The organism is Paraburkholderia sp. 40 (assembly GCF_050434105.1).
Classification (GTDB): domain Bacteria; phylum Pseudomonadota; class Gammaproteobacteria; order Burkholderiales; family Burkholderiaceae; genus Paraburkholderia; species Paraburkholderia tuberum.
On record NZ_JBNPVY010000003.1, the window covers coordinates 288,357 to 346,027 of the forward strand.

The window sequence follows — 57,671 nt, forward strand, 5'->3', positions numbered from 1 at the left end:
ACGAGCGCAGCGGTGCGCCGCTGCATGTCAATCTGCACATCGGCACGGTGATGTCGCTCGAAGCGACATCGACGGGCCGCGTATTCTGCGCGTTCTGCGCTGCCGAGCAGGTCGCGCAGATGGCGCGAAGCCAGGCGCATTCGGCGGACCCGACGCCGGCGCGCGGCCGCGCCGCCAAAGGGCCGACTAGCCCGGAGTGGCGCAAACGCTTCGATGAGATCCGCGCGCGCGGCATCGAGCGAGGAATCGATGCGCCGAGTCCGGGCATCAGCAGTCTGAGCGTGCCGGTGTTCGATGGCGATCAACGGATGCAACTCGCGTTGACGGCGATCGGCTCGTCGGGCTCGATCGAAGTCGGGTGGGATGGTGTGGTCGCGCGTCAGTTGCTCGAAACTTCCCGACGTATCACCGAAGCGCTGGTCACACCCAGCTGAGAATCATGCAGATCGAAACCCCGGACGCGTCCGACGCGAACACGCCCCAACTCAACGACACGAAAGCTCAGCGCGGAATCAGCGCGCTCGACAACACAGGCGAACTCCTGCTGGCACTCGTTGCCGCCGGCCGTCCGCTGTCGCTGCGCGATCTGGCCGCGGCCGCCGATATGCCCGCCGCCAAGGCGTTTCCGCATCTGGTGAGTCTGCTCAAGGTCGGCTTGCTGAGCCGCGACGACGCCGGTCTTTTCAGTGCGGGACCGCTCGGCATGGAGCTCGGCCTGATCGCTTTGCAGCGCATGTCGCCGATTCGCGATGCCGAACCGGAGATCGTCACGCTTGCGGCGGAGTCCGGCATGAGCGTCGCGGTGGCGATTCTTGGACCTTTGGGTCCTACGGTAATCCGCTTCGAAGAATCGGCGAGACCACAACACGTGAGCCTGCGCGTGGGCACCGTGATGTCGCTCGTCAACACGGCGATAGGGCGCGTGTTCGCCGCGCATCTTGCGGACGACGTATTGGTCGGGCTGTTGTCGCAGGAATCGATCAGACTCGCGGGCGCGCCGGTTGCGGAGGTGCTCTTGGCGCCGAAAAAGGGCCCGCCGTCGTTGGCCCCGGCCTATCTGGCACGTCGTGCGAAGATTGTGAGCGACGGCATCGATGACGCACTCGATGCGCCGGTGCCGGGCATCGGCGCGTTGGCCGCGCCCGTGTTCGATCACACGGGCAGCGTCAGTCTGGTGGTCGCGGTGATCGGTCCGTCGGGCGGCTTTGATTTCAGCACGCACGGCACGACCGCGCAGAGGCTGCTCGCCACGACACGACGGCTGTCGTGGCGGTTCGGCTGGGTCGGGCGCTGAGCCTGGGTCGTCAATCGGCGCGCGCCAGCGCCAGCGCTTCGAGCAGCACGTCGGCATCTCCGATGTGGTTCGCGAGCAGCAGCACGAGCTTTGCGTTCATGAAATGGCTTTGCTCGTCGGTCAGTCCATTGTGCGCGTCGATGAGCTTTTCATAGAACGCATCGGGATCGGCCATATTCGTTTCGATGTTCAGCTTGGTCATGATGGTTATCCGTTGCAGGTTGCGCGATCCACGGCCTTGGCGACCGATGCGGTGTCGAGGGCGCGCCAGCGCGCGCAGACGTGCTGGTCCGGACGCAGCAGATAAAAGGTGCCGGGCCGCGCATCGAAGCGATGCGTGACGATGCCTTCGACGTCCTCGATCACCGTGACGTGAGGCATCTCCGGAAGAGCGGTCACGGCCGCGCCACGCGGCACGACGATCAACGAGTGAACCGGCACCGCGAGGCATGCGAGCGCGCGAAGCTGTTCGGCGCATTTCGTCAGGTCGTCTCCCTGGCCGCAGAATTGCACACCCGTGAAGCCGCCATGTCCGGTCTGATTCAGGAACCAGGCGTCTTCGCCAGCGAGCTTGACCGGCGCGTCGGTGCTGGCCGCGCCGGGCACCATCGCACCGGTGAACGCGTCGGCGTCGGGCGTGTTCAAGGGCGAGTCGCGCAGAACCGCCGGCACCGACAGACGGCCGCTGTTGACGATGCGCCGCGCGAACGGACACTCTTTCGCGAGCTTAAGCGTGGCATCGCGGAACATCCGCGAAACCGCGCTTTTCGGCGTGATGAAGTCGGTGGCGCGCGATGAATTCAGGATGTTTTCGTCCGCCGCATACTCGCGCTCGGATGCATAGGTATCGAGCAGCGCCGGCGGCGCGTCGCCGTTGACGACGAGCCGCAGCTTCCAGGCGAGATTGTCGGCATCCTGCACGCCGCTATTCGCGCCGCGCGCGCCGAACGGCGACACGCCATGCGCCGAATCGCCCGCGAACAGCACGCGGCCATGCCGGAAACTGTCCATCCGCAAACACGAAAACGTGTACACGCTGACCCATTCGAGCTCGAACCCGGCATCGTCGCCGAGCAGCGCTTTCACGCGCGGAATCACTTTTTCAGGCTGTTTTTCGGCGACCGGATCGGCGTCCCAGCCGAGCTGGAAATCGATGCGCCAGACGTTGTCGGGCTGCCTGTGCAGCAGTACGGATTGATTGCGATGGAAGGGCGGATCGAACCAGAACCAGCGTTCGGTCGGAAACGGCGCCTTCATTTTCACATCCGCGATCAGGAAGCGGTCCTTGAAGGTGCGACCATGACTGTCGAGACCGAGCGCCTTGCGCACCGCGCTGCGCGCGCCGTCGGCAGCGACCACGTATTGCGCGCGCATCGGATAAATGCCGTCGGGCGTTTCGACCCGCAACTCGACATGGTCGTCTTGCTGGGTCACACCGATCACATTGCTTTTCCAGCGCATCTGCAGATTCGCGGTTCGTTTCGCCTCGTCGACCAGATAGCCCTCGACGTAGTACTGCTGCAGATTGATGAATGCTGGGCGCGCGTGGCCTGTCTCGGGCAGCAGGTTGAACGTATAGATCAGTTCATCCTGCAGGAACACCTTGCCGACGTTCCAGCTCACGCCTTTGTCGACCATCTGCTTGCCGCAGCCGAGCCGATCGAAAATTTCCAGCGTCCGCTTCGCAAAACAGATTGCGCGTGAACCGCTCGACAGCGTGTCGTCATTGTCGAGCAGCACGGTGCGAACGCCCTGCTGGGCAAGATCGATGGCCGCTGACAACCCGACCGGGCCAGCGCCGATCACCACGACCGGATAGGTGAGCGGTGCACCGGCATCGTGGTCGGCGGCTCGCTCGTAGTCAAACCGCATCGTTTGGTAGTCGATCTGCATGGCGTCTCCGGGTTCTGCGGGATATCTTTTATTAATCTATAGCAAGTAGTATTGCTCCTTGCTAATAATAGCCATTCTATAAAGCTTTTTGAGCGATCGAATCTGTATTTACCCTGGTGTGGTTCCATTGCCCGCAAACTCCAACGCGGATCTGAGTCAGCGTACCGAGGAGCAGGCAAGCGCACTGCAGGAAACCGCCGCTTCGATGGAGCACCTAAGCGCGACCGTGAAGCAGAATGCCGCCAATGCGTTCGAAGCCAGCGAGCTCGCAACTGGCGCTTCGTCGATCGCGGTGCAGGGCGGGAACGTTGTCGGCGCGGTCGTCGAGACGATGAGGGGGATCAACGAGAGCTCGCGCAAGATTGGCGAGATCATCGGCATCGTCAATGACATCGCGGCGCAGACCAACATTCTCGCGTTGAACGCGGCAATCGAGGCAGCGCGTGCCGGGGAACAGGGCAGAGGATTCGCGGTCGTCGCGGCCGAGGTGCGCTCGCTCGCGAAACGCAGCGCAAGCCGCTCAGGAAATTCGGGAGTTGATTACCGAAGCGTGGAGCGCGTCGATCATGGCAGCGCGCTCGTCGACCACGCGGGCGCAACGATGGTGCAGGTCGTGGATGCGATTCAGCGCCGGAGTGAGTGTTCTCGTGGCGGAAATCAGCAACTCGGGTGCGCAGCAGAGCGTCGGCGTGGGGCAAGTCGGGGAAGCGGTCAGGCGGATCGCCTTCGAGTTGGCGGGGTCCTGTTAGAAGTGAAGCTGACCCAGGCTCTGGCAGGACGCCTGATTCGGACGACGACGTGCTGACTATGCTCACGTTGCTACAAACCGGATATAAAAAAATGCGGAGCCACTCGCACATGCGAGGGCTCCGCTGGTAGGAAGGGCCGGGTGCCGACTGACCATCGATGATTGGATTCTTCTCCGCTGAGGACCAGCACCCGCTCTCTTCCTGAACAAACCCCGTAGCGTCGATAACTCATTGGGTGGTATGCGCCGCGCCGGCCTGAGTCGTGCCAGGTTGTGCCGATTCAGCCAAAGCGGCGCGTGCGCGGTCGCGGGACTCGCTTACCGACTGGTTGCGTTCTTGCCGGGATTCGCGAGCTTCGGCCCTGAACGCCTTTCTGGCTTCCGCGGTCCGGGCACGTTGTTCACGGTTCGCCTCGCGAATCTCGTTTCGCTTCTGAACGATTGGATCACTGTGGGTAGTCGCCGGTACAGAAGCAGCCTGTGCGACTTGGGGTGCCGCCGTGGCCGGCTGCTGGGCAATAGCAGCGCCGGAAGTCATCAGGCCGAGCACGACGAGCGTTGTGGCGATTCGGTTGGTAAGGCGGCTCATGATTTACTCTCCGTTTAATTGAGGTCTACTGAATAGTGGCGACAGCCTGCAAAAGCGATGTGAGGTTGTCAGCCGAGTGCGGTTGCCTCCGGTGCAGCGAGGCGCTGATGGATTCTTTCGGACTCGTCTCAGCACAGGAGCCATTCTAACGAATGCCCGAATCATTTCAAATAGCTTTCAGTCAGATTTCCCAGGGTAAACCCTCTATTTGGGGAAACTGAATGCAGTGCCTGGCTCGACAAAGTCGAGGAAGCGCACGCCGCGCTAGAGGAGCGTCGGCAGGAAAGGAAGACGAGGGTCGAGATCGGCTGAAGGCAGACGCGTAGCGCGCCGCCAAGCATTGAAACGTCGGGTTGACCTTGGCAAGTGGCATTCGTGATACGTTAGCTGGCACAAGCAGCGATGGAGACCGCCCATGCTGATTTCTCTGCTGTTACTTGTGGGGCTTCTTTGGTGGATGTTCGCGATCCATCCGGGGCATGCGGCGCTCGAGCGACTTCGTGCGATGATGGAATTTGCCCGCTTGGACTTCAAACTTTTTCCGAAGCTTGCCCCGCATTCGACTGCCCGGTCTGCGATTGCCCTGGCTCTTTACGCCATCACTTGCGCGATCAGCGCAGACAACCTTGGCCTCGCGCAGGCTCAAGCACAGCCGCCGTCGTTCGAGAGCTTCGCCGTCCCGGCCGGCAGCGCACCGCATGACGTCGCACCGGCGCATGACGGCACCGTGTGGTACACCGCGCAGGCGCGGGGAGCGGTCGGGCGGCTGGACCCGCGCAGCGGCAAAACCGACACGATCGCGCTCGGCGCCGGATCGGCGCCACATGGCGTGATCGTCGGCCCCGATCGTGCGGCGTGGGTCACTGACGGCGGCCAGAACGCAATCGTGCGTATCGATCCGAAGACGCTCGCCGTTACGCGTTTTCCGCTACCCAAGGACCGGCCGGACGCCAATCTGAATACCGCCGTGTTCGACAAACAGGGGCATCTGTGGTTTACGGGGCAAAGTGGTATCTATGGCGAACTCGATCCGCAGCGATCGCGCATGCGCGTCTTTGATGCCCCACGCGGCGCCGGGCCCTACGGTATCTGCGTGACCCGCTCCGGGGATCTGTATTTCGCTTCGCTGGCGGGAAATTACGTAGGTCGCATCGACCCGACCACGGGCGCGGCACAGGTCATAGAACCACCAACGTCGAATCAGGGCGCGCGCCGCGTCTGGGCCGATTCCAGGGGGCGCATCTGGGTCAGCGAGTGGAACGCCGGAAAAGTCGGCGTGTACGATCCTGGCACGCATCACTGGCGCGAATGGCGACTGCCCGGCAACGATCCGCACGCGTATGCAATATTCGTCGACGATCAGGACATCGTCTGGCTCAGCGAATGGAGCGCTAATGCGCTAGTGCGCTTCGATCCGCGTGCCGAGCGGTTCGACGTGTTGCCGCTGCCGCGTGACCACGCGAACGTGCGTCAGATGATGGGTCGTCCGGGCGAGGTCTGGCTGTCCGAATCCGGCACGGATCACCTGCTGCTCTTTCGATCCCGTGCAGCCGATGTGAACGGGCAGTGACCACGCACTGCACCGGGAGCGGAATTGCGCAGTCCGCTGCGCCCCGCGTGCGCGGGCCCGCTACCAAAATGGTCTAGAGGAGCTGGAGGGTCCGCGGATCGGCTTCTCCGCCGAAATACTTGCGCAAAGCTTCGATAAATACGTCGTTGTCGTTCGTGGCGTGCGCGAACAAGGTGACCGACGAGCGAAACTTCAGGTCATCCGGATACCCGAAAATTTCCTCGATGGACCGGTCGCTGACGAGGTTGACCAGGTGCGTCGTTTCGCGCAGCCGTGGGCCGAGTATCGGGTGGCGCAGATAGGCTTGCGCTTCGGCCAGCGAGGAAAGCGCGAATCGCTGAGCCATTGCGCTGGTTCCGAGCCCCTCGATTTGAGGAAACACGAACCACATCCAGTGGCTTCGCTTGCGTCCGTGCCTCAGTTCATCGCATACCTGGTCGTAGACCCGCTCTTGTGCATCGAGGAAGCGCTGAAGATCATAGGGATCGTCCATTTCGTACTCCGTTGCACGCGTGGAAACCCATCGTTAAACCACGATTCTCGCGCGCATTGCAGGCACGGGTCTACGATGGATCTTCGCGCCGAACCGATGATCTGATTCGGTCCTGATGGTCCGCTTCATGACTGCTCCAAACGGCAACTAGCTGTTGATTTATCTTATACGGAGGCCCTTTTCGCCGCATCCAACGAATGTTCGCGATAGGGGAAACGGCTGGATTCCGATCGCGCGCAGACTATTTCCGATCGAACGTTGATTCGCTCCGTCATTAGCGATACCTTTACGTCTATCCAGGTCGTCGGGTGCTGGTCAACGAAGGGAGAACCGTTTCGTGAAGAGAGCGTGGGCTGTCTCCTGCATCGTCGCATTGAGCGCGATCTTCGGCGGATGCGGCAAGCAGGGACCGCAAAGCGCCACTGAGGCATCGGGCGCATCCGCGAGCTCGGCGCCGGTTCAGCCAGCACAGGGTGCGAGCGATGCAACCGCTGCATCAGGCGCCCAAGGAACGGGCGCGCTGGTCACCGTCACGAAGGCGCAGTTGCCGGCGGAAGCGGCCGAAACACTGCGACTGATCAAAGCGGGCGGCCCCTTCCCGTTTAGCGATGACGGCGTCTTGTTTCGTAACAGTGCGGCTTTGCTGCCGAAGCATCCGCGCGGTTACTACCACACCTATACGGTTCGCACACCAGGCGCGACGGATCGCGGGCAGCGTCGGATCGTATGTGGTGGGCCGCGCAAGCAAACCGGCGAGTGCTATTACACCGACGATTACTACGCCAGCTTTAAGCGCATTGGAGAATAAAGACGGAATGAACTGCATCAGCGACGCTATCTGCGAACTGGCGGCGGCGTCGCAAGGCATCTTTTCGCTAGCTGCGATGGCGCCTGTTTCAGCGAGTTCGGCGACGCAGTCATCGTGCTATTGAGGCCCACAACGATGAGATACCTGCCGACAGCATCAATCCATCGGCCAAAAGTCTGAACGTTGATGGCTTCATCCTGATCACCACAGATCTGGCGAAGAACGACCCCCAGCCATCAGCGCGGCACCTACGTTCATCCCTTTGACGACCACGCCGAGTGGAAGGGCGCCGAACTGCGTTCAGCAGTACGTTCGAGCGCCTGGCCATCGCGGCGAGCCGACTGCGCCGAAGTGAAGTCGCGCGTCGGGTCTCGGGCATCGTGCGTGTGAACCTGGAGGGGTTTCCAGACAGTGCGAGTACGCCGTTGACGGCGAGGTCAGTAGGAGATCTCACAATCAGAAGACCTGAAGGCAGCCATCAGAACTATGAGATTTTCCTGCCGTCGGGCTTCTGCGATAGTTGTTCTCAACCGTTGTGTTGGATTTCCGTACCGCGCGTCGTCGTCCAGGGAGAATCTGCATGCATCGTTTTGTGATCGTGGGAGGAGGGGCGGGTGGCATCGAACTCGCAACGAGGCTAGGCGATCGTTATGGTGGTCGGCGAAGAAGCGGGACGCAACGTGCCTCCATTACGTTGATCGACCGCAACCCGACGCATATCTGGAAGCCGCTGTTGCACGAGGTCGCAGCAGGAAGTCTGGACCCATTCGCACAGGAACTGGCGTACGCCGCGCAAGCCCAGTGGCACGGCTTCCAGTTCATCCATGGCGAACTTGTCGGACTGGATCGTGGCTCGAGGCAGGTCCTGCTTTCGCCACTGCTCGATGACGACGGAACCGAACTGGTACCGCCGCGCCGAATCGGGTACGACTCGTTGATTCTTGCCATCGGTAGTACAACGCACTACATCGGCGTGCCGGGCGCGGCGCGTATGCTTTGTCTGCACGGGCTCGATCAGCACGATCCAGCATTCGTCGTCTGCGACTGGATTGTGCAGCGTGCCGCGCGGCACTACGTGCATCGAACCCGCGGGCAAATCGACGACGTGTCCGCCCTCATATTCGATCTTCAGATGTCCGCGCACGACGAAGAACAGTTCGTCCTCGTGCTCGTGGTCGTGCCACACGAACTGCCCGCGCACTTTCGCGACTTTCACGTACTGATCGTTGACGTGTGCGACAACTTTCGGCGACCAATGATCCGACACATCGGCGAACGCGGCTTCAAGGTCGAACGATTCGGCGAACGGATGGGAAGACATGCTTATCTCCAGGTCGGAATGAGGGATGCGGCGAGCAGCACACCCATCGCGAGATTGAGAATGCGCCAGTGGCGCGGCGTCCGAAACAGCCGCGCGAATAGCACGCCGAGCGCACACCACAGCGCGAGCGACGCGCACGCAGTCACCCCGAACGCTGCACCGAGCAGCATCGCGAGGCGGTTCGGATTGTTTGCGAGCAGGGCGAAAGACGCCGCCGCGCCAACCGTCATCGCCCAGCCTTTCGGGTTGAGCCAGAGCAGCAGGAAACCGTTGACGAGCGAAACGGGTCGCACGGGGCCATTGCTCGCGTTTGGCGGCCCGCTGCGCGCGATGCGCCACGCGAGCCACAGCAGATACGCGGAGCCGAGTGTCCTCACCGCCGTTTGCAGCGACGGCAGCGTGAGAAGCAGACCGCCAAGCCCGAGTGCGGCGACCGCAGCGAGCAAGGCGAGGCCCATAGCGATGCCGAGCATCAGCGGTATCGAGCGTACGAAGCCGAAGCGTGCGCCTGAGGCGGCGGCGAGCGTGGTCGCGCCGCCGGGCGTCACGGTCGCGACGGCGACGAAGAGCAGAAGCGGCAGAATCGAGGTCATCGGTGCACATTCGGATCAGTGAATTCGCACTGTACGGATCGTCAAGGCATCGTGAAAGCTAATAATATTGATGCGGTACATTACGCCGCATAATGTATAGATGAGCCGAAATCTCGACCTCGATCTGATCCGCACCTTCGTTGCCGTCGCCGATAGCGGCAGCATGACGGTCGCCGCGAATCTGCTGCACATGACGCAAGGCGCCGTGAGCCAACAGGTGAAGCGCCTCGAAGATGTGCTGGATTGCCTTCTATTCGTTCGCAAGACGCGCCGGCTGGAACTGTCGCACCAAGGCGAGCAGTTTCTCGTGAAGGCGCGCAAGCTGCTGCGGCTGAATGATGAAATCTGGGCCGACATGACCGGCCAGCCGTTGCGCGGCGCCTTGCGTGTGGGCGTTCCTTACGATCTCGTGACGCGGCTCGCGCCCGCGATGAAGGCATTCGCCGAGGCCCATCCGCACGTCGAAATTTCGTTGGTGTGCGCGGCGTCGCCAGAGCTGAGCGAAGCGGTGAATAGCGGTCGCGTTGACGTGTCGTTGATCGAATATGTCGCAAGCGAAGCCGAAGGTGAAGTGGTCTGCATCGAGCCGTTGGTGTGGGTCAAGGGGCGCGGCAGTGATGCATGGCAGAAGCGGCCGTTACCGCTGTCGATGGTAGACGAGCGTTGTGCTTTCCGCCCGGTGGTGCTCGGCGCGCTCGCGGACGAGGGCATTGCGTGGCGCACGGTGTTCGAGAGCGGAAACATCGAGGCGACCGCCGCAACGGTGCGCGCGGGCCTCGCGATCACGACCTGGCTCGCCTCCACGGTGCCGGCCGATCTGGAGACGCTCACGTTTCGAGTCAGCGGCTTGCCTGCACTGCCTCCGTTCGCGATCTGTCTGCGATTGCCCGCGACGGTTCAGCCAGCGGCACAGGAATTCGCGCGCCATGTGCGGGATTCGATGTCGAGCGACGCTGGCACTCGACGCGCGCCGCTCGCGAACATTGCGTGACGGACGGCGTTTGAAGTGCGCGCCGGAATCGAGTGATTCAGACGCACGCAGTGCCGCCAGCCATCTTTTAGTTCACGGACGTCGCGATCCTACAAGCGCTGCGGCAGCGCAGCCGCAAAATAGTCAGTCACCCGGCGCACGCGCGCAGGCACGAAACGGCGCCTCGGCCAGATGATGCTTACATCACGGGCGTCGCGAATGAAGTCGTCTAGCACGGTCACAATGTCGGGATGCTTGAGTTCGTCGGCGAGCGAGAGCTTCGCGAAGAGGCCGATTCCCACGCCCGCGAGCACGGCCGATCGTATTGTCTCGACGCTATTCGACGACAGGTTGCCTCGCACCGGTACGCTGAATCGGCCTCGTGGCCCATGAAACGGCCAGTTTGCCGACTCCATCAGACCGCCGTAGAGCAGGCAATTGTGATTGGCGAGTTCGGTAGGATCCTTCGGTACACCGTATTGTTCGAAATAGCGACGCGATCCGACGCAGACCAGCGGGGTGCTGGCAATCCGCTTCACGACCGAATCCGGATCGTTGACGGAGCCCACTCGAATCGCGAGATCGATTCGATCCTCGACCATATCGCGTACGAAATCCGACAACACGAGATCGACCCGAAGACCAGGATAGCGCGACAGCAGCTCGGGAATGAGCGGAAGAACGTGCAGGCGACCGAACGTAGAGGCAGAGGCGATCCGGACAAGCCCCGAGACATCCAGCGTGCTGCTGGTCAGCTCGCTGTCGGCCACCTCCATCTCGTCCAGCAACGGCTTGGTGCGTTCGTAGTATTTCTGCCCCTGATCCGTCAGGGTCACGCTGCGTGTGCTTCGGTTGAATAGCAGCACGCCCAGGCGCTTTTCCAGCGCGCCGATCGACTTACTGATCGCGGACTGTGACTCGCCGGTTCTGCGCGCCGCGGCGGAAAAGCCACCCGCTTCAACGACGGCGAAGAAGGCGTTCAATTCGTGAAACCGATCCATTGTATTTCTCTCGTGCGATCTATTCTCTCGGTGAATGGATCTTATGATAAATCCGCCGATTATCATTCGCAGGGGCCGCAATTACGATGTCACTTCCATTCACGAACAGGCAGAAGCTTCAATGTCTACTCTCACAGGGAAGATCGCCGTGATTAGCGGCGGAACGACGGGTATCGGCCTGGCGATCGCCAGGCGATTCGTCGCCGAAGGCGCTCACGTCTTTATCTTCGGTCGGCGCCAAGGCCAGCTCGACGAGGCCGTCAAACTGCTCGGACGCAACGTTACCGCGATTCAGGCCGACGCCGCGAATCTCGATGACCTCGACCGTGTCGCTGCGGCAGTCAGGGACGAAAAAGGTGTCGTCGACATCATCGTGTCGAACGCGGGCTTTACCGAGCAGGCTTCGATCGACACCATCACGCCTGAGCATTTCGACAAGGCATTCAACCTCATGGCGCGCGGCCCGGTATTTCTGGTGCAGAAGCTGCTGCCGATGATGACAGGTGGCGGGTCGATCATCCTGGTTTCGTCGGCCATGCACGTCATGGGCATCCCTGGTCATACCGCCTACGCGGCGACCAAGGCCGCGTTGCGTTCCTATGCCCGCACCTGGGCCGCCGAATTCAAGGATCGCGGCATTCGCGTCAACATGCTTAGCCCCGGTGTCACCGACACCCCGATTCTCGACTCCCAGTCGTCGACACGCGAGGATCTGGTGAGCATGTACAAAAGCATGGTCCCGATCGGTCGACTCGCCCGCGCCGAGGAGATGGCGAGCGCGGCGCTCTTTCTCGCCTCCGAACAGAGTTCCTATATGACGGGCGCGGATTTGATGAATGACGGTGGCATCGGCCAGGTCTGAGTCCGCCATGAAAAGGAGTGCACCATGACCTATTCAACTATCGACCCTGGAAAACTCGCAGCGGAGGCTGGCCGCCGGCTCGCCGGCAGCGGCATGGCTATTGGTGTTGCCAACGCGCATAGCCGCGAGTCGATCGAGGCAATGGCGCAGCAACTCGGTGCGCAGGTCACGGCCATGAGTTTGCAAGATGCGCCCCGCGCGGAGGTCATGATCCTCGCCGTGCCGATTCATGCCCACGCCACCATTGGCGATCAGCTATCTGATTGGGACCGGATGGTCGTTGTCGATGCGAACGACCATGACAGCATCTCGCCGGATGAGCTTATGGGTCTTCTGAATGCCGCGAGGTCATGACCTCCGCGATTTTTACTCGTGCTATTTAGCGGTCGCGTTGTACCACTCGACAGCGTCCTCGCCGGCGGGGATGTTGAACGGGCTCGATGAATCGGTCGCTGCGAGCCAAACTGCTTCGGCGACATCCGATGCGTGCGTGACGGCCGTTTCTTTCTGCCAGTTTGCGAAAATCTGCTCCACGAGCGCGCCGTACGGCTCGGCGAATCCGTCTTTCATCCGTGCCTGCGCGTTCTCGCCGAAGCGGGTGGAAGGCGCGCGTCCCGGCAGCACGACACGCACGCGCACATTGAACTGCTCCAGTTCGAGCGCGAGCGATTCGCTGAATGCGTTGACCGCGGACTTGCTCGCGGTGTAGACCGACAGCAAATGCAGCGGTCTGCAGGTGACGCTCGACGTCACATTGATGACCACACCTTCGCGGCGCTCGCGGAACTGCGGCAACACGGTCTGCGCCATCGCGATGGTCCCGAGCGTATTGGTCTCGAAGATATCGCGCACGGTGTCCATCGGCGTTCCTTCCAGCGCGTTCAAAAAACCGATACCCGCATTGTTGACGAGCACGTCGATCCGACCGGCGGCATCGATGACGGCGCGAATGCTTTGCGGGTCCTTCACGTCGAGGGCGAGAATCGAAAGACGATCGGAGCGCGGCAAGACGTCTTCGCGTGGCCTGCGCATCGTGGCGATAACGTGCTAGTCGCGATCCAGAAAATAACGCGCGATTTCGAGGCCAAAGCCGGACGAGCAACCGGTAATCAAGACGGTCTTCATGTCGAATCCTGTGGTTGGTGACAGTCCCAACACAATAAGTCCTGACCGCCCGGACTCGCTACAATTGAGCGTCCAGGTTTCATTCGAAATCGTCCGATCATGATCGACCCGCTCGCCGAAATCGTCACATTGCTGAAGCCGACGCCCACGTTCTCGAAAGTGCTGAGCGGCGCCGGGCGCTGGCGCGCGAGCCGCACGGAAGTCGGTCAGCCGTTCTATTGCGTGGTGCTCGAAGGTTCCTTCCGTCTATCCGTCAATGGTTGCGAGCCGCTCATTCTTCAGGCCGATGACTTCGTGCTTGTGCCCGAGGTTTTTAGCTTCACGATGACGAGCATCAACCCGCCCGACGATGACGACGTCTCCGATATCGCGCCCGCGGCACTGCCCGACGGCAGCTTTCGTTTCGGCGATGCATCGGTCGCGCCAGAAGCCCAATGGCTTGCGGGCCTCTGCGCGTTCGGTTCGCCGGATGCGGCCTTGCTTGTCTCGCTCTTGCCCAAGCTCGCGCACGTGCGCGGTGAACCCAGGCTGGCGACGCTCGTGAAGCTCGTGAGGGAAGAATCGCGCGCGCAGCGGCCCGCGCGCGAGGTCGTGCTGGCGCGACTGCTCGAGGTGCTCTTCATTGAAGCGTTGCGAGCCACGGGGACGGGGGCATCGCCCGGACTCGTCCGCGGCCTCGCCGACGCCCGTCTCGCGCTTGCCATCCGTCATATGCACGAGAGTCCGCACAAGCCCTGGACGATCGCACAACTTGCAAAAACCGCCGCGCTTTCCCGGTCCTCTTTCTTCGATCGATTCAGCCGCGCAGTCGGCGTGGCACCGATGGAGTATCTGTTGTCGTGGCGCATGGCCGTCGCCAGGAGCCTGCTGCGCCGGAACGAAGTCAGCATCGCGGTGATCGCGGAACGTGTCGGCTACGGCTCGGCGAGCGCATTCAGCGTCGCGTTCACGCGTCATGTCGGACTGCCGCCCACGCAGTATGCTCGAGACGCAGCGAATGTCGTCGCTCGATAGCGTCGTAAAAAGGCTATCGGGCCTGGGGCCGCGAGCTTTCGCCGGATCGCAATCCGTTCGAGGCAGGCCTGGCGTTCGCCTGCAAGCTCGACCGAGACATCGCTTTCCGCGGTCGCGACGCCCTTCTGCGTCTGCGCGAGGCGCCGCTGCGCCGGCGTCTCGCGATCCTGACGGTCGACGGCGCCGAAAATCTGATGCTGTGGGGTGGCGAAGCTATCTTGCGCGACGGCGAGCCGGTAGGGGCGGTAACCTCAGCCGCGTTTGGGCATACATTGCGATGCCCGGTCGCAATGGGTTTCGTGAACCGTGCCGATGGTGCCGCCGATGCCGCGTGGCTCACGCAAGGCCGCTATACGATCGACGTGGCGGGCGAACAGGTGAGGGCAACCGTGCATCTTAGGGCGCCGTACGATCCGCGATCGGAACGCGTGAAGGGCTAGATGCAGCCAGCTGGGGCGAGAACGACCCCGAAATCAGGTTTTCGCGCAACAGTCGCGCGTTGCGCCTTCGTGGAGCTTCAGGTCGATCCGGAGATTCTCACTAGAGCATCGTCTACGCCGAAGTGATGAAAATAACATCGAGCCTATCCGGCCGATGCCGCGAGACATTGCTCAATGCTTGCTGCATCGCTCTTTCGCACTGTCAATCTGTTCGTCACCGACTTGACTCCGAGCACTGATCTTGCTGCATTGCCAGCGCGCGAGATCTGCCAGCTTTCCGGCACCGACCCGGTGAGCGTGACGACGCCGTGGCTCGCCCTGATGTGAATCTCTGAATCATCCATATCCGGTACACGCCTGAGGGCGCGGCGAACGTCACGAACTATCGAAGTATCCGGCCTGGGTCGAGGCGGCGAGCCCGAGGCCGCCACCCTTTGTGCGACCGCGCCGGCCGTTGCGCTCATAGCTTGTTGCGCGTTCGCATAGGCCGCGCCACTCGCGATGGCCGCAATTATCATTGCGCCGATTATTCTGCTCGCATTGCTTATGTTCATGCTGGCTCCTTTGGGTTCTGCCAACCTTGCAAAATCCGCTGTCCGTGTCGAACGATTTCTTTGACCAGCAGATCCAGGTCGCGAGCGTTTCCTCGGAACGCTGCTGAACGCCGTGCATAGGGAGCAAACCGGCTGCGTCGTTCTTCTCCATCTCGGCACCTGTCGGGTTCGACGTTGAGCAAACAAGAATCGCCCCAACAGGAGGCAGGATCGGCCCCGTAAGCCGTCACCACTCGGACACGATGCGATACACGCTTGCCCTGCCCTGGAGGCCGCGAAGCGGAGCCTCAAATTCGACGACAGTGCGGCCACCAAGGAGGTCGCGGACCCCAGGCGCACTATAGAGCGCTTCCGAAATGCAAATCTCCCCGGCGTCGGCGAGAGACTGAACGCGCGCGGCGACGTTGACGGCCTGACCGAAATAATCGAGATTGTCGTTCAGTGTCACCGCAATCGACGGCCCGCAATGTGCCCCGATCTTCAGGATGATCGCCGGTTCTCCACGTTCGCGATTGAAGTGCCCGATTTCCTCCACGATACTCAACGACGCGGAGACTGCGTCCGTTGGTCGACAAAAGACGGCCATCACAGCGTCGCCAATCGTCTTTACGATAGCGCCGGAGTACCGTTGTGCGATCATCTCAAGCAAGGCGAAATGCTGTCTGACGAGGCCGTACGCATTCAGATCACCGATGCGTTCATACATGGCCGTCGAACCCTTGAGATCCGTGAAAACGAACGTCACTTGCCGAATCCCAAGGCCTTCCTTCTCGTCAACGTTCTCCGAGCGGAACAGGCGCCGGAAAGTTTGTCGCGCCACCAGCGCCCCTCCGGAGAGATACGGTTCGAATTCGAGCGGCGGCTTGATGGCCTGAGCGACGACCTCTGGAGGCCAATTGATCAAGAGCAGCGACCCGCGCGTGCTCCCGGTATTCCTTACTTGGATGACGACAGGACCAGGCGGCACAACGGAGAGCGCCGGGGCAAACCGTTGACCGTCATAACCGGCCTGCAACAGTGTCGGCGAGGTGGCGGGCTCACCAGCGATCGGAACAATGAGAGCGGCTTGTGTCTCGACATTCACACCCGTCAAGGCACCGGGGCCAAGAACAGCCTGCAGGGTCGTCGTCGAACCTGGCGGCAGGAACGTGAGGCCGCGCACGAGCCCCCGCAAGAAGTCGAGAAACCGGGCTTGCTGGCCGGCGAACCGACCGTCACCGTTAAATCGCAGTTTCCAGTGGAAATCTTCAACGGAAAGCGACTCGGGATCGTGGAACGTCAGCCTCCGAAGTTCGGGCGATATTGAAAACGTGACCTGGATGAAATCGTCGAGGTCGGTTTCGCCCGTAACGTCGCATAGCCCACAGACGTAATGGGTCTTGAGAGTACGCAATGATCCGAAGCTGTGGAGGACCATTCCCGACTGCGGACAAAGAACGTCCCAGTTCATCTCGAACAATCCGTATCGCGCCGCATGAAGAAAGAGGTCAATGCATTCAGCCTCGTTTATGCCGCGATCTCGCGCAAACGCCAGCGGATTGACCCGGTAGACGGACAGCTCGTCGCCGCTCCTGATCAGAGTCTCGAGCTTGGAAATGACGCGCGGACTCCATGATCGCGCCTGCTCGATCGCGATCATTTTGCTCTCGAGAAGCCGATCGTCAATGTTCATCGTCGTGGCGAGGTCAACGGAAAACAGTCAGACACAACTGCCGTGTCATGTCGCTCTACCTTGGATTGCAAGATACGGTGACGGTTGGACGGCGTCAACAGGAGTGAGCGCGGCGACCCTATCCTCCTCTATCGGCCTCGCCCGAAAGCGCGGCCTCGATGGCCAGGAGCGCATAAAGGAAACCCAGGTTGCTGCCCTCCTGCCGTAGCCGCTGGAGTTCCTTCAGCGATGCCGGATCGCGATTGCCGGTTCCATACGAGACAAGCGCCCGTGCGCGCGCCACGAAAAATCCGGAAAAGGGCGATGGCTCGCGGCGTGCGTAGTCTTCAAGGGCCGCAGCATGATGCGCGGCCGCATCCCAGCGTTTGCGGTCGATGCATGCATCTATCGCATCACGTCGAAACAGAAAGTGGTTGTGGCTCACCGCTCCGGCCGCGAGCAAAGCTTCGCCTTCCGCGAGCGCCTGTGCGAAGACAACGGGGTCGTCCGTCGTGCGCGCGAGCACGCCGAGATAAGCGGGGCCCAGGTAGTTCAGCCGGTCTCCCGGCTGATCGACAGCGCCGCTTCGATATCGGCGCGCGCTTCGCGCTGACGGCCCGCGACCCGATGCAATTCCGCGCGAAACGCGAGCGCTTCACCTTCGAAGCGCCTTGATTTCAGCTCGCGCGCGCACTGTAGCGCAGGAGCGACGTGCTCCCACGCACGATCCCACTCCGCGCGATCGTGCAGGCAGTGCCAGGCAGCGTGATGGGCGACGGCAAGTGCGCGGGGATGCCCCACTTTCTGCGCTGCGGCGACGCTGGCAAGCGCGGCGTCGAGTGCGCTCGCGGCTTCGCCGGTAAACCACGTCGTGATCGCCCGCATCGGAAGGTTGGCCACCTCGATCCGTCCGAAGCCATGGCATTGGCAGAGTTCGATGCAGCGGCTGAAGGCCGCGTGGGCGCTGATCATCCGGCCGCGCATGTACTCGCCATCGCCAAGGCCGCCGAGTGCGGCCGCCTCCTGTTCGGGATCACACGCGTCGCGCGCGAGGGCAAGGCTGCGCCCGTGCTCACGCACGCAGCCGTCGATATCGCCGCGGGGAAAACACAGATTGCCGCGCAGGAAGTGAATGCGCGCCTTTTCGCGCAACAGGCCTTGGGAGGCTTCAGCGGCGTAGTCGAGGTCGGCCCATGCACCGTCGAGATCGTCGATGATCCGCTTCACCGTGGCCCGCCCGATCCATGCGCGGCAACGCTCCGCGTCCGTCGTCGCATATTCGAGGGCGATTTCGAATGCATGAAGTGCCGACTTCATGTCACCCAGGTCATGCAGGACGCTTCCATGTAGACACTCGAGTGCGGCGCGGTCGCTGCGTTGATCCGCGAGATCGAGCCCTCGTTCGACAAGCCGGAGCGCGGCTTCATGGCGGTGCCCCGACGCCTGCGAGCGCGCTGCTTCGCAATAGGCGAGCGCTGCCCCGGGTTCTCCCGCGCGATCGAGATGTTCGGCTCGCAGGACGAGGTCGCGCTCGCCGTACCACTGTGCGGCGCGACGATGCAAATCGCGGCGCCGGCTTTTCAGCAGCCCGTCATAAATGGCGTCGCGAATCAGTGCGTGATGGAAGATGAATCCGGTGCCCTGACGTCGTAACAGCAGACCGATCACAAGCGGTTCCAGCGCAACGCCGGCATTCGCATCGGCGCCAGCGCCATCGACGAGAAAATCGACCGCCTCCTTCTCGAACAACTGGCCGAGCACCGAGGCAGCCTGCAGCACTGTCTTATCGGCGGGATCAAGCCGATCCAGCCGCGCCTGTACGAGGCTTCGCACCGACCCCGGCACGCCGGTCCCTTCGCCGTCCTGCGCATCGTTCAGCAACTGCTCGAGAAACAGCGGATTGCCCGCCGCCCGTTCGATGCAGCGTCCCGCCAGACCTGCCTGCGCCCCGGGAAACGATCTGGCCATCGCCTGCGCGTCGCTGGCGCTCAGCGGACCCAGATCGATCAGCGAATACGGTCCGCCGGTCGCCACGCGCCACGGCTCTTCACTCGAATCGCCGTGCGTCCGCACTGTCAGCACGAGTACGGCCGGACATCCCGCCATGGTTTCCGAAAGTCCGGCGAGGTCGCGAAGCGTCGATTCGTCCGACCAGTGAATATCCTCGACGACCAGTACCCGAGATTGCTGGCGGCTCGCGCGTTGGACGAGCCGGGTCAGGGCGTTGCGTCGGCCGCGAACGCGCATTTCATTGTCCATGGCCTCGTAGACTGCCCGGTCCTCGAACCCCATCGGCAAATTGACCAGATCTTCGAGGAAGAGGGCGTCGCCAGCGTCGATCAAACCGCTGGCGAGCGCGTGCTCGACGCCAGTGGCACTCGCAGCTCCGTCAGTTGAGCCGTCGGCTGCCAACAGGCCGCGCACGAGAGACTGGATTGCGCCACGTCCGGTTGACGCACCGAAGTCGAGCACGAGGCCAGTATGAGAAAGGAATCCTGACTCCCGCGCCTCGCGTTCGAATTCCTCGACCAGGCGTGTTTTGCCGATCCCGGCCTCACCGCGCAGCAGAACGGTGCGTCCGCCTCCGGTGTCGCGGCAGGAATGGAGCACGGATCGAAACTGCCGCATCTCATGATGCCGGCCGACGAACGGCCGGCCCGGGCGTGAGCGCCGAAGGCCGGCAATACACCACGCCGTGACCGCTTCTGCGAAGCCTTTGACCGACAGCGCGCCGCGTTCGACACAGTCCATGCGGTCAGCCAGCGGGCGTCGCACGCTTTCCGAGATCAGGATCTTCCCCGGCTCAGCCGCATCGGTGAGACGCGAGGCGAGGTTGACCGTGTCGCCGGTGACGGTGTATTCCCTGTGAGTCGCGCTACCGGTGCCGCTTGCGACGACTTCGCCGCCGGCTATGCCGATATGCACGGAGACCGGGCGGCCGAGAGCACGCGACAGGTCGGGCATCCCATCCCTGATCGCGAGTGCCGCCCGCACGGCGCGTTCGACATCATTGCCATGCGAGACCGGCGCGCCGAATACTGCCATGACGCAGTCGCCGACGTGCTTGTCGACGTGCCCGCCATGTTGCTCGATGGTGCGGTCAACCTGCTCGAAGTAGCGATCGAGCACGGCGAGTACTTCCTCCGCGTCGACTTCACGGCTCATCCGCGTGAAGCCACACAGATCGGCGAACAGGACGGCGACCTGCCGTCGTTCGCCTTTCGCCTCGCCTGGGCTCGCGGCGCTATGCCGGGGCCCGGTTCGCGCCCGCAATTCAGTCAAGGCATCGAGCAGTTTGCGGCGATGACCAACCGACGCAATACCCAGTTCTTTCAGATCGTCCGCGGTGAGATCGCGAAGCACGTCGGCGTCGATGGCGTTCTCGCGAAACACCGGTTCATACCGCTCCATTCCGAGGCTGTGCAGCCACACGGCGACGTCCACGAGCCCTCCTGAGAGGAAGGTGTCGAATCCGTCAAAAATAGCACGGGGCTGGCTTCGTGGAGCTCTGCGCCCCGGGCGGCGGCCGACGCATCGCTGCCGCCCATGGGCGCGGTTGTCGACCGGCGGAAAGCAGCGGAGAAGGTGCGTCTCGCGCGTTGCCGATTGGACACCTGGTACTTCAGCGAGGCAGATATCGACGAGCCAGCGCCTCATATAGCGGCCGGGCGAACAGCTTCGGCACTGGCTCGAAATGAGCGCGGTGGCCGTCAACGAAGTCGCCAGCCGCGCGAAACGGCAGTGAGGCTACACCGCGCCTGTCCTGGGCTTTGAGCGTGCCAAAGCTAGCGCCAGCCTTGCGCCGACCTCGGCGTTGTGTTTCACGAGCGCGATGTTTGTCGCCAGACTGCGCCCGCCTGTCAACGCCTTGATGCGCGCCAGCAGGAAGGGGGTGACGGCCTTGCCAGTGATTCCTTGTGCAGCGGCCTCGTCGAGCGCCTGCTGGGTCAGCGCGTCGATCTCTTCGAACGACATCGCTGCGGCTTCCGGCACCGGAGTGCTCAACACCACACCGCCGTCGAGGCCCAGGTCCCACTTGGTGCGAATGAACCGTGCCTGTTCCTCCGCGTCGTCCAGCCTGAAGTCCGCGCGAAAGCCGCTGTCACGCGTGTAGAACGCCGCAAAATTGTCCTGTTCGCAACTGAGCACCGGCACGCCGTGGGTTTCCAGGTATTCCAATGTGAGCCCGATGTCCAGGATGGACTTCGCACCGGCACAGATCACCGCCACCGAGGTCTTCGCCAGTTCCTGCAGGTCGGCCGAGATGTCAAAGGTTTCATGCGCGCCTCGGTGTACGCCGCCAATGCCTCCGGTGACGAAGACCTCGATGCCGGCCAACGCCGCACATATCATCGTGCCAGCCACGGTCGTGGCGCCCAGCCCGCCGCCGGCCAGCACGGCCGGCAGGTCGCGGCGGCTGACCTTATGCACGTGGTCCGATCGGCCGATCGTTTCCAGCTCGTCATCCGAAAGGCCGATGTGGATTCGCCCATCGATCAGCGCAATAGTCGCCGGCTCGGCACCCGCGTCACGGATCAAGGCCTCCACTTCGCGCGCAGTGCGAACGTTCTCCGGGTAGGGCATGCCGTGGGCGATGATGGTCGATTCCAGCGCCACGAGCGGGCGACCGGAGGCCTGTGCAGCGGCTGCAGGCGCGCTCCAGGTCAACCAGGAGCGTGCAAGGTCAGCAACCATGTCGATCCTTTCGGTGGTGTGATTCACTGAAGTATGCTGTACAAGACCGGTCCACGGTTTGCTGTGGCCGGCGCAGATGGCATAAGGCAAACGGATTCATCCCGGCGATGGCCGGGAGGATGAGCGTAAATGACCGCGCCCGAAACCGGCTAAGGCCGCGGCCCGTCAGGGGCGTCGGCCTTCAGCGAGTGGTTAGGCGTCCGTGTGCCCTTGGCGCCTTAGGACGACATGCGTGGCCTTCTCCGACGCTACGAATTCAACGCATTCGTATCCCAGAGCCCGCAAGTCGACCCCTTCGAACAGCGATTCTCCCCGGCCGAGCAGGACCGGCGCGACGGCAATGTGCAGATCATCGATGAGGCCCTCGCGAAGATACTGCCGAATTGTGTCCGGCCCACCGCCAATCCGCACGTCCATTCCGGCAGCGGCCTCGCGTGCACGGTCGAGCGCCTCGCGAATGCCTCCTGTTATGAAGTGGAACGTCGTGCCGCCTGCCATCTCGATGGGGGGACGAGCGTGATGGGTCAAGATGAAGACTGGAACGTGATACGGTGGATTGTCTCCCCACCAGCCTTTCCAGTTTGTGTCCGGCCAGTCCCCACGAACGGGTCCGAACATGTTCCGCCCAAGAATCCAGGCCCCGACATTCTGAAAGCCACGGGCGGCGAAATCATCGTCAACCCCGGTCGTACCGCCGTCCTTGCCGAACAAGGCTTGCTGGAACGTGTGTGTTGGGACTAGCCACTGATGCAGTTCCGTCCCGCCAACGCCGAGCGGATTGTTGATGTCTTGATTCGGGCCTGCACCGTATCCGTCGAGCGAAATGGTGAAGCCCGCAACGCGAACGCGTGTCATCGTTTGCCTCCGTTTAGACGCCTAACGTAATGTGGACCGCAAAGCTGCATGGTTTGCCGGAACTACGCGAAATAGTCTGGCAGCAGATTTTTGCTCAAGCATATGTCTCCAGGAGAAGTTTTCCGAATTTGTAAGCTGGCATACAGCGGCGACCAGCCATCCAAACACGGCACGCACCTGCCCAGAGCCAACTTTTGCCTGCCGCAGGCGTACGATGAACGGCATCGTCCCGTTTGAGGACGGCTTGATTGATGGAGGGTCGAGATGAGACGTCTTTATTTCCTCGCATCTGACACGACGATGGCCAAGGCGATCGTAGACGACTTGCTGCGGGCGCGGATCACATGGCGACATCTCCATGTTCTCGCGAATCACAGCGTCGCACTCGAACAGTTACCCGAGGCAACTTTGCTGCAGAGCAGCGACGTCGTGCACTCGCTCGAACGAGGCGTGGCGCTCGGCGGTGCGACCGGAGCGCTTGTCGGCCTCGTGGCGCTGGCGTTTCCTCCCGCGGAGCTCGCTATTGCGGGCGGAGCCGTCATCGCATTGACGTTGGCGGGGGCCGGCTTCGGGGCCTGGACGGCCGCGATGATCGGCGTCGCCGAACCGAATGCACGACTCGAGCGCTTTCGGGACGCCATCCGTAACGGCCAGCTCCTGATCATGGCCGACGTGCCTGGATCGCGCGAACAGGACATCGAGCAGATGGTCGCGCAGCATTTTCCGAAGGCCGATATCGAGGGCGCGGAGTCCACGACACCGATCTTCCCCTGAGAAGCAGTCGGGAGGAGGCGAGCGGCGCCACCTTTGGGGCGACGGCGATCGAAGAAGGGCGGGGGCGTCTCGGCCGATGCCGTTGCAGGCGGCTTTCGTTAGAATCTGTTTTCGATTCTTTTACTCGTCAATTACCGGAGGCGAACGTGCCAGGTTTACTTCCCGATGTCGACCGCGATGGACTCCTCGAATATTCGGTCGTCTACACCGACCGATCGATCAATCACATGTCGCAGCTCTTTCAAGGAGTCGTACGCGATATTTCCGGCGCCCTGAAAAAAGTCTACAACGCGAAGTCGGCCGTTATCGTCCCGGGCAGCGGGACTTTCGGCATGGAAGCCGTCGCCCGGCAGTTCGCGACGAACAGGAAGTGTCTGGTCATCCGCAATGGCTGGTTCAGTTTCCGCTGGTCACAGATTTTCGACATGGGCGACATTCCGTCTGAATCGGTGGTGTTGAAGGCGTGTCCGGTCGAACTAGGTAGGCAGGCCGCATATGCACCGGCTCCGATCGAAGAAGTCGTCGCTGCGATCAAGGAAAACAAGCCAGACCTGGTCTTTGCGCCGCATGTCGAAACCGCATCCGGGATGATGCTGCCTGATGCCTACTTGCGCGCGGTGTCCGACGCGGTGCATGCCGTCGGCGGCATGTTTGTACTGGATTGCATCGCCTCCGGTACGATCTGGGTGGACATGCAGGCCAGTGGCATCGATGTCCTGATCAGCGCACCGCAAAAAGGATGGAGTGCGTCACCCTGCTGCGCAATGGTCATGCTCAGCCCTCTCGCCCGCGAAAAAATCGACGCAACGACCAGCACCAGTTTCGCTTGTGATCTTGGGAAATGGCTGCAGATCATGGAAGCCTACGAGAACGGCGGGTTCGCCTATCACGCCACGATGCCGACGGACAGTCTCGCGACGCTGCGCGACGTCATGAAGGAAACCGAGGCATATGGTTTCGAGAAAGTCAGAGCTGAGCAGCTTGAACTCGGCAAGCGCATTCGCTCACTCCTGAGTGACAAAGGTTTCAAAAGCGTGGCGGCTGAAGGTTTTCAGGCTCCTGGCGTCGTGGTCTGCTATACGGACGATGACGGCATACGGTCCGGCAAGAAATTCGCCGATGCCGGCTTGCAGATCGCGGCCGGTGTTCCCCTTCAATGCGACGAGCCAGAAGACTTCAAAACCTTCCGCGTCGGATTATTTGGCCTGGACAAACTGCATGACGTCGAAGGTGTGGTTGCCAGGCTCGCCAAGGCGTTGGACAGTATTCTTTAGCGCGTTTTTCCAAAGCACGTGCGCGTGGCTCGCTCTCGCGACTGGCCGCCGCACGGCGCCGCGGATGGTGCGACTGGCTGCGCACCATCCGGTTGCAAGTGGCTGTGCGACTGGTCTCCCGCGCGATACAGAAACCGTTTCAAAGAAGAATGATGGGCTGCGTGCAGGCGATACGGCAGCAGCGGGAAAAGGCTTCCCGCTCAGCCGCCGTGCGCGCGCAGAAACCGGCCAACGCGGACATGCTAAGGTCGCTCTACCCCGACACCCCACGCGTGCCGCAGAACCTTCGACGGGATCATCGGGGGTGACGAATGCCTCAGGAAGTCAACCGAATGTTAGGTTCACTGAACAGTAGCCGACCCGATCCCGTCGACCGCTCGCGCCGCCTCGACGGCAATTTTCAAGTCGAAGCGGGTACCGCTTCGAAAATAGGCCGGTGTATAGCGTGTTCGAGGTTTTGTGAGTGCTACTGAGTCACGAGATCGTGACAACAAACGCAAATCCTGTTTCCCTCCGGGTCGCGGAAGTACGCCCCGTAATAGTCCCGGTGATAGTGTGCTCGCAAGCCGGGAGGACCTTCGCAAGAACCTGAGTTTGCCAGCGCGCTAGCGTATGCGTTGTCCACTGAACGACGATCAGGCGCGAGCAATGCCACCATTTGACCGTTTCCGTGTTCTGCTAAGTTGCCATCATATGGCCTGCCGATAAGGAAAAGCGGACGCGGCATACCCTCAGCCATCCAACCAGCCCACGGTTTATCTGGCTCGCAAAACTTCAGTCGATGTCCCAACTCGCTCATGACGGCCGAATAGAATTTCAAGGCTCGGTCAAAGTCATTAACCCCAACGAAAACATGCGAAATCATCCTGATCTGTTCCTGTTCGAATCGCGATGTCTTTGCACGGTATCACGGCGGAGTTGCGCTCGACCTCTTGAACGCTCGCGAGCGTCGGGCCTGCGAGTGGAAACCTGGAAGCTTCGATTAATGAATATGTAATGACAAGCGGCAGAATCGTGCACGCATGCCCCCGATTGGACGGACGACAGGAAAACGCTCGCACATGGTGCCTGGGTACATTCCATCTGTACACCGCATTCCGCCAGGAAGCCTTCTGACAGTGCTGCCGCCCAATCCCGCTTCGTTCCTCACAACATCCATCTGACCGCTGAAGGACTCGAAGTTCGGCTCCTCCAATAATTCCCCGCTTCAACACCTGTCGTGCGAATGGCATGACAGTTGCTTTGAACGTCTCCGCGCGCTGAGACGCGGTCATTCGCGGCCAACATCGGGATCGACGATCAACGGAGGGGCAAATTGAAACTAATCAGTGCGGTCATCAAGCCATTCAAGCTTGATGAGGCTCGAGAAGCCTTGTCATCGCTTGGCGTCTCTGGAATCACAGTTACGGAGGTCAAGGGTTTTGGGCGTCAGAAAGGGCACACCGAACTGTATCGGGGCGCGGAGTACGTCGTCGATTTCCTGCCGAAAGTGAAGATCGAGGTCGCCGTCCCGGATGACATCGTCGATCAGGCTATCGAGGCGATCGAGCGTGCGGCGCGTACCGGAAAGATTGGTGACGGGAAGATCTTCGTGACGCCGATCGAACAGGTGATCCGGATTCGCACCGGCGAGACCGGCGCCGACGCCCTATAAAAACACTGGGATAAGAGGAAAGAGAGATGCGCAAACTGTTGATGACTTTATTGATGGCGGGCTCGCTGCTCGCGGGCGGCCTGGGCTCCGCATTCGCGCAAGACGCATCGGCGCCCGCGGCCGCCTCCGTACCGGTCGCGCAAGCGTCCGCGGCTCCAGCGGCACCGGCCGCGGCGGATGCCGCTGCATCGGCACCGGCCGCCCCAACCGCACCGTTCTCGGTCGATTCATCGAAGATCAACTCCGGCGACACCGCATGGATGCTGACCTCCACCGCGCTCGTGCTGTTCATGACGATCCCGGGTCTCGCGCTGTTCTACGGCGGCATGGTCCGCAAGAAGAACGTGCTCGCGACGCTGATGCAAAGCTTCGCGATCACCTGTGTCGTGACGATCGTCTGGACCGTGGTGGGCTACAGCCTCGCGTTCACGCCGGGCGGCTCGTTCATCGGCGGCTTCTCGCGCGTCTTCATGACGGGCATGAACTACATCAAGGGCGACAAGGCCACGACGCTGACCGTCAGCCACCTCGCGCCGACGATCCCCGAGACGGTCTACTTCGTCTACCAGATGACCTTCGCGATCATCACGCCGGCGCTGATCACCGGTGCGTTCGCGGACCGCATGAAGTTCTCGGCGATGCTGGTGTTCATGACGCTGTGGTCGATCATCGTCTACTCGCCGATCGCGCACATGGTGTGGGAGCCGAGCGGCTGGCTGGCTAGCGCGGGCATCCTCGACTTCGCGGGCGGCACGGTGGTGCACATCAACGCCGGTATCGCGGGTCTGGTCTGCTGTCTGGTGCTCGGCAAGCGCGTCGGCTATGGCAAGGAAGCGATGGCGCCGCACAACCTGACGCTCACGCTGATCGGTGGCGCGATGCTGTGGGTCGGCTGGTTCGGCTTCAACGCGGGTTCGGCCGTGGCAGCGGACGGCCGTGCCGGCTTCGCGATGTTCGCGACGCAGGTGGCGACCGCCGCGGCGGCGCTTGCGTGGATGTTCGCCGAATGGGCAGCCAAGGGCAAGCCGTCCGTGCTCGGTATAGTGTCGGGCGCGGTCGCGGGTCTGGTGGCGATTACGCCGGCGTCGGGCTTCGTCGGCACGGTCGGCGCGCTCGTGATCGGTATCGTCGCGGGTGTGGTCTGCTTCTGGGCGGCCACGTGGCTCAAGCACAAGCTCGGTTACGACGATTCGCTCGACGCGTTCGGCGTGCACTGCGTGGGCGGGATCGTCGGTGCGCTGCTGACCGGCGTGTTCGCGGTCAAGGACATCGGCGGCGCGGACGGTGACGTGATGCTGCAACTCAAGGGTGTCGCGACGACGCTGATCTACAGCGGGGTGGTCTCGTTTGTTCTGCTCAAGGCAATCGACGCAGTGATGGGGTTGCGTGTCGCCGAGGAAGAAGAGCGCGAAGGACTGGACCTGGTGCTGCATGGCGAGGCGGTCGAATAACGGTTGCGCCGCGGATGGAGCGGGTACGACGGTCACTTTCCGTTCGCTGGGGTGGCCGCCGGTACTGCCGAAGCTCGCCCGGACGAGCGAGGAGGTCGTGCCGGGTTCGAGCAACCGGATTTCCGCCAGCCGATGAAAAAGAATAATCAGCAGCATGTTGTCGTACTGGTTGTTCTCGTATCGCAAATCGCCTTTTTGGCAATGTTCGCATTCGCCGAACATGTCGTCAGGCATAACAGATGGCTCGCCGCAGGATTCGGATTCGACTTTTTATTCGGCCTGATTCTGTCGGTCGGCTTTCTCGGGATGTGGCGCACGCGCGCCGTCGATTCAGATTTTCTCGGATTTCTTCTGGCCAATCCGGTTGATCTGGCGATCGTGATTGCGACCGCCGGTCAGCTTGTGGCCATTCTGCTTGTTTGATGCGCTTGGAAAGCGCATTTCGATTTAGAAGCAGATCGGCGCGAGCTGACCATCCCAGGTGGAATGTCCCGGGATGGAACTCCAATTAAGAAAAAGCTGTTCTATTTTTCTGTAATCGCAAATGGGGCATAAAGACATGAAAAAAACCTTGTTGGCAATCGGGGTCCTCGGCGCATTTTCGGTTTCCGCGTATGCGCAAAACAGCGTGACCCTGTACGGTCTTATCGACACGGGACTCATCTATACCAACAACCAGGCCGGTCATAGCAATTGGCAAATGGCGACCAGCTCCACGCAGAATACGGTGTTCGGCCTCAAGGGTACTGAAGATCTGGGAGGTGGTGTTCGTACGACCTTCAAACTCGAGCAGGGCTTCAATCTGAACAACGGTAGCCAGGCCTTTCCGGGTGACGCCTTCGGTTCTCAGGCCTGGGTCGGGTTGCAAAGCGACAATCTCGGCACCGTGACGTTGGGCCGCCAGTTCGATGTGCTGAACGACCAGCTCGGACCGATCTCCGCGGGGAGCAACACGTGGGGTGGCAACCTCGCCGCACACCCGTTCGAGAACGACAACCTGGCGGCTGATTCGGTGGTCGTCAACAACTCGGTCAAGTATGTAAGCCCGACCTATGCCGGCGTGACGTTCGAAGGCATGTATTCGTTCAGCAACAAGGCGGGAGGATTCGCTGACAATCGCGCGTACGGCTTTAGCATAGGTTATGCGCAGGGCCCAGTGAATCTTGCTGGCGGATACCTGCAGTTCAATAACGCAGGCGGCGGCGTATCGGGCACGAATCCGAATGGGGCAATCGCGCAGGGCGACGGCAGCGCGAACTTCATCGCGGAGCGCCAGCGTATCTGGGGCGCCGGCGGCAATTACACGTTCGGCCCCGCAACTGTCGGATTCGTGTGGAGCCATACTCAGATCGACAACATGGCGGGCGTCATCTCGCTGGGCCTCGGCAGCTATCTGCCGCTTGGCGGTAATCTGCGATTGGACAATTACGAGGTGAACGCACACTACTCGGTGACGTCTGCGTGGAGCGTATCCGGTGCCTATACGTTCACTGACGGTGCTTACAACCAGGGGGCCACGAAGGCCTCTCCAAAATGGAATTCGGTCATGCTGCAGACCGACTATTCGTTGAGCAAGCGTACCGACGTGTACCTGGAAGGCGTCTATCAGCATGTTCATGGCGCGCCGGCGGATTCCGTGCTCGCAGATGCGATGATCAATACCCTCTCGCCATCGTCGACGGGCACGCAGGTCGCGGTCACCGTGGGACTGCGACACCAGTTCTGATCTTCCGATTGCACGAATCGTGCGCTGTAGCGATGCGGCTGTGGGCGTAACGTGATGCACGGATACAGCCGCGTTGCAACAGAGGTCGCCTGACTCGCAACTCGTCGCCCCGGGCTACGAGACCTATCACGGTCTCGGCCGGGACGGGTTATCCGTCAACGTCTCACGCAAGTCGAATCGACCGTAGGCAGCGCGCGGACTCAGCGAGTGCGGACGATCAGCTATCGGGATGGCTCGCGACAAAACTCGCGAACGCATTGTACGGGAGCCCAAGCGCCGTGCCGTTGATCATCAGACCGTAAGTTGCGTCCCCGCTATCGAGCTCGTAATACATCGCCGATTGAATGTTCTTCGTCTTTCTTGCCTGATAGTAAGTGAGCAGGCGCGACGTGATGTAGTTGGCCCGGTACGCCTCGGTCTTCTCCGGTCCTGTGTTCCATTCCGAGATCACGAAGGGGACGCCATATCGGGCCTTGCAATAGGTGGGCAAATCGAAGCCCGGGCCGGACCCGTCGGAGCCGATATCGAAGATGTCGCCGTACACCTCGTAGTTGTGCCACGTAGTCAAGTCCCACCTGACGGTCGGATGGCCGCTCGTGCCATCGGGCTGCTTGCCATCCCACAGAGCGTCGGATGCACCGGTGTCCGCGACGCAAAAGTTGACGCCGCATTTAGCATCCGCCTGCACCGACTTGACCCCGTCGATCATGCCGCGCATCACGCCGCGCATCAGCGGCCAGTTCGCATTGTTGAAGTCGACGACACTCGTTCCTGCGTTGGTGGAGTCGAGAATGATCCCGTTCGCGCGCGTCAGTTCGTTGCCGCATTCATACAGGGTCACGCCGTGGGGTTGCAACGCCGTCGCGACAGCGACCGCGCAATTGAAACCCCGCGTATAGGCCGCCGATTCGCTCGTGAACAGGTTGCCGTTACCGTCGTAGATGCCGACATCGATCAGCACGAAAAGGGTCAAGCCCGCTGGCTGGAATGCTTGTGCCAACGCCACGACCGCGGCGAGTTGCGGTGGGTAGTCGGTACAGCTGAGCCGGTACGTCGAGCAGCCCAGGGTTTGCATGATCGACACGAGCTGCGACGTCGAATACAAATAATCGTAATGCCCGTTGATGCCGTGAAACGAGCCGGCCGGCGCCGCGGTCGCGATGCGCGGATCGTTGCACGGCAACCATTCATCCGCATCGGCGCACACGTAGAACTGACCGCCGGTCGATTGTGCCCAGAACTTGCCGCCGTACCACAGCAGAAGCGCAGCATTCGACATTGTGCCGACGGCACTCCGATTGCGGTACACGACACCGTTCACGACGGTCCAGATCGCGCCGACCTTGTCGATCAGATACGACGCGGGCGGAATCATGGTGCCGTCGGCGGAGGTGCCGCCCAAACGTGGGTCATTGCACGACTGCCATCCCGAACCATTCCATCCGTAAAATTGGCCGCCGGTTCCCTCGTGATAGATCGTACCCCCGTACCAGAGTATCAACGAGACGTTGTAGGTGTTGCCCGCCGCGACACCGTTCCTGTAGACAGATCCGCCGACCAGGGTCCATGACGCGTTCTGACTGTCGATAATCACCGTCGCCGGGGGAATGGTCGTGTTCTGTGGCGAAGCGTTCGATGCGTTGCCGGGTGACCCCGAGTTCGGGTCCGATGGAGCGCCAGAACTGTCGCCCGAGGTCGAGCCGGACGTACCGGTGGACGCCGTTCCAGTCGAGGCGGTCGGCGACGAGCCGTTCGCCACCGTCGTCGTGCCGCTAGTCGAAGTCGTAATACCGGAGCTGGTCGTGCCCGTCGAGGTCGCGATACCGGAGGTTGCCGTGCCCGTAGAGGGTGCCGCCGTCGTGCTCGACGGGTTCGTGAAATTGCCCGTGGAAGAGCCGCCGGCATCCGCAGTACCGCTATCACCACCACCACCACCACCACCACCACCGCCGCACGCGCTCAATACGACGCTTCCGCCGAGCGCAGTGAGACAACCAAGAAATTGACGTCGCGCAATCATGACAATAGCGCGAGCTGCCGCGAGGCGGCCCGCAAGGAATCCGGAGAGAAGTTGGGGAGTCCTTCGGGTCGCGAGTGCGTCGCGTGAGCCGTTCAGGACATTCGATGCGCGGTCGTGGGTGGTCTCTCGTTGCGACCGATCACTGAGTCCGGCAAGTCATGCCTGTCTGTCGGCACAAACTGCGCATGGGAGCAGGGTTGTGCCGAAATAAAATCTTTTCGCTCGCAATGGACGAACTGCGAAAAGATTTCACTCTGCGGGTGAGGGCGTGGGAATCGGACGCTGTCTGCACAGCGGCAGACTCAGACGGGCGATCGCAATGCCGCTTATGTGCGATGCGGCCCGACGATGCCCAGCCGCGCGATGCGCCGGTACAGCGTCGCGCGCGATATGCCTAATGCCAGCGCGGCGACGTTAGGCCGCCACTGGCAACGCGTGAGTGCCGCGACGATCCGTGCCCGCTCGTCGTCGGCGCTGGCCGGCGACGTGGAGTTCGCCGCGAGCGCCGGCGTGACGGCGGGCGCGAGTTGCGCCGCGAAGTCCGGCGACACGTGCCGCAACTCGACGCGAGCCGAATCGCAGACCGCGCACGCATAGCGCAGCACGTTGCGCAGTTGCCGGATGTTGCCGGGCCACGAAAAGGCGGCAAGACGCCCGGCGAATTGCGGATCGAGCATCAGCACATGCGTGGCCGCCTGTGCTTCTTCGTTGAACACCGTATCGATCACCTCGCGGATGTCGGCGCGCTCGCGCAGCGGCGGCATCCGCAGCGTCGCGCCGCTCAGGCGATAGTAGAGATCTTCGCGGAACGATCCAGCTTCGACCATCTGCATCAGATCGCGGTGCGTCGCGCAGATCACGTCGATATCGACGCGCACCGGTGTATCGCCGTCAAGCGGCACCACTTCGCCCCCGGCGAGTACACGCAGCAGGCGTGTTTGCAGGCCGAGCGGCATGTCGCCGATTTCGTCGCGAAACAGCGTGCCGCCATGCGCGAGGGCGATCTTGCCGCGCGCGCCGCGACTGCGCGCGCCGGTGAACGCGCCAGGCGCATAACCGAACAGCTCGCTCTCGATCAGCGGCTCCGGAATCGCGCCGCAATTCACGGCGACGAACGGCCGCGTGCGCCGCGAACCCGAGTCGTGCACCGCGCGCGCGAAGACCTCCTTGCCGACACCGGTTTCGCCGAGCAGCAGAACCGGGAGCCGCTTGCCGGCGATCCGCAATGCGACTTGCGCGTTGCGCGCGATCCATTCGTCCGAGCTGTGCAAAAAGCGGCTCATCGCGCCGATGCTGCCGTCCGCATGCGGATCGGCCGGCCGTGTCGCGAGGAGCAGGCGAGCCGCGCGTCTCATCGGCGCGCGAATGCGTGCATACAGCATCGCGCCGGTCGCGCGCAGCCGCAGCGCCACGATCATGTCGGTGCGCGCGACGTCGTGCAGACGGACCTCGGACGTGTCGAATATCACGTCGATGTGACGCGGCCCGTCGAGCCCCGCGATGCTCTCGTGCGCCTTGCGGTTCGCGGTGGCGATGTTGCCGCATTCGTCGAATGCGATCAGTGCTTCGGGCTGTGCTTCGACGAAATGGCGGCTTTGATGGCCGAACAGGATCCAGTGCTGCGCGGTCTGATTCAGAAAGTAGCCATCCTCGATCAAACTCGCGCTTTGCCGCACCAGCTGAAAAACCAGCCCCTGGCTGTCGCGGTTGTCGGGCGATCGAATCGCCGATGCATCGAGCACGCCGATCAATTCACCGGTCGGCGACGCGGGGAAGCCTGCCTGAGCGGCTTGCCCCGCGGCCGACGCGGAATCCGATCACGCCACGAAGCGGCACTGGGACGCGGGCGTGCGCGTGTCCATGTTGCGTCCGCGGTTGAGATGATCGTCGATTTCCGCCGCGCAGCCGAGCATGCGCGGATAAAGGAAGATCGTGAACGCGGCAGTCTCCAGATCGGACTCGCTGAATTCACCGCGTCGCAGCGGCTGCCACAGCATCTTCAGCAGCAATGCGGCGATCACCGCATCGACATTGACGCAATAGACGTTGCGCGAGACGCCTGCGTCGAACAACGCCTGCACCAGCTCGCGGTAGTACGCATGGAACACGTTGTATTCACCGCGCTTCTCGCTTAAGTCGGCGATAAACACTTCGCGCGGGTCGTGGTTGACCGGCCGGTCCTTGAACACCGGATGATTCACGCCCGGAAGCTTCGCGATGTCGAGGCTGCCCGCATGCTTCTGCCGCGCCTTGTACTGCGCGTATCGCTCGACGGAGCGCTCGGCGAGCGAGCGCAGGTCCACGCCGTGGCCGGCCTTCGACGGATCGTCCAGCGCGGTTTCCTTGAAAGCATCAATCAGGAACGCGATGCCCTCGTACCCGTTCCCGCCGTGCGTGTAGCCGGTATGCGAGAGAAAGCCGACCAGCGCCTTGTTGAGCTGCACGCGCTCGGGGCCTTCCGGACCGTCGGCGGATACCGCGCCCTTCGCCCCCTGCGCCGAGATCGCGCCCGGACCGTTGGTGAGCAGCAGGCCGACGAGCGTTTTGAAGGCGAACAGGTCGTCGGGGCCGGGCTTCAGGTTGAGCAGCGCGGCGAAGCCGATTTCGGTGAGACTGCGCTCGTTCAGCAATTCGTCGGTGGAGAAGCCGCAGAAACCGTCCGGGCCATGCCGCGACGCATCGGCCGATGCACCGATCAGCGTCCCAAATAGCATGCTCCACCAGGGCAGGCTTTCGGCGGTCACGCGCGAGATACGCTTGCGCATGAGCGGGCCCCACGCCAGCGTCGTCGTGATCGCGGCCAGCACCGCGTCGCCGGTCGGGTGAGCGGGCTGCGACATCAGCCAGCGGACGAACGCCGATTTCGCGCCGCGCGCGGCGAGTCCCGCGAGCATTGCTTCGGCGAGCGGATCGTGAGAGTCGGCGAAGAACTGTTCACAGCCGCTTGCGTCGATGCATGCGACGTCGAAGGTTTCATTCAGCGCGTCGGCAAGACCAGCGGCCGCAAAACGATCGATCAGCCACTTGGTGACGTCCCGCGCCGCGCGCTGACGATTCGGCCCGATGATCGAGGCCGCGGCGGCCAAGATGGCGTTGGGTGCATTGCCGGCTTCGCGTGCGGCTTGCGCTGCCGCGAGTTCCGGCCTGCCGTGCAGATTGACGGACGCAGCGATCGCCACATCGATGAGTTGTTCGTCATTCTCGCCGCCGAATTCGTGCAGCAGGGCAAGGCCGACGTTCGCTTCGAGCGAACGCGTCGCGGCCTCCAGCATTGACGCGCCGTGCAGGCTGCTCACCTGCGTCTTCGCGTCCATCTGCGACGCGCCCGATGCGTCCTTGAGCGCCTGGCGCGGAGCGATCACGCCGATCTGTCGATTGACCTGATGGACCTGCTCGTTATATGGCGCAACAGCTTCCACGACCGGAATCCCGAGGCCGTCCGGCAGCGCGATGCCCTGATCGGAGCCAAACCACGGCTTGAGTGCGAGACTGCCCTCCGACTCGAAATCGGGCATCGTCGCGTTGGCGCGCATCACGGCGCTCAGCGCGGCCGGGATGTGCGCGATGTTCGTCACCACGGCACCCTTCGTCGAGCAGCATGGATCATCCGGCGTGAAGAGGCGCTCGACGCCGAACTTCTGCATGAACCAGCGTTCCTTGGCTTGCGCATCGTCGTTGCCGCCGGCCATCGCGCCGGCGTGGCCGACTGCCCGCGTGAGGCGGCTCTTCCACCGTCCCACGACGCACGCGACGACTGGCTTCGTGAAGACCGCATCGGCCTCGTAGTAGCCACCCGGTTCGCAGTAAAGCACCGCAGCCTTGCTGCGCGCATCGTTGGCGAGCGCGAACGCGAATTCAGGCGCGGCATAGTGGATATAGACGTCCTTGCCGCTGGAAATGACCGTCGACGTGCCCCAGCCACCCATGCGCAGGTACTGTGCGATCGTCGTGCTGAAGCCACCGGAGTTGGAGAAGATCGCGATCGAGCCCTTGCGCAACGAATCGTCAGGATTGTCGCCGCCGAGCGCTCCGCCGATCCTCACGCGATTCCACGAATCGGCGACGCCGAGGCCGTTCGCGCCGAAGATGTCGATGCCCGCCTGCTGGCCCATTGCGCGGATTTCGCGGGCGTCGTGGACCGCGATCTTCTCGGTGATGATGAAAATCTTCCGCAACTCGGGATTCACGCGGATCAGTTCAGCGACGCCGTCGCGGGCCGCGGACGGCGGCAGGTAAACGACGCCGCAGTTGAACCGGTGTCCCGCCTGCAGCCCCTCACGGACGTTGTTGTACACGGGGATATCGCCGGCCGGCGTCGCGAGCACTTGCCCGCCCTTGCCCGGCGCCGTGCCGAATACGACGTTACCGCCCGAGAATGCGTGACTCACGGGCGTCACGTCCGACGATTCACCGCCCAGGATGTTGAGCACGCACACGCGATCCTCGCGCGTGGCGATCTGTGCAAGTGAGTTGACGCCAACGAAATACTTGAACGTATTGCTGCCTTGCTTGTACATGTCGATCTCCTCAGGCACGAGCCGTTTCGGTTTGCCTCGGTGACGCGCCAATCCTTGCTGCGATCTCGGTGCGGCCGCCGGCGCGCATCCAGGCGTCCGCCCGGCGTGCGTACTGGATCACTTCGCTGATGTCAGAGTCGAAGCCGAACAGCCGATAAGGCAGGCCCAGCGAGTCGCATGTGTCCCTCAGCGCCGACATGCCCCGCACGAGGTTCGGACCTCCACGGCCCAGCACGACATAGAGCGGCGTCGGTCCGTGCTCGCTGAAGTGCTCGCGCAGGGCGTCGGCCATGGCGCGCAGCGTCTCGTAGATGTCCGTGTTATTGGACTTGCCGCCAATGATGAAGAGCACGTTCGCCTGTTCGAGCCAGTGCCTGAAACAGATGCGCGCCACTTCCTTCATCTTCGCGTAAGGCGGATTGCCGCCGAAATCCGACGAGATGATCGCGGCGTCGCCGAGCATTTCGGTCACGAGCGAGTTGGCGCCGCCGCCGAAGGTCGGGGCGAGGATCGTCCCCTTCTCGTTGATCACATACACGTCGCTCTGGCCCTGATGGGTGCGAAGCTGGTTGATCTCCTGCTCAAAATCGGAGTAGTCGGCGGCGAACAGATGGGGCGGCAGGCCAAGACGCGCCCAGCGCGGATCGTCGCGATCGAAGCCGCACTTGAAGTCGCACGCAACCGGCGTAAGGCGACCGTGCCTGTCCTCGCGCATGCGGATCGGGTTCAACTCGAGCGTCGTCATGCCGAAGTCGTGAAAGAGTTCCCAGAGTTTCGGCAACTGCTGCACGAGCGGCGAAATGATCTCCTTCGGCGCGCCGATCTCGCTCAGTGCATTCGCTACGACGAACGCCTTCAACCCGGTCAGCGCATCGAACGGCACCATCGCCACCTGCTTCGGGTCGACCTCCTCAATGTCCATGCCGCCCACGTGCGAGAGCGTCATGGTCGGCGCACGAAAGCGGGTGGAATCCGTGATCGAGAAGTAGACTTCGTGCGTGGCCGGCACACCGGCTTCGAAGGTGACGCCATTCGCCTTCGCCTTGATGTGGCCGACGGTATGCTCGGCGAAGTAGAGCCGCTCCTTTTCCGCGAGCGCGGTCTTCAGGTCGGTCGCGCGGCCAAGCAAACCTGCCTTGCCTTTCTTGCCGACCCCGCCCTTGAAGACGGGCTTGATGAAGATCTGGCGATGACGGTCAATCAGCGCCTTGACTTCCTCTTCGCTGGCGCTCGGACCCAAAATTTCGCTGGCCGGAAATCCGACGAATTGCAGCAGGCGCGCGCCGTGCAACATACCGGTAATTTGCATCGAAATGTCTCCTGAAATTCATTGCGGTATAAAAAGGCAAACGGCTCGTGTGACGCCGGTATTGGCAAACCGCCGGCCGAGCCATTGATCGGGCGCCGTATGCGCAGAGCAGATGCGCGGTCGTTGGCGAACGTTCTATGCGGCGCTCGGGTGCGCTCTATGAAATCCGATGCATGAAGACCGACTGGATCGCGAAACTGCACTGCCCGTTGGCTGCTTTGTAGGCTGCTATCTGTGGAAAGGGCGTGATCCGCAACAGGTCGATTCATGATCGATCGCTCAATGCACGACATAGTTGTGACCTCTGTTGCCGTATTGGTGGGATCGTTCACGTGTTCAATTGGTGCGTGGTAGCAGATCACCCTGTCATGCGCGGCGCGACGTTGTGCCCGAACGGAACGGCCTTTGCCAGCACTACAGTCTCGCCCTCGATGTAGTGCGAAGTGTGAGCTTCGATCGGTGCGGCAGCGATCAGGCGGTTGCCCGCTAGTAGTGAGTTAAAAATCCAATACATAACCCTGGATTGTTGCTTGCCTTTCGCCAACAGGTACCGCTATCAGGCTGCAAGCCGTAAAACGCTCATTGCCGGACGTTCCACCGCAGGCGGAAATACACACCATGTACAGTCATCGTGGAGGAAGAAATAAATTGCCAACGCGCCTGCCGGCAGCAATGCCTCGACATAGCATAGCGTCGCCGACTCGAGGTATGCGACCGAACCGGCTTACCCCAACCGGCGTCGCCGGAGTCGGTCCAACCCGTTTTTCGATCAGCAAACGCAAGGAAGACCTGTCCACCGAATCCATCGCCGTCTCCTTCAACCTCTCTCTCGTTGATGTAGACATTTACGTAGAACTACAAACAGTAGGCCGTGAGGACATCACTTTTTTGCACGGCTCATAGGGTGTCGTTGCGACACTGTATCGATCGATCGCGACCATGGAGAGAGGTTTGTATGCGAATTTCTACCTCATGACACTCGCGATAGCAGAAATTTGGCGCGCATCGGTTGTGGCAGCGCTCTGCCGCCACTTCCGTATCGACGCTACGATCTTAGTGTGCTGAATCCTTCTGTTAGCTTTCACAAAGGCAGGTTTTCTTTAAGGTCTATCCCTACGTAGCTCGGGCGCCATCAATCTGTACTCGCCGCTTTGGGGCAACATGATCGTCGATCGCGATTACCATACGGGCGCAAGGAAGATTGAGGCGGAGGCTTCGAATCCCGCCAGTTGACTCTCATGTGATCGCTTTCGGACAATCGCCCATGCGCGGCGACTGACTCTTGTGCGTCGCCTGCGGAAGTTCGCCGTACGACTGGGGCCCGCCAGGTGCGCTCATTTGACATCGACGAAGAACCAGCGTCCGGCCGCGGGTGGCGCAACGCGCCGGCCAACCGGTCCGATGGCTTTGGCAGACTTTTCCCTAAAGTTGCATGCGAACCAGGTCGTTATACGTGACGAGCTGGCACTTCTTTCATGGACGGTGTCGTGCGAAGGCGAATCGGAAGGAATCCCAGGCAAATCGGATCAACCTCTACGGGGGATATCCGATGTTTGCCAGCACCTACAACAGCCTGCTCGTCCTGTTCTCGCTGCTTGTCGCGATTCTGGCCTCGTATACCGCGCTGATCGGGATCTCGTGATCGGTGTCCTTCGCTCCAACTGGTTGCTAGTTTCGGTTGAAGCCGTCGGGCGGCGTTGAACCGGATCGGCAAGCCGGCGAAAACCGGCGCGCCGAGGTGGGTGGCGAGGCTGTTTTACGTCGTCACCGATGTGTTTCGCGAGGGTGAGGACGAACGGGATCACGGCGCGCTGCGCCGGACATGAAGTGTGGACCTCAATTGCCGGATCAGTGACCGCAATAGTGCCGTAGATTGAGCATCGCGTAGGCCATGGTCTCGAATGCGTAGTGGAGCTGACTGATTCGATCGAAGCGAAGCAGCACGCGGCGGAACTTATCTTCTCATGCGAACACGCGCTCGGCAGAAGTTATGCCCACAAAGGTGCTCAGACAAATTCAGATCCCCAGACACAACGATATCCGTGGTTTTTTCGATGAAGTGGCTGAGGCCAGCCCGTACGACTGGATGGTCGTCGGCAATCAGAACATGAATCACGACAACGTACCGAAAGTCCGGAAGGCGATTGTTCGAGGGCCGGCAGTCGACGCTGACCGTACTTCTCCACACGTGACCAGGACCTCCCGTAACCGATGCTGCTGGACTTGGCTCGTGGCCGCCCCTCGGGTCTTTGCTGCTCCGGCTCTCTACGGCCGCCGCCGCTTTTCCCAGATCTGTTGAGTCATCACCGCTCAGCCATACCTGTCCGTCGCACCGCGCGCAGATGGCCAGCGCTCCCGCATGCGACGCGTCCGCCCGCCATACGGTGGCGCGGTGCCCACACGCCACGCACGCATATGTGTAACGCATTTCAGTGAGTATTTCCATCAACGGTCTCCCAGCCATCGCGTCCCGCACTTAACCCTTGAGCGCCGGTAGAAACCAGTTGAAATCGCCGACGCGTTCACCTCGTGCGTTGCTCTCTTTATTGAAGCATCCGGCTCACTCTTCGGAACGCGCCCTGTTTGTTCACGGAGAACACGGCAGATGTCGACTGCCAGGTCGTTGTCCCTGGCGAACCGCATGACAAAATCAAATGCGTCGGGACAGACGCGCCGCAATTCGTGCGCGATGCGCAGGCATTTAAGATCCTGCTCCACAACCGGCATCGCAAGTCGCGTGCAGGCGAGATGAATGCCGGGGCCGCGCTCCCCAACGAACAGCGTGATGATCCCGGTCAGGCGTTCGGCCCAGTCGCCCGGCGGGAACAGCTTGCGTTGCGACGTCACGCCGCGGATCAGGTGACAGTCAATACCATCGTCAGTCATGTTGTGCTGGAATCGCCGGCGTGTGCGCCGTCAGGTAGCGGGCGGGCTGTCTGCGTTCGGGCAGTTTGTCCGACGCTGCGTTCGACGTGAGAATGCCGGTCTGGAAGCTCATTTTTCCGATCGCACCGGTCGTCAGGGTTGTTTTCAGGAAGGGCTCTTCCATGTCAATGATGCGTTGTTAGAGGGTGAAACCTTCTCGGCTTTCACCGGCGATGACTTCTGATGGGGTTTCCCATGACTGGAATCCGTCTTTCCTGAATCAGGTGGCGAAAGATCGACGCAGACCGTAACGGGGCCGTGCTTTCGCATCCGGCGACGGCCGTCTCATGGAAACCCCCTAATTGAAAGGCTTTGTCGTGAAAGCCGGGAGAAGGGTTCATGCGCCCATAATCGCGCCATCGATGCAGACAGGCAGCACTTCGCGGCCGACAATAACGGAGACTATCGATGCAACCGAACCTCAGTGCGTTTCGCCATATTGCTCTTGCTTCCAGCCTGCTGTTCAGCCTTGCCTCGCAGCACGCGACGGCTGCCGATAGCGGGAAGATCACGATCATGGTCGGCGGCATCACGAAACTGATCTATCTGCCGGCGCGGCTGACCGAGCAGCTCGGCTACTTCAAGGACGAGGGGCTTGACGTTGAACTGCTGTCGCAGCCAGCCGGTGTCGATGCAGAGAACGAACTGCTGGCCGGTGCCGTCCAGGGTGTCGTGGGCTTCTACGACCACACGATCGATCTGCAGACGAAGGGCAAGGAAGTCAAAGCGATTGTCGTCTTTGGTCAGGTGCCAGGCGAAGTCGAAATGGTGTCGACCAAAGCTGCCGATACGGTCAAATCGATGGCCGACGTCAAGGGCAAGACGCTCGGCGTGTCGGGCCTGGGTTCGTCAACCAGCTTCCTCACGCAATACCTCGCCGGACAGCACGGTATCCAGTCGACGGAATACACGATGCTACCGGTGGGTGCTGATGCCAGCTTCATTGCTGCGATCAAACAAGGCCGTATCGACGCTGGCATGACCACGGAGCCCACGGTGTCGGCATTGCTGAAATCGGGCGAGGCGAAGGTGCTCGTCGACATGCGCTCGGTCGAGGGCACGAAGGCGGCGCTGGGCGGCACCTATCCTGCGTCAAGTCTCTACGTGCAGGCCGCATGGGCCGATTCGCACAAGGCGGAAGCGGCCAAGCTCGCGCATGCCTTTGTTCGCACGATGCAATTCATCCACTCGCATAGCGCGGAAGATATCGCGGCGAAGATGCCCGACGACTATCAGAAAGACAAGCCGCTTTACGTGAGCGCCCTGAAGGCGTCATTGCCGATGTACACCGTCGACGGCAGGATGCCGGCTGATGGTCCGGCGACCGTGCTCAAGGTGCTCTCGGCGTTCAATCCGTCGGTCAAAGGCAAGCATGTCGAATTGGACAAAACCTACACCAACGAGTTTGTCAGCTCGAAATAGGTCGCTGGCGCGCTCAGAGCGCTTGTGCAACCGGCTCCGTTGCGCTCGCGGTGCCGCCCTTGTGGCTTCGCTTATTCCCATGGATGGTACTGAATGAACCACGTTGTTTCCAAGGACGCGCCGGTCATCGAGTTTCGCTCGGTGTCATGTCGCTTCATCAGTCCCGATGGCAAGGCGACAGTCGCGTTGCGCAACTTCAGCATGTCCGTAGCCAAAGGCGAGTTCGTCGCGGTGGTGGGACCGACCGGTTGTGGCAAATCGACGACGCTCAGCATGATCACCGGACTGCTCAAGCCGACCACCGGCGAAGTGAGTGTGATGGGCGCACCGGTTGATGGCATCGATCCGCGCATCGGCTTTGTATTTCAGGCAGACGCGGTGTTCCCTTGGCGCTCGGTGCTCGATAACGTCGCAGCCGGCCCGCTGTATCGCGGCCGCTCGAAGTCCGCCGCGCACGACGAGGCGAACGAATGGCTGCGCCGCGTCGGGCTCGAAAAGTTCGGCAAGCACTTTCCGCATCAACTGTCGGGCGGCATGCGCAAGCGCGTCGCGCTCGCGCAGACTTTCATCAACAAGCCGGAAATCCTGCTGATGGATGAGCCGTTCTCCGCGCTCGACATGCAGACCCGCACGCTGATGCAGGATGAGCTGCTGCAGTTGTGGTCGGCCAACGCGGGCTCGGTGGTATTCGTCACGCACGATCTCGAAGAAGCAATTGCGCTGGCCGACCGGGTGTTCGTGTTGAGCGCGCGGCCCGCGACGTTGAAAAAAGTCTATGAGATCGATCTGCCGAGGCCGCGCGTGACGTCGGAGGTTCGCTACGATCCGCGCTTTATCGAGATTTCGCGCGATATCTGGCGCGACCTGCGTGAAGAAGTGCAGATCGCATGACTCAAACCCAGATCCGGAAAACACTCATGGCAACCTCTGAATACATGGCGGAAGCAGGCATCGACGCTACCTCGCTCGCCGCAGTTGAGCGAATTGCACAGCGACGGCTGCGCCAACGGCACGCACTGATCATCGGCTTGCGTGTCCTGGTACTGGTGGTTGTGCTCGGCGGATGGGAGATCGGCGGACGGACCAAATGGATCGATCCATTCTTCTTCTCGATGCCGTCGCTGATCTTCCAGCAGATCGTGGACTGGTTCGTAAACGGCACGTCACAAGGACCGCTGCTGGTGCAGGTCTGGGTCACGCTTGAGGAAACATTCCTTGGGTTTCTGATCGGTTCGGTTGGCGGCATTGTCTGCGGCGTTGTGCTGGGCCGCAACAAGCTGCTCTCCGATGTGTTCAGCCTCTACATCCAGATCGCGAATTCAATTCCCCGCGTTGTGCTCGGCTCAGTGTTCGTGATCGCGCTGGGCCTTGGGATGGCATCGAAAGTGGCGCTGGCCGTCGTGATGGTCTTTTTCGTCGTGTTCGGCAACGCCTTCCAGGGCGTACGGGAAGCTGACCGCTACATGATTGCGAATGCGCAGATCCTGGGCGCATCCAGGCGTCAGCTGACCACTTCAGTCGTGATTCCTTCCGCACTGTCGTGGATTCTCGCCAGCCTGCATGTGAGCTTCGGCTTCGCCCTCGTTGGCGCGGTGGTTGGCGAGTTTCTCGGCTCCAAACAGGGCATTGGCCTGCTGATCTCGACCGCTCAGGGTGCATTCAACGCCAGTGGGGTTTTTGCAGCGATGATCGTGCTCGCGGTGGTCGCGCTTACTGCGGACTATCTGCTTACCACGCTGGAAAAGCGCCTGCTGAAATGGAGACCTGCCGCGTTCTGAGCGTCAGGAGGCGCAAGGTTGCGCTTGCGATCAGCCAGGGGAAGGAAACGGCCAGTGCTGATCGCAGTCGCAGCAGCCGCGGAACATGCCGGGAGTCAACGATGTTGCATAGCCTGCGTGCACGCCTGCTCGGGTGGCTGCTGGTGCCGGTCGGCATGTTTGTACTCATCACCGGCCTGATGTCATATGACGCGGCTCGCGAGACTGCCGGCCTCCTGCAGGACAACGCATTGCTCGCCTCTGCGCGCATCATCGGCGAGGAAGTTAATTGGGAAAATGGCGTGCTGATTGCCAGGATTCCGCCCGCAGCGCTCGAGATGTTCGAGTCGCCCTACCAGGATCAGGTGTTCTACAGGATAGTCAAGGGTCGCGCGGACCTGCTCGGCGGCAATCCCAACCTGGCCGTCCCTGCGCATGCAATGCCGCGCCCCGTGTTTTACGACACGGCGCTTGATGGACAGCCCGTTCGCGCGGTCGCCTATGAGCGGGAGCTATACGACTCCGGCGCAACCGAGCCGGTCACAGTTATTGTGGCCAAGACGCAGGCATCGTACCGGGCCATGCTGCAGACCCTGTGGCGTCCCCAGTTGGTCCGGCAGGGGCTGATGCTGGCGCTCGCGGTAGCACTTGCCCTGCTCGGGCTGGCCCTTGAGTTGCGACCGCTCATCAGACTGAAGGAGGACGTGGCCGACCGCGACGCGTTGCAACTCGAGCCTATCTGGATCGAGCGCCTGCCTTCCGAGTTGCGCCCTGTCGTCGACGCGATCAATCAGTGTATCGCGCGCCTGAAACTGCATGCGACCACACAGCGAAAATTCATTGCGGACGCCGCGCACCAGTTGCGTACTCCCCTTGCGCTGCTGGGGGCGCAGATCCAGTGCGCCCGCCCGTGCGGGCATTGGGGACCGCTGCTGACAGATGCGCTGGCGGGTGTACGTCGCACCAGTGGGAAGATGACCGAGATGACCAATCAACTCCTGCTACTGGCCCAGGCCGAGTCGTCACCGCCTGATCGCACACCCGTCAGGGTCGACCTGGCCGCTGTCGTGTCGTGCGTACTGGAAGGACTCGTGGTGGCCGCACAGCGGCGCCAGATCGATCTCGGGGCCGAACTCACCGGACCGGCGTACGTGTCCGGTAGCGTGACCCTGTTGACGGCACTCGTGACGAATCTGGTCGATAACGCCATCCGCTACACGCAGGAGGGCGGAAGGGTTACTGCAACGTGCCGGGAGGAGGGCGATGCAGTTTTACTGCAGGTTATCGATAATGGTCCCGGCATTCCGGCCGAGGCGCGCGCCCACGTGTTCGAACGTTTCTACCGCGGGGCGACTTACGCCGAGGGAACGGGTCTGGGCCTGTCGATCGTGCGCGAAATCGCGCACTCGCATGGCGGAACGGTCGCATTGAAACCCGACGTCGAGCATGTCGGCCTCGTGGTCAGGGTCCGCTTGCCGAGATGGCGTGATTGAGGGCAACGCGATGAAGCTACTACTGGTGGAAGACAACATTGAGCTTGCGCACTGGATTGTCAATCTGTTGCACCAGGAGAACTTCGCGGTCGACTGTGTCCCTGACGGTGAACGCGCGGATGGGGTGCTAACGACGCAACGCTATGACGTAGTGCTGCTTGATCTTCGGTTGCCACGAATGGACGGCAGGGAGGTACTGGCGCGACTACGCCGCCGCGGCGACACCGTGCCGGTGTTGATGCTGACGGCGCATGGTTCGACCGAGGACAAGATTGATTGTTTCAGTGCGGGCGCCGACGACTATGTTGTCAAGCCGTTCGACGCACGCGAGCTGGTCGTCCGTATCAAGGCGCTGATCCGACGGCAGTCAGGTGGCATGTCGTCATGCCTGACCTGTGGCGATCTCCAGTACATATCCGAGACGCGGGAGTTCCTTCACCATGACGCACCCCTGGCGTTGCGGCGTCGCGAGCACACTGTCCTCGAAACGCTGATGTTGCGACAGGGCAAAACGGTCTCGAAGACCATCCTGATGGAGAGTGTGTTCAGTCTGGACGACGAGCCGAGTGCGGACGCCATCGACATCTATATTCACCGCTTGCGCAAACATCTCGCGAGGTCCAGCGCGCAGATCATGACGTTGCGGGGCCTAGGTTACATCCTGCGGCAAAAGGATCCCGGATAATGGGCATAGGGCGTCATTACGTATATCAGTGAATGTACTTAGTTGTACGAGTGACACGGGAAAGGGGCGTGAAGGATTGGGGTAACTAGGATTGCGTCCATCGCATACCAGATTCACATACCCAGAACGGACGGGCTGCAGCGGCCGCGAGCAGAAAACCAGATTTTCAACGCAGCAATCAGAGGAGACGATCTTGAAAAAAAAGTATCTTACGCTGGCTATCGCGGCCAGTGCGCTCGGCGCGACCGCCGCCCACGCGCAGTCGAGCGTGCAGCTTTATGGCCTGATGGACCTGAGCGTGCCGACCTATCAGACGCATGCCGACGCGAACGGCAATCACGTCATCGGCATGGGTATCGGCGGCCTGCCGTGGTTCAGCGGTAGCCGTTGGGGCCTGAAGGGTGCAGAAGATATCGGGGGGGGCTCGAAAATCATTTTCCGCCTGGAAAGCGAATTCGTCGTCGCCAACGGGCAGATGGCGGACCCCGGCCAGATCTTCGACCGCGATGCGTGGGTTGGTATTGAAAATGACACGTTCGGCAAGTTCACGGCCGGCTTCCAGAACACGATCGCACGCGACGCAGCGGCGATCTACGGCGACCCGTACGGTAGCGCGAAGCTGTCCACCGAAGAAGGCGGCTGGACCAATACGAACAACTTCAAGCAGATGATTTTCTACGCGGCCAGCGCGACCGGTACGCGTTATAGCAATGGCGTGGCGTGGAAGAAACTGTTCAGCAACGGCATCTTCGCCAGCGCCGGCTACGCATTCGGCAACTCGACGAGCTTCGGCACCAACGCCAACTACCAGGCAGCGCTTGGCTACAACGGCGGCCCGTTCAACGTGTCGGGCTTCTATAGTCACGTGAATCGCGTTGGCTTTACAAACCAGACGTTCTCAGTAGGCGGCAACTATACGTTCGGCATCCTGCGTGCCAACGCCGGTTACTTCCGTTACCTGGGCAATCAGGGCGCGCTCGGCCAGCGCCAGGATAACGCATGGACGGTATCGCTCAAGCTGTCGCCAAAGGGACCGTTCGACTACCAACTCGGTTACCAGCAGATGCGCGTGCACAATGCCGCGTACAACAGCGACGGCGACATCCCGAACGCGAACATCGGTGCTTTCGATCCGACGTCGGGTCTCCACAACGGCTACAAGGAAACGTTGTACTGGTCGGCTTTCTATCACCTGTCGAAGCGTACCGAAGTATATCTGGCCGGCGACTACATGAGGCTTCACGGCGGCTATACGGTCGGAACCACGTTTGGTGCGACCAACCAGCTTGAACTCACGACGGGTGTTCGCACCCGGTTCTGATCCTGGAAGCCTCCTGGCTGATTCATCGACGAAAAGTGCTCCTATTTGCGGCGACGGATAAATCCGTTCGCCGCTTTTTTCTGTACCGCGGGTCGAGGACGACTACCATGTTCAGAAATGCCACTATCCGCACCGCCCTGACAGTCACGATCGCCGGCTATGAGGCCGCATTGGTGTTCGTGATTGCCACATCTGTCGCTGGTCTTAAGACGGCCAACGCGGCGCTCGAAAAGATGTACGCCGAAGAGACGGTCGCCTCGCGCCACCTCGCCGCGAGTGGCGAAGCGATTTTGCAGGTGCGGGTCGATCTCGGCGCCTACGAAACGTTCGTCGCGCAGGGAAAACCCACCGACGCGGTGCTCGCCGGCGTGCACGCCGGGCTGGCGGACAGTGGTCGTGAACTGGCGGCGTATCTCACGCAGCCGCCGTCGGACGACGTGGAGAAGGGCCTGGCTGACACCCTGCGCGCGAGGCGTGAGAAGTTGATGAAACAGGTGCTGGCCCCAGAAATCGCGGCGCTCGACCAGAACGATTTCATTACGTTCCGGACCACGGAGCGTCAGGCGCCTGAGGCGGTGTTCAGCGACTATAAAAGCGCCCAGCTTGCGCTGGAGAATGTCCAGATGCAGCAGTAGAAGGCACGCTTCAATCTGGCCCAGGCGCATTTTCATCTGCTGTGCTGGGTGTTTGGGGCCATAGGCGTTGTCGCGCTCGCGTTCGGCCTCTTCGCGCGCTTCATGGTGACCGCGTCGATCGTACGGCCGATCAACGCGGCTATCCAGCACTTCGAGCGGATCGCCGCCGGTGACCTGACAGGGCAGATCGCCACTATGCGTCAACGAAATGGGCTGGCTGATGGGGGCGCTTGCCCGCATGCAGGAGGGCGCTCGTTGCTGCCGTCAGCCAGGTTCGCCACGAAACCGCGGCTATCGCGCACGGCGTGCGTGAGATCGCGAGCGGCAATGCCGACCTGTCGACGCGTACCGAACAGCAGGCGGCGACACTGGAGGAAACCGCATCGAGCATGGAAGAGTTGACCTCGACGATCAGGCAGAATGCCGACAACGCACGGCAGGCCAGTGCGCTCGCCGAAAACGCGTCGGAGATCTCGGCGCGCGCGGCGGCGACGTTGTCGAGCAGGTCATCGACCTGATCGCGGACATGGCGTCGGGATCGGACAGGATCGTCGACATTATTGGCGCAATCGAGGGTATCGCATTCCAGACCAACATACTCGCGCTGAATGCCGCCGTCGAAGCTGCGCGTGCTGGCGACGAAGGGCGTGGATTCGCGGTGCTGGCAGGCGAAGTACGTGCACTGGCACAACGCTCGGCGGCAGCGGCGAAAGAGATCAGGGAGCCGACCAGTGGGTCGGTCGCAAAGGTTCAGAATGGAGCCGAACTCGCGACCCGCGCTGGCGCCACGATGACGGAAATCGTCGGCGCTGCGCGCAATGTAACCCGTATCGTGAGCGAAATCAGCGTGGCTTCGGAAGAACAGTCGCGCGGCATCGAGCAGTTCAACCGCGCGGTCACGCAGATGCACAACGCGACCCAGCAGAATGCCGCGCTGGTTGAGCAGGCCGCGGTAGCGGCGGCGCTCGAAGATCAGGCGGGCGCCCTTGACGATGCGGTGCCGTGTTCCGACTGCATGAATCTCGCCAACCGCTTGGCGAGGAACCCCGCTGGCAGGACTGGACGCCGTCAGAACTATCGACCGCCCAGGCATGAGCCATCGAACCCTTTGTGCCCATGCGATCGTCAAAGCCATCGCAGCGCAACCCTTGTCCCAATTGCCGGTCCAATCAGTAAGGCAGCGTGGTGTGTCAGGAGGCGCGAGATGGATGCTCGAACGACTTTGGGCCGGCTTGGGGCCGGTTTGCTCGCATGCATGCTCCTGGCCAGCTTTGCGGGATGCGACGCGTTCACCGGACCGCCCGCACCGGAATGGCCGGGCCCCCACGCGCCGTATCCTTTCCCCAACGACGTTCCGCATCGGACCGAATGACGTGACATGGGCGCGGTAAATTCTCGCGTTCAGTGTGCGTCGCGGACCTGCCATAACCGAACGTCGGCCGGAACAGGCTTTGCAGATCTGCGAAAAAAACGGTTCTGTCGCGGTAAGGCGATGTGAGCAAACGACAGAGATTTGATTAGGAACACTTACATAGACGGAGAGTAGAATTGACGGGCGCCCGGTGGCTTGAGTTTGCCTGCGTCTTTCATCTGCCCCTTGGCGATCATATGCATGAGTTCAATGCCGCTCAGCAAGATGCGGGCACAGCGAAAATCCTTGAATCCCAACATGGGTCGGGTACGTCGCTTGATCGCCCGATGGTCTTGTTCCACGATATTGTTGAGATACTTGGCCTGGCGGATCTTGATGGGCGTCTGACGCTCGGCGTTCACGGCGTGCAGCCCGGCCAGATTGGCACCGCTCTTGTCGATGGTTACGGTTTCGGGCGCGCCATTCTGATCGATGGCCTTCTCGAAGTACCGTCGGGCCGCTTCCTTGTCCCGCCTGGCTCACAGCAGGAAGTCGACCGTGTTGCCGGCCTTGTCGACGGCGCGGTAGAGATACTTCCATGTGCCCCGGACCTTCACATAGGTTTCGTCCATCCGCCAACTCTTGCCGACCGGGCGCTTGCAGCGGCGGAACGCCTTTTCAAGCACCGGCAGGAGCTTGATGGCCCACCGGTGCACGGTCGAATGATCGACCGCGATCCCCCGTTCGGCCATCATCTCCTCGAGATTGCGCAAGCTCAGCGGGTAGGCGACGTACCAACGCACGCAAACCAACATTATCTCAAGCGGATAGTGCAACCGCTTCAGCACTTTGGCTACCGCCGGACTCAGTGCTTTCATTGTCGTTCACACCTTTCTGTAAGGTCGCCCAGCATACCAGCCTCCGCTATTGCAACAGAACCAAAGTAGGGGCGTGCGGACGATGTTCTTCCCGAGCGCGCGCGATGTTTGCTGAATATCCTCGCGAGTTACACCTGACAGAAAAAATCCGCTTCGGTTCCGCAGTGGGCTATGGGTGCCCGACGATTGTGCAAGATGTCGGGAAGCTCCATTTTTCGTTCCTCCTTTCATTATCGGTCAGTGCGGCAGTGATCAGTGGCGTACGCTGAAATCGACACGCAAATTGCGGGGCATCATCGAGAATGCAAACACCTCTTCCACCGGAGCCATACCTTCGGATGCTGACAAACGGAAGTTGCGGGACATCATTGCGATGGCGGATCGTATTTCGAGCAAGGCGAGACTCCGCCCCGGGCAAAGGCGGGGCCCGGACCCAAAGGGCACGAAACCAGCGCGATGACGGCTGGCGGCATCGGCGCCAGAGAGCCAGCGGTCGGGGGCGAATGCGTCAGCCTCTGAAGCACTTCTGTCCTCTAAGCCCTGGTAACGTGTTAGCAGCGCGATGACGGTTCCCTTCGGGATGTCAACGTCACCTATCAGGACGTCGCGATTGGCTTCGAGGCCTAGAACGGGTGCGACCGGTTTGAGTCGCATGGTCTCGTTGGCCACAGCATCGAGAAACGCAAGCCGATCAGTATCGCCAAGGTCTTCGAGTATGACCGCCTGTCCAACGACGGAGTCGACTTCCTCTTGCATCCTGCGCTGAACGTCGGGGTGACGACACATGAAATGGGTCATCCAGGCGATCGTGTTTGCCGTGGTATCTTCGCCGGCCAAAAGTATCGTAAATACATTCGCAAACACCTCGTCATCTGTTAATGGAGCCAAGCCGTCTTCTTGAGCAACTACCAATGCCTCCAAGAAGTTTGTCGGATGTGACGCAAAATCATGTGACTGCGCAAGGCGTGCGCGACTTTCGCTGATAAATTCACTGACGATCTCGCGAAGCGCCTTTACAGCACGATCTAGCGCTCTGTCGTCGGGCAGTTTGAGGTAGTGCCAATAGGGGAACGGGGTGTTGATCCGATGATTGAGCATCGGAAATATCCGCTCGAGATGTTGCTGGATGACGTCACCCTCGCACTCAAGGGTGTTCATGTCGTACCCAAGCGTGAGGTTCGTCGTCACGTCTACCGTATAGCGCATCAGGTCCTTCTGAATATCAACAGATCGCTGTTCGCGAGCCGCTTTGTCCAGGCGGCGCCTCAGACGCTCGGTCACTTTGCACAGCGTCGGGAAAAACGTTCGCAGATGCGCTGGGTCCAACGCTTGCGCGACCAACTGGCGTTGCCTTCTCCATGCCTCTCCTTCAGCGGAGAACACGCCGTTCATCCCAAGCTCCCTGGAGACGTTTTCAATTGCATCCCAGCGGCGATAGGTTCTCGGCCGATCGCGCAGGATCTGATTGATCAGGTTAGGATCCGCAATAGCGACGAACGGTCGATGCATCAGCCTGTACGTATAGATGGGCCCAAAGTCGCGGCACCACTCCTCCAAGGTGAGATGCAGCCTCGTGGGATGTAACTGGAGTAAGTTACCCAAAATGGGGAGCCCCTTGGGGCCTGGAAGTTGTGCTAGCGAGCGGACTGGGCGCGGAGAGGCCGACGACGATGGCTGACCAGCATTTACGTGCAATGCTTTCCACTTCTGCACCTCATCCCTATAAACGAGCACGTGAGCGCCATCGACCAGCGCGCTAAACTGCTTCAGACGGACACCCACCTGGCTGAGGGCGCAACCCGATGCACATTCAAACTGCCAGCCATGTCCTCGACAGGTCAGAACGCCGTCCTTTACCGAGCCTTCCGACAGCAGCGTGCCTTGGTGTGGACACCGGCCTTCGAAAATCGTAATCGCATCCGAATGCTTAATCACGACGAGTTCGACGCCTTCGACTTGTGCCGCGGTGACGCTATCCTCGACAAGTTCAGGCTTCTGCGCCACGACAATTCTTTCCTGGTGACGCGGTTCACCTATACCAGTGCTTATATCCATTGCCCGCTCCTTCGCGCGAGCGCCTCAAACTGCAGACGTTAGGCCAAAAAAAGTCGGTTCAGGAACTGCAGTACGGCCAGACACAATTGCGCGCAGCATCCGCTTATTAACTGAGAGCGATCTCTCGTGGAAGAGAGTTGTCGCGAACATACCGATGGGGGATGGCACGGAAAGACGCAACCGTCACCCGGGTGCGTACGAACAGTAGGTCCGGCCCTGCGTAGAGCCTCGCAGCGTGGACGCCGTACGTTCCGCGTGGTGTGTCACTGCGCGACGAGATCTAATCAAGAATGATAGATGCTATAGCGTGGCCGACAAGCCCCTTTTTCAGAGGCGTCGTTCGTATCGATCGAGAAGTCCGGTCTGATGGCAATGCAACTGGACACTATGATCAGGTGATAGATGTGGCGGTGTTGCTTTCTCATTTGGCCGCGCTAGCGACTCATCAGGCGGCGTAGAAAAAGAATGTGGGCAAGGAAAGGCAAAGGCGCGGGTCAGCGCTGCATCGTGTCGGGAGTTTGCTCTGCATGACTCTACGGGTCGCGCGCTTCCCAGCGACACGGTTGACGGACCGGTTCAGAACGTCGGGCGCTGTCCGACCCGTTGCCGTCATTCGTGTAGTCGCGCCGGCAACGGCCGCTCTCAAAGTCCAACGGCCATTCGTTCTCTTGAGGTCGCCTGCCGCTTGTCGGCCAATGCCGACCTTGGGGCAGGCTGAATTCTACGTCGGCAATGTGATGGATTGCCGACGGTAGCGGCGTCGAGCAGGCGGGCGATAGCTTCCGACATCGCGAACTCACACTCCCGACCCGTTGCAGCCGGTGGGTATTCGCTCGCCGAATGACTGATCATCGTCGAACTCCGGCTGTTGGAATCAAGGGGCTGATCCGCTCGACCAGAGCCTTTCCCACGGGCGTTGCAAAGTAGCGCGTCGCTATCGATGTGCTGCAACGACGGGACAATTGTGCTTCGCCTCAGCGCGCAACGACGAACGATGTGTGCATGCCCATCTCATAGTGCCCCGGCCGGTTGCAAATCAGCACGTAGCGTCCTGGCGCAAGCTTCAATGACAGGCGCTTGGTCGAACCCTGCGCCAAGTCTTCCACCTCGCCCATTTTCTTGAACCGGCTTTCCGTAACCAGGCCTTTGTGGACGGGCAGATGCGCGTCGTCCACGTCTGTCCTCAGCACCACGAACTCATGTTCGGTATTGCCGTTCGCTGCGTTGTTCACCTCGAACGTGACGGTTCCGGCCTTCGCTGTGCCGGGGTCGAGTTGAATCGTGTTGTCCGTTAGCTTTACATGGATCGTTTCGTCCGCATGACCGCTCAGCGGCACAACGCCGAGCGCAACCGCCGCCAGAACGAACGCAGTATGGTTTCTGTCGATCATGATATTTCTCCTCGAAAGGGCCGCGTTGCCGCAAGACGCGTTGAACCACGGTGCCGGGTTCGCCGGCTCCGAAGGGGCTAGTGGAGCAACTGTTCTCTCGATGACCGTCGCGCGTCAGTAGGCACGTTCGCCAATATGCATGGTTAGGAACCCTCGTCATCGTCGTGGCCGCTGGAGACCACTGTTCGCGGCGCACATCGCTTCGCCTTCACGCAACGGTGCAAGCAGGCTTGCACGCATTGCGCGCGTGAATTCATCGCGGATGAAGGACCGTGCTCGCCAGTGCAGGCGAACCTCGGTAATAGAACGTGAGTGGGCTTCGAAATATTCCGCCCGATGTCGCGTGGGAAGCCGCTTTCCGGCGCGCGCCGTGGCGGAGAACACAAAAGATTCGAACGATCCGAGTGGCTTCCCGGTTCACCGACGTGCTGCCTGGTTCGCCAACGCGCTACTTTCCAGTCGCGCCCCGCGGTTATCATTCGACGTGACGAAGCTCGCGGCGAAGAATCTCTCCGACGCTTGACGTCAGCCCGAGATCTCGCGTCTGGAACCCGTAAGGGTGGCTACCAGGAGCCTGTCGGACTTCAGCGCCCGCCAAGCAACGGCCTGAACGTCGGGCATATTTCGCGAGCTACAGGACAATCAAAGAGTTGCGCATCCCGTTTTTAAATCGTCTCGGGCGATTGTCGTTGCATCGACCGCGACCTTTTGAAGGTAACGCGTTCGATATCCAGAAACCTTGTCCCGGAAGCAACTGGCCTTAGCGATATCCATTGGGTTGTCATGTACCTCTGTCAACGGTCACGAACAGTTGCGTTATGGCATGCTCCTCTATGTCGCACTCTTCACATGGTGCAAGGACGATGCGCATACCTCGATGCACAGCCAAGCGAGCAGTCAGGGCACGGCTGTCTACATTGCTCCGTCCCGAAGGCGTCGACCCCGACGCCTCGATCCTGCTTGTTGCCCGTGGACTGCGCGGCATCTGCGATGGTTTTATCGCGGTGCTGCTACCCGGATATCTGCTGTCGCTCGGCTTTGGGCAACTGGCTGTCGGGCTCATCAGCACGACCACGTTGTTCGGATCGGCCGTTGCGACGGCCCTGGTGGGTCTCGCAGGCAATCGCTTTGCACAGCGGGGCCTGCTGCTCTTCGCGGCGGTGTTGATGACGGCTACAGGTCTTTGTTTCGCAGGCCTGTCTTCGCTGTGGCCGCTACTCGTCGTCGCGTTCATCGGCACGCTGAACCCGGGTTCCGGCGATGTCAGCCTGTTTCTTCCGCTCGAGCATGCAAGGCTCGCCGAATCCGCAACGCGTGACGCACGAACCGCCCTGTTTGCACGATATAGCCTCATCGGCGGACTGTCCGCCGCAGTCGGCTCCCTCGCGGCTGGCCTGCCCGATTCGATCAGCGTCCACTCGGGCGTTTCGCCACTCACGGCGATACGCGCGATGTTCACCGTCTACGCGACGGCAGGATTCGTGATCCTGCTCCTTTACCGGCGTCTGCCGGCACGCGAGTCCAGGACCGACACGCCGCGCGTGCCGCTTGGGGGTTCACGCGGAATCGTCACGTGCCTTGCGCTGCTCTTCAGCGTTGACGCCTTTGCGGGCGGACTTCTCGTCAACTCGCTGCTGACCTTGTGGTTGGTCCAGCGGTTCGGCCTTTCGCTCGGCGCAGCCGGCCAGTTCTTTTTCTGGGCAGGGCTGCTTGGCGCCGGCTCTCAACTGGCCGCGCCGCCGTTGTCGCGCCGGATCGGCCTGCTCAACACGATGGTGTTTACGCATATCCCCTCGAGCGTATGCCTGATTGTCGCAGCGTTTTCGCCCTCCCTCACGCTGACCCTCGCGCTCCTCCTCGCACGCAGTGCTCTTTCACAGATGGACGTGCCCACGCGCAGCGCCTACGTGATGTCGGTCGTAACGCCCGGGGAGCGTCCCGCAGCGGCGAGCTTTACCGCGGTTCCGCGAAGCCTGGCTGCAGCGCTCGCGCCCACCCTTTCAGGAGTATTGCTGGGCCTGGGGTGGCTCAGTGCTCCGCTAGTCGCGTGCGGCGCGCTGAAGATTGCCTACGATCTTTCGCTGCTCGCCGCATTTCGTCACGTCAGGCCCGACGGAGATTCGTCATGAAAGAACGTATCGGCACGAACCGTCGCCGGGCTGCGATGTTGCTCGTCATTCTTTTGACGGTCGAAGTTGCGGCACTGGTCGTCCATCACAGCGCGACCGCTGCCAGCACTCCACCCACGGTCGAACTACCGTTGACGCACGTCGCCGACATCCCGCTGCCGGGTCGCGCTACCCGGCTCGATTACGAAAGCTATGACCCTGACCGGCATCTGCTGTTCATCGCACACCTCGGCGACAGCGAAGTAATCGTCTTCGACACGCAGAACTCAGGTGTTGTCGCCCGCATTGGAAACATCGCCGCCGTTCATGGCGTCCTGGTGGTACCGGCACAGTCCCGCGTGTACGCGTCGGCGACCGGCACGAACGAAGTTGTTGCCATCGACGAGGCCACCCTGAAAATCACCGCACGTATGCAGGGTGGCGTTTATCCGGACGGAATGGCATATGCACCGGACACCCGGAAACTCTATGTATCGGACGAGACAGGTGGGACTGAAACTGTGATCGATACCCAATCCAATCGCCGCACCAATACGATCCCTTTGGGAGGGGAAGTCGGCAACACCCAGTACGATGCGACATCCCGTCACATCTTCGTCAATGTCCAGTCGCGAGGACAACTGGTCGAAATCGATCCATCGACCGACGCAATCGTCGCCCGGATCGACCTGCCGGGCGCACGCGGCAACCACGGCCTCTATATTGTTGCGCAACGACACCTCGCGTTCGTCGCGTGCGAAGGCAACCACCGACTGCTGACGCTGAACCTGCTTACCAGGCATGTCGTCCAGTCATTCGACGTTGGCGGTGATCCCGATGTGCTCGCCTTCGATCCAGGTCCGGGCACGCTCTATGTTGCTGGCGAAGCAGGCATCGTGTCGATGTTTACAGTGGGTCTCTCAACCGTGTCGAAAATCGGCGAAGGTCGCATCGGGCCCAACGCGCATGTGGTTGGTGTCGATCCATCAACGCATCGCGCCTATTTCCCGCTGAAGAACGTCGACGGACGTCCGGTGCTGCGCGTCATGGCGCCCCGGCGGATTGTGCCGTCGCTGTGAAACGATGACGGACATAGGAGCATCGACACAAAAATGCGCTCAATCCTCGCGGGACTTTTGCTGCTACCTCAGCCCTCGCTGCCGCTCCGACGTAAGCGATCGCATGCTGGCCGACACGACAGGATGACTTTGTATGCGTCCGACTGATACGGGATGCCCGACGCGAAATCTTACGAAGGCGATTGCGAGAAAAACGTACCATCGTCGCTCGCGACACCTGGTGACAAGCCTTCTGTTGCTCCGACCATGCTGCGGGCGCCGCATGGTGGATCGCAGTAGGAATTCAAGAGAAATCCCCTGTTTCTTGGGTCAGTAGCACTACGACTGGCCGTTTCCTACAAAGCGGCCATTCAGGTTGAAACGTTTTGATCGAGCAGATCGCTAGGCGACTGTCTTGAACCGTTCCGGACGAAGGTAAGCGAGGGCAACAGAGATGCGCTGCAGGCAATCGCGCTTAATTCGGTCGGACGGTTTTGTCTATAAGAGTCCGCGGCTTCAAGTCGGCACGTCAACTGCAACGATTCGCTTCGGTCCACGACCAGGTGGCAAACCTGTTCATGCATTGCCGCTACAACACGAACGCGCAACGGAAGCGAGACGCCCGTGACCAGGCCTTTAAGGCGTGGGAAAGGGTGACGTGCGCTGCCGGAACGCATCGCCGCCTGAGTTCGCCAGCGTTCACGCGCCGCGTTTCCGTTCGGCCTCGCTACAACAAGTTGACCGTACCGCTAGGAGCGAGGTACGCGACGGATCTCATCCGACTTGCGGCACGAGATAGCGGCAGGCTCATTGAGCGGACCTCGCGGTGCAAGAAGTTGAGGTGAGCAAAACGTAATACAAATCGAAAAGAACTGTCATTCCCAGGAAATCAATGAAGGTTAACATCAGGTGCCTGCTCATCGGCAAGACACTGCCGCTTTCGGCACGTAAGGTTCAGTTGGCAGGCCGCGACGGTAGTGATTTTCAGTGCATGAGGCCGCTTTCTAATTGATTCTTTGACAGCCCTTTTAATATAGGAGTGCTTGATGCGTTTAGCCTTGATTTCACTTGCGGTTGCCTCGAGTTTGTCCCTGACTGCTTGTGGTGGAAGCGTCTCTCCTACCAGCGGCCGCGTCCAGCCCTCTACGGCCATAGCGCTCCCGGCGGGAGTCAAGTCACTGGACCCGAACTATAATATCTCGGTGTTTGCGCATGGCCCGTCAACGTCATCACTCCCTGACGATATGACGGTCTCAGTTGACGGGCAAAGTGTCTTCGTCGGCTATCAGGACGATCAGGATTCTGCCGGCAAACCAGTGGCATCCGGCAAGACGACCGGGGAAGTCATCCAATATGACCTGAATGGAAACCTATTGAAGACGTTCGCCGTG

General features: G+C 61.3%; 47 protein-coding genes and 7 pseudogenes (2 of these 54 cut by a window edge). 29 read left to right on the plus strand and 25 right to left on the minus strand.

Annotated features, from left to right (window positions below):
• Both OKW28_RS16685 and OKW28_RS16690 read left to right on the plus strand, forming a co-directional pair.
• Nucleotides 1-434, plus strand: the 3' portion of a protein-coding gene (locus tag OKW28_RS16685) for an IclR family transcriptional regulator (RefSeq protein ID WP_429447393.1). The gene continues 370 nt to the left of window position 1, outside the view; only the last 434 of its 804 coding nucleotides appear in the window; the start codon falls outside the window, past its left edge; it ends in the stop codon at nucleotides 432-434.
• Between the two features lie 5 nt (nucleotides 435-439).
• Nucleotides 440-1,294 carry an IclR family transcriptional regulator gene (locus OKW28_RS16690; protein WP_429447395.1) on the plus strand — a complete coding sequence of 285 codons (855 nt, stop codon included), beginning with the start codon at nucleotides 440-442 and terminating at the stop codon, nucleotides 1,292-1,294.
• Nucleotides 1,295-1,304: 10 nt separating this feature from the next.
• On the opposite strand, the gene OKW28_RS16695 is transcribed toward OKW28_RS16690, so the two are convergent.
• Together OKW28_RS16695 and OKW28_RS16700 are read right to left on the minus strand one after the other, a co-directional pair.
• On the minus strand, nucleotides 1,305-1,496 hold the full coding sequence (locus tag OKW28_RS16695; protein ID WP_013094246.1) for a DUF2783 domain-containing protein: 192 nt from the start codon (nucleotides 1,494-1,496) through the stop codon (nucleotides 1,305-1,307).
• A gap of 5 nt (nucleotides 1,497-1,501) precedes the next feature.
• Nucleotides 1,502-3,187: an FAD-dependent oxidoreductase gene (locus OKW28_RS16700; RefSeq protein ID WP_429447397.1), complete on the minus strand. Its 1,686-nt coding sequence runs from the start codon at nucleotides 3,185-3,187 to the stop codon at nucleotides 1,502-1,504.
• An 88-nt stretch (nucleotides 3,188-3,275) separates the two neighbouring features.
• On the opposite strand from OKW28_RS16700, the gene OKW28_RS16705 reads away from it, so the two are divergent.
• On the plus strand, nucleotides 3,276-3,992 hold the full coding sequence (locus OKW28_RS16705; protein WP_429447398.1) for a methyl-accepting chemotaxis protein: 717 nt from the start codon (nucleotides 3,276-3,278) through the stop codon (nucleotides 3,990-3,992).
• Nucleotides 3,993-4,164: 172 nt separating this feature from the next.
• On the opposite strand, the gene OKW28_RS16710 is transcribed toward OKW28_RS16705, so the two are convergent.
• Nucleotides 4,165-4,524 carry a hypothetical protein gene (locus OKW28_RS16710; protein ID WP_429447400.1) on the minus strand — a complete coding sequence of 120 codons (360 nt, stop codon included), beginning with the start codon at nucleotides 4,522-4,524 and terminating at the stop codon, nucleotides 4,165-4,167.
• A gap of 415 nt (nucleotides 4,525-4,939) precedes the next feature.
• On the opposite strand from OKW28_RS16710, the gene OKW28_RS16715 reads away from it, so the two are divergent.
• Nucleotides 4,940-6,094: a virginiamycin B lyase family protein gene (locus OKW28_RS16715; RefSeq protein ID WP_429447402.1), complete on the plus strand. Its 1,155-nt coding sequence runs from the start codon at nucleotides 4,940-4,942 to the stop codon at nucleotides 6,092-6,094.
• A gap of 73 nt (nucleotides 6,095-6,167) precedes the next feature.
• Here the strand turns inward: OKW28_RS16715 and OKW28_RS16720 are convergent, their stop codons facing one another.
• Nucleotides 6,168-6,587, minus strand: a complete 420-nt coding sequence (locus tag OKW28_RS16720) for a DUF1810 domain-containing protein (RefSeq protein WP_429447404.1) — start codon at nucleotides 6,585-6,587, stop codon at nucleotides 6,168-6,170.
• Nucleotides 6,588-6,924: 337 nt separating this feature from the next.
• Between OKW28_RS16720 and OKW28_RS16725 the strand changes: the two genes are divergently transcribed.
• The gene (locus OKW28_RS16725; protein WP_184039907.1) at nucleotides 6,925-7,395 is read left to right on the plus strand and encodes a ribonuclease; all 471 of its coding nucleotides are present in this window, start codon (nucleotides 6,925-6,927) and stop codon (nucleotides 7,393-7,395) included.
• 580 nt (nucleotides 7,396-7,975) lie between these two features.
• Nucleotides 7,976-8,380, plus strand: a pseudogene (locus OKW28_RS16730) (FAD-dependent oxidoreductase); the annotation flags it as partial.
• A gap of 3 nt (nucleotides 8,381-8,383) precedes the next feature.
• Here the strand turns inward: OKW28_RS16730 and OKW28_RS16735 are convergent.
• A pseudogene (locus OKW28_RS16735) lies at nucleotides 8,384-8,716 on the minus strand (cupin domain-containing protein); the annotation flags it as partial.
• A 2-nt stretch (nucleotides 8,717-8,718) separates the two neighbouring features.
• Entirely contained in the window at nucleotides 8,719-9,309 is a 591-nt protein-coding gene (locus OKW28_RS16740) for a LysE family translocator (protein ID WP_429447406.1), read from the minus strand.
• Nucleotides 9,310-9,409: 100 nt separating this feature from the next.
• Here OKW28_RS16740 and OKW28_RS16745 point away from each other — a divergent pair, with 100 nt between their 5' ends.
• Nucleotides 9,410-10,300, plus strand: coding sequence for a LysR substrate-binding domain-containing protein (locus OKW28_RS16745; RefSeq protein ID WP_429447408.1), 891 nt, complete (start codon nucleotides 9,410-9,412; stop codon nucleotides 10,298-10,300).
• An 89-nt stretch (nucleotides 10,301-10,389) separates the two neighbouring features.
• Here the strand turns inward: OKW28_RS16745 and OKW28_RS16750 are convergent, their stop codons facing one another.
• Nucleotides 10,390-11,280, minus strand: coding sequence for a LysR family transcriptional regulator (locus tag OKW28_RS16750; protein ID WP_429448737.1), 891 nt, complete (start codon nucleotides 11,278-11,280; stop codon nucleotides 10,390-10,392).
• Between the two features lie 121 nt (nucleotides 11,281-11,401).
• Between OKW28_RS16750 and OKW28_RS16755 the strand changes: the two genes are divergently transcribed.
• Both OKW28_RS16755 and OKW28_RS16760 read left to right on the plus strand, forming a co-directional pair.
• Nucleotides 11,402-12,142, plus strand: coding sequence for an SDR family NAD(P)-dependent oxidoreductase (locus OKW28_RS16755; RefSeq protein ID WP_429448739.1), 741 nt, complete (start codon nucleotides 11,402-11,404; stop codon nucleotides 12,140-12,142).
• Between the two features lie 24 nt (nucleotides 12,143-12,166).
• Entirely contained in the window at nucleotides 12,167-12,496 is a 330-nt protein-coding gene (locus OKW28_RS16760) for an NAD(P)-binding domain-containing protein (RefSeq protein ID WP_429447410.1), read from the plus strand.
• A 21-nt stretch (nucleotides 12,497-12,517) separates the two neighbouring features.
• On the opposite strand, the pseudogene OKW28_RS16765 reads toward OKW28_RS16760, so the two are convergent.
• A pseudogene (locus tag OKW28_RS16765) lies at nucleotides 12,518-13,267 on the minus strand (SDR family oxidoreductase).
• Nucleotides 13,268-13,366: 99 nt separating this feature from the next.
• Here OKW28_RS16765 and OKW28_RS16770 point away from each other — a divergent pair.
• Both OKW28_RS16770 and OKW28_RS16775 read left to right on the plus strand, forming a co-directional pair.
• Nucleotides 13,367-14,281, plus strand: a complete 915-nt coding sequence (locus OKW28_RS16770; RefSeq protein WP_184010480.1) for an AraC family transcriptional regulator — start codon at nucleotides 13,367-13,369, stop codon at nucleotides 14,279-14,281.
• Between the two features lie 8 nt (nucleotides 14,282-14,289).
• Nucleotides 14,290-14,721: pseudogene (locus tag OKW28_RS16775) on the plus strand (glycine cleavage T C-terminal barrel domain-containing protein); the annotation flags it as partial.
• A 143-nt stretch (nucleotides 14,722-14,864) separates the two neighbouring features.
• Here the strand turns inward: OKW28_RS16775 and OKW28_RS16780 are convergent.
• The 7 genes from OKW28_RS16780 to OKW28_RS16810 form a co-directional block, all read right to left on the minus strand.
• Nucleotides 14,865-15,185, minus strand: a complete 321-nt coding sequence (locus OKW28_RS16780; RefSeq protein WP_429448741.1) for a BON domain-containing protein — start codon at nucleotides 15,183-15,185, stop codon at nucleotides 14,865-14,867.
• Nucleotides 15,097-15,426: a hypothetical protein gene (locus OKW28_RS16785; RefSeq protein ID WP_429448839.1), complete on the minus strand. Its 330-nt coding sequence runs from the start codon at nucleotides 15,424-15,426 to the stop codon at nucleotides 15,097-15,099. The genes OKW28_RS16780 and OKW28_RS16785 overlap by 89 nt, the downstream gene beginning before the upstream one ends.
• A 75-nt stretch (nucleotides 15,427-15,501) precedes the next feature.
• A complete protein-coding gene (locus OKW28_RS16790) occupies nucleotides 15,502-16,914 on the minus strand; it encodes a DUF5939 domain-containing protein (protein WP_429447412.1) in 1,413 nt (470 codons plus the stop codon).
• A gap of 151 nt (nucleotides 16,915-17,065) precedes the next feature.
• Nucleotides 17,066-17,452: a hypothetical protein gene (locus OKW28_RS16795; protein WP_429447414.1), complete on the minus strand. Its 387-nt coding sequence runs from the start codon at nucleotides 17,450-17,452 to the stop codon at nucleotides 17,066-17,068.
• Between the two features lie 26 nt (nucleotides 17,453-17,478).
• A complete protein-coding gene (locus tag OKW28_RS16800; protein ID WP_429447416.1) occupies nucleotides 17,479-20,370 on the minus strand; it encodes an adenylate/guanylate cyclase domain-containing protein in 2,892 nt (963 codons plus the stop codon).
• A 303-nt stretch (nucleotides 20,371-20,673) separates the two neighbouring features.
• Entirely contained in the window at nucleotides 20,674-21,621 is a 948-nt protein-coding gene (locus tag OKW28_RS16805) for a pseudouridine-5'-phosphate glycosidase (RefSeq protein WP_429448743.1), read from the minus strand.
• A gap of 192 nt (nucleotides 21,622-21,813) precedes the next feature.
• Nucleotides 21,814-22,476, minus strand: coding sequence for a dihydrofolate reductase family protein (locus OKW28_RS16810; protein WP_429447417.1), 663 nt, complete (start codon nucleotides 22,474-22,476; stop codon nucleotides 21,814-21,816).
• 264 nt (nucleotides 22,477-22,740) lie between these two features.
• Here OKW28_RS16810 and OKW28_RS16815 point away from each other — a divergent pair, with 264 nt between their 5' ends.
• A complete protein-coding gene (locus OKW28_RS16815) occupies nucleotides 22,741-23,250 on the plus strand; it encodes a DUF1269 domain-containing protein (protein ID WP_429447418.1) in 510 nt (169 codons plus the stop codon).
• 146 nt (nucleotides 23,251-23,396) lie between these two features.
• Nucleotides 23,397-24,524: an aminotransferase class V-fold PLP-dependent enzyme gene (locus OKW28_RS16820; RefSeq protein WP_429447419.1), complete on the plus strand. Its 1,128-nt coding sequence runs from the start codon at nucleotides 23,397-23,399 to the stop codon at nucleotides 24,522-24,524.
• Nucleotides 24,525-24,990: 466 nt separating this feature from the next.
• On the opposite strand, the gene OKW28_RS16825 is transcribed toward OKW28_RS16820, so the two are convergent.
• Complete coding sequence (locus tag OKW28_RS16825; protein ID WP_429447420.1) at nucleotides 24,991-25,389, minus strand: VOC family protein; 399 nt, start codon at nucleotides 25,387-25,389, stop codon at nucleotides 24,991-24,993.
• A gap of 450 nt (nucleotides 25,390-25,839) precedes the next feature.
• Here OKW28_RS16825 and OKW28_RS16830 point away from each other — a divergent pair, with 450 nt between their 5' ends.
• The 4 genes from OKW28_RS16830 (at nucleotide 25,840) to OKW28_RS16845 (ending at nucleotide 29,355) form a co-directional block, all read left to right on the plus strand.
• On the plus strand, nucleotides 25,840-26,178 hold the full coding sequence (locus tag OKW28_RS16830; protein ID WP_026226100.1) for a P-II family nitrogen regulator: 339 nt from the start codon (nucleotides 25,840-25,842) through the stop codon (nucleotides 26,176-26,178).
• Nucleotides 26,179-26,204: 26 nt separating this feature from the next.
• Nucleotides 26,205-27,629, plus strand: coding sequence for an ammonium transporter (locus OKW28_RS16835; protein ID WP_429447421.1), 1,425 nt, complete (start codon nucleotides 26,205-26,207; stop codon nucleotides 27,627-27,629).
• 51 nt (nucleotides 27,630-27,680) lie between these two features.
• The gene (locus OKW28_RS16840) at nucleotides 27,681-28,052 is read left to right on the plus strand and encodes a hypothetical protein (protein WP_429447422.1); all 372 of its coding nucleotides are present in this window, start codon (nucleotides 27,681-27,683) and stop codon (nucleotides 28,050-28,052) included.
• 136 nt (nucleotides 28,053-28,188) lie between these two features.
• On the plus strand, nucleotides 28,189-29,355 hold the full coding sequence (locus OKW28_RS16845) for a porin (protein WP_429447423.1): 1,167 nt from the start codon (nucleotides 28,189-28,191) through the stop codon (nucleotides 29,353-29,355).
• 217 nt (nucleotides 29,356-29,572) lie between these two features.
• Here the strand turns inward: OKW28_RS16845 and OKW28_RS16850 are convergent, their stop codons facing one another.
• The 6 genes and pseudogenes from OKW28_RS16850 to OKW28_RS16875 form a co-directional block, all read right to left on the minus strand.
• Nucleotides 29,573-31,375, minus strand: coding sequence for a hypothetical protein (locus OKW28_RS16850; protein WP_429447424.1), 1,803 nt, complete (start codon nucleotides 31,373-31,375; stop codon nucleotides 29,573-29,575).
• Nucleotides 31,376-31,701: 326 nt separating this feature from the next.
• A pseudogene (locus OKW28_RS16855) lies at nucleotides 31,702-33,141 on the minus strand (sigma-54-dependent Fis family transcriptional regulator); the annotation flags it as partial.
• 51 nt (nucleotides 33,142-33,192) lie between these two features.
• Nucleotides 33,193-35,892: a CoA-binding protein gene (locus OKW28_RS16860; protein WP_429447425.1), complete on the minus strand. Its 2,700-nt coding sequence runs from the start codon at nucleotides 35,890-35,892 to the stop codon at nucleotides 33,193-33,195.
• 10 nt (nucleotides 35,893-35,902) lie between these two features.
• Nucleotides 35,903-37,201: an ATP citrate lyase citrate-binding domain-containing protein gene (locus tag OKW28_RS16865; RefSeq protein ID WP_429447427.1), complete on the minus strand. Its 1,299-nt coding sequence runs from the start codon at nucleotides 37,199-37,201 to the stop codon at nucleotides 35,903-35,905.
• 2,604 nt (nucleotides 37,202-39,805) lie between these two features.
• Nucleotides 39,806-40,087 (minus strand): annotated as a pseudogene (locus OKW28_RS16870) (DUF3579 domain-containing protein); the annotation flags it as partial.
• On the minus strand, nucleotides 40,080-40,250 hold the full coding sequence (locus tag OKW28_RS16875) for a hypothetical protein (RefSeq protein ID WP_429447429.1): 171 nt from the start codon (nucleotides 40,248-40,250) through the stop codon (nucleotides 40,080-40,082). The pseudogene OKW28_RS16870 and the gene OKW28_RS16875, both read right to left, overlap by 8 nt.
• Nucleotides 40,251-40,534: 284 nt before the next feature.
• Between OKW28_RS16875 and OKW28_RS16880 the strand changes: the two genes are divergently transcribed.
• The 9 genes from OKW28_RS16880 (at nucleotide 40,535) to OKW28_RS16920 (ending at nucleotide 48,811) form a co-directional block, all read left to right on the plus strand.
• Complete coding sequence (locus OKW28_RS16880) at nucleotides 40,535-41,548, plus strand: ABC transporter substrate-binding protein (protein WP_429447430.1); 1,014 nt, start codon at nucleotides 40,535-40,537, stop codon at nucleotides 41,546-41,548.
• 93 nt (nucleotides 41,549-41,641) lie between these two features.
• Nucleotides 41,642-42,439, plus strand: coding sequence for an ABC transporter ATP-binding protein (locus tag OKW28_RS16885; protein WP_429447432.1), 798 nt, complete (start codon nucleotides 41,642-41,644; stop codon nucleotides 42,437-42,439).
• Between the two features lie 44 nt (nucleotides 42,440-42,483).
• Nucleotides 42,484-43,326 carry an ABC transporter permease gene (locus tag OKW28_RS16890; RefSeq protein WP_429448744.1) on the plus strand — a complete coding sequence of 281 codons (843 nt, stop codon included), beginning with the start codon at nucleotides 42,484-42,486 and terminating at the stop codon, nucleotides 43,324-43,326.
• A 101-nt stretch (nucleotides 43,327-43,427) separates the two neighbouring features.
• The gene (locus OKW28_RS16895) at nucleotides 43,428-44,798 is read left to right on the plus strand and encodes a sensor histidine kinase (protein WP_429447434.1); all 1,371 of its coding nucleotides are present in this window, start codon (nucleotides 43,428-43,430) and stop codon (nucleotides 44,796-44,798) included.
• Between the two features lie 10 nt (nucleotides 44,799-44,808).
• On the plus strand, nucleotides 44,809-45,483 hold the full coding sequence (locus OKW28_RS16900; RefSeq protein ID WP_429447436.1) for a response regulator: 675 nt from the start codon (nucleotides 44,809-44,811) through the stop codon (nucleotides 45,481-45,483).
• Nucleotides 45,484-45,676: 193 nt separating this feature from the next.
• Nucleotides 45,677-46,804: a porin gene (locus tag OKW28_RS16905; RefSeq protein WP_429447438.1), complete on the plus strand. Its 1,128-nt coding sequence runs from the start codon at nucleotides 45,677-45,679 to the stop codon at nucleotides 46,802-46,804.
• Between the two features lie 107 nt (nucleotides 46,805-46,911).
• Nucleotides 46,912-47,439, plus strand: a complete 528-nt coding sequence (locus OKW28_RS16910; protein WP_429447440.1) for a Tar ligand binding domain-containing protein — start codon at nucleotides 46,912-46,914, stop codon at nucleotides 47,437-47,439.
• Between the two features lie 305 nt (nucleotides 47,440-47,744).
• Nucleotides 47,745-47,957: a hypothetical protein gene (locus tag OKW28_RS16915; RefSeq protein WP_429447442.1), complete on the plus strand. Its 213-nt coding sequence runs from the start codon at nucleotides 47,745-47,747 to the stop codon at nucleotides 47,955-47,957.
• An 8-nt stretch (nucleotides 47,958-47,965) separates the two neighbouring features.
• Nucleotides 47,966-48,811, plus strand: a complete 846-nt coding sequence (locus tag OKW28_RS16920; protein WP_429447443.1) for a methyl-accepting chemotaxis protein — start codon at nucleotides 47,966-47,968, stop codon at nucleotides 48,809-48,811.
• A gap of 155 nt (nucleotides 48,812-48,966) precedes the next feature.
• Here the strand turns inward: OKW28_RS16920 and OKW28_RS16925 are convergent.
• The 3 genes and pseudogenes from OKW28_RS16925 to OKW28_RS16935 all read right to left on the minus strand — a co-directional run bounded on the left by OKW28_RS16925 (nucleotide 48,967) and on the right by OKW28_RS16935 (nucleotide 53,114).
• Nucleotides 48,967-49,668, minus strand: a pseudogene (locus OKW28_RS16925) (IS6 family transposase).
• A 252-nt stretch (nucleotides 49,669-49,920) separates the two neighbouring features.
• A complete protein-coding gene (locus OKW28_RS16930; protein WP_429447444.1) occupies nucleotides 49,921-51,723 on the minus strand; it encodes a cytochrome P450 in 1,803 nt (600 codons plus the stop codon).
• A 974-nt stretch (nucleotides 51,724-52,697) separates the two neighbouring features.
• A complete protein-coding gene (locus tag OKW28_RS16935) occupies nucleotides 52,698-53,114 on the minus strand; it encodes a cupredoxin domain-containing protein (protein WP_429447445.1) in 417 nt (138 codons plus the stop codon).
• Nucleotides 53,115-53,977: 863 nt separating this feature from the next.
• Here OKW28_RS16935 and OKW28_RS16940 point away from each other — a divergent pair.
• The 3 genes from OKW28_RS16940 to OKW28_RS16950 form a co-directional block, all read left to right on the plus strand.
• Nucleotides 53,978-55,243 carry an MFS transporter gene (locus tag OKW28_RS16940; protein WP_429447447.1) on the plus strand — a complete coding sequence of 422 codons (1,266 nt, stop codon included), beginning with the start codon at nucleotides 53,978-53,980 and terminating at the stop codon, nucleotides 55,241-55,243.
• Nucleotides 55,240-56,301 carry a YncE family protein gene (locus OKW28_RS16945; protein WP_429447449.1) on the plus strand — a complete coding sequence of 354 codons (1,062 nt, stop codon included), beginning with the start codon at nucleotides 55,240-55,242 and terminating at the stop codon, nucleotides 56,299-56,301. Before OKW28_RS16940 ends, OKW28_RS16945 begins: the two co-directional genes overlap by 4 nt.
• A 1,025-nt stretch (nucleotides 56,302-57,326) precedes the next feature.
• Nucleotides 57,327-57,671 carry the 5' end (the start) of a hypothetical protein gene (locus OKW28_RS16950; RefSeq protein ID WP_429447451.1) on the plus strand. Its footprint extends 825 nt past the window's final position, so the window shows 345 of its 1,170 coding nt (coding positions 1-345); it begins with the start codon at nucleotides 57,327-57,329; its stop codon lies off the right edge, out of view.

What these genes read in the sequence shown, in the direction of transcription:
- OKW28_RS16690 (WP_429447395.1), top strand. Translation starts at nt 440, where the DNA reads ATGCAGATCGAAACCCCGGACGCGTCCGACGCGAACACGCCCCAACTC.
- OKW28_RS16695 (WP_013094246.1), bottom strand. Translation starts at nt 1,496, where the DNA reads ATGACCAAGCTGAACATCGAAACGAATATGGCCGATCCCGATGCGTTC.
- OKW28_RS16700 (WP_429447397.1), bottom strand. Translation starts at nt 3,187, where the DNA reads ATGCAGATCGACTACCAAACGATGCGGTTTGACTACGAGCGAGCCGCC.
- OKW28_RS16710 (WP_429447400.1), bottom strand. Translation starts at nt 4,524, where the DNA reads ATGAGCCGCCTTACCAACCGAATCGCCACAACGCTCGTCGTGCTCGGC.
- OKW28_RS16715 (WP_429447402.1), top strand. Translation starts at nt 4,940, where the DNA reads ATGCTGATTTCTCTGCTGTTACTTGTGGGGCTTCTTTGGTGGATGTTC.
- OKW28_RS16720 (WP_429447404.1), bottom strand. Translation starts at nt 6,587, where the DNA reads ATGGACGATCCCTATGATCTTCAGCGCTTCCTCGATGCACAAGAGCGG.
- OKW28_RS16740 (WP_429447406.1), bottom strand. Translation starts at nt 9,309, where the DNA reads ATGACCTCGATTCTGCCGCTTCTGCTCTTCGTCGCCGTCGCGACCGTG.
- OKW28_RS16745 (WP_429447408.1), top strand. Translation starts at nt 9,410, where the DNA reads ATGAGCCGAAATCTCGACCTCGATCTGATCCGCACCTTCGTTGCCGTC.
- OKW28_RS16750 (WP_429448737.1), bottom strand. Translation starts at nt 11,280, where the DNA reads ATGGATCGGTTTCACGAATTGAACGCCTTCTTCGCCGTCGTTGAAGCG.
- OKW28_RS16755 (WP_429448739.1), top strand. Translation starts at nt 11,402, where the DNA reads ATGTCTACTCTCACAGGGAAGATCGCCGTGATTAGCGGCGGAACGACG.
- OKW28_RS16760 (WP_429447410.1), top strand. Translation starts at nt 12,167, where the DNA reads ATGACCTATTCAACTATCGACCCTGGAAAACTCGCAGCGGAGGCTGGC.
- OKW28_RS16770 (WP_184010480.1), top strand. Translation starts at nt 13,367, where the DNA reads ATGATCGACCCGCTCGCCGAAATCGTCACATTGCTGAAGCCGACGCCC.
- OKW28_RS16780 (WP_429448741.1), bottom strand. Translation starts at nt 15,185, where the DNA reads ATGAGCGCAACGGCCGGCGCGGTCGCACAAAGGGTGGCGGCCTCGGGC.
- OKW28_RS16785 (WP_429448839.1), bottom strand. Translation starts at nt 15,426, where the DNA reads ATGGAGAAGAACGACGCAGCCGGTTTGCTCCCTATGCACGGCGTTCAG.
- OKW28_RS16790 (WP_429447412.1), bottom strand. Translation starts at nt 16,914, where the DNA reads ATGATCGCGATCGAGCAGGCGCGATCATGGAGTCCGCGCGTCATTTCC.
- OKW28_RS16805 (WP_429448743.1), bottom strand. Translation starts at nt 21,621, where the DNA reads ATGGTTGCTGACCTTGCACGCTCCTGGTTGACCTGGAGCGCGCCTGCA.
- OKW28_RS16810 (WP_429447417.1), bottom strand. Translation starts at nt 22,476, where the DNA reads ATGACACGCGTTCGCGTTGCGGGCTTCACCATTTCGCTCGACGGATAC.
- OKW28_RS16815 (WP_429447418.1), top strand. Translation starts at nt 22,741, where the DNA reads ATGAGACGTCTTTATTTCCTCGCATCTGACACGACGATGGCCAAGGCG.
- OKW28_RS16825 (WP_429447420.1), bottom strand. Translation starts at nt 25,389, where the DNA reads ATGATTTCGCATGTTTTCGTTGGGGTTAATGACTTTGACCGAGCCTTG.
- OKW28_RS16835 (WP_429447421.1), top strand. Translation starts at nt 26,205, where the DNA reads ATGCGCAAACTGTTGATGACTTTATTGATGGCGGGCTCGCTGCTCGCG.
- OKW28_RS16845 (WP_429447423.1), top strand. Translation starts at nt 28,189, where the DNA reads ATGAAAAAAACCTTGTTGGCAATCGGGGTCCTCGGCGCATTTTCGGTT.
- OKW28_RS16850 (WP_429447424.1), bottom strand. Translation starts at nt 31,375, where the DNA reads ATGATTGCGCGACGTCAATTTCTTGGTTGTCTCACTGCGCTCGGCGGA.
- OKW28_RS16860 (WP_429447425.1), bottom strand. Translation starts at nt 35,892, where the DNA reads ATGTACAAGCAAGGCAGCAATACGTTCAAGTATTTCGTTGGCGTCAAC.
- OKW28_RS16865 (WP_429447427.1), bottom strand. Translation starts at nt 37,201, where the DNA reads ATGCAAATTACCGGTATGTTGCACGGCGCGCGCCTGCTGCAATTCGTC.
- OKW28_RS16875 (WP_429447429.1), bottom strand. Translation starts at nt 40,250, where the DNA reads ATGGAAGAGCCCTTCCTGAAAACAACCCTGACGACCGGTGCGATCGGA.
- OKW28_RS16880 (WP_429447430.1), top strand. Translation starts at nt 40,535, where the DNA reads ATGCAACCGAACCTCAGTGCGTTTCGCCATATTGCTCTTGCTTCCAGC.
- OKW28_RS16885 (WP_429447432.1), top strand. Translation starts at nt 41,642, where the DNA reads ATGAACCACGTTGTTTCCAAGGACGCGCCGGTCATCGAGTTTCGCTCG.
- OKW28_RS16890 (WP_429448744.1), top strand. Translation starts at nt 42,484, where the DNA reads ATGGCGGAAGCAGGCATCGACGCTACCTCGCTCGCCGCAGTTGAGCGA.
- OKW28_RS16895 (WP_429447434.1), top strand. Translation starts at nt 43,428, where the DNA reads ATGTTGCATAGCCTGCGTGCACGCCTGCTCGGGTGGCTGCTGGTGCCG.
- OKW28_RS16900 (WP_429447436.1), top strand. Translation starts at nt 44,809, where the DNA reads ATGAAGCTACTACTGGTGGAAGACAACATTGAGCTTGCGCACTGGATT.
- OKW28_RS16910 (WP_429447440.1), top strand. Translation starts at nt 46,912, where the DNA reads ATGTTCAGAAATGCCACTATCCGCACCGCCCTGACAGTCACGATCGCC.
- OKW28_RS16920 (WP_429447443.1), top strand. Translation starts at nt 47,966, where the DNA reads ATGGCGTCGGGATCGGACAGGATCGTCGACATTATTGGCGCAATCGAG.
- OKW28_RS16930 (WP_429447444.1), bottom strand. Translation starts at nt 51,723, where the DNA reads ATGGATATAAGCACTGGTATAGGTGAACCGCGTCACCAGGAAAGAATT.
- OKW28_RS16935 (WP_429447445.1), bottom strand. Translation starts at nt 53,114, where the DNA reads ATGATCGACAGAAACCATACTGCGTTCGTTCTGGCGGCGGTTGCGCTC.
- OKW28_RS16940 (WP_429447447.1), top strand. Translation starts at nt 53,978, where the DNA reads ATGCGCATACCTCGATGCACAGCCAAGCGAGCAGTCAGGGCACGGCTG.
- OKW28_RS16945 (WP_429447449.1), top strand. Translation starts at nt 55,240, where the DNA reads ATGAAAGAACGTATCGGCACGAACCGTCGCCGGGCTGCGATGTTGCTC.